63 protein-coding genes (2 of these 63 cut by a window edge) are annotated in these 56123 nt (G+C 44.5%); 34 read left to right on the top strand and 29 right to left on the bottom strand.

What is annotated here, in order from left to right:
- From rplS to KI659_RS10300, 7 genes are all read left to right on the top strand, one after another.
- A protein-coding gene (gene rplS / locus KI659_RS10330; RefSeq protein WP_213945268.1) for a 50S ribosomal protein L19 crosses the window boundary here: on the top strand, nucleotides 1-50 show its final stretch. Its footprint begins 316 nt before the window's first position; 50 of the gene's 366 nt are visible here — the last part of the coding sequence; its start codon lies off the left edge, out of view; it ends in the stop codon at nucleotides 48-50.
- Complete coding sequence (locus KI659_RS18770; RefSeq protein ID WP_394370086.1) at nucleotides 4-162, top strand: 50S ribosomal protein L19; 159 nt, start codon at nucleotides 4-6, stop codon at nucleotides 160-162. Before rplS ends, KI659_RS18770 begins: the two co-directional genes overlap by 47 nt.
- A 293-nt stretch (nucleotides 163-455) precedes the next feature.
- Nucleotides 456-1820, top strand: a complete 1365-nt coding sequence (locus KI659_RS10320) for a hypothetical protein (protein ID WP_213945267.1) — start codon at nucleotides 456-458, stop codon at nucleotides 1818-1820.
- Nucleotides 1817-2446 (top strand): hypothetical protein, encoded by a 630-nt coding sequence (locus KI659_RS10315; RefSeq protein WP_213945266.1) that lies wholly within the window; start codon nucleotides 1817-1819, stop codon nucleotides 2444-2446. Before KI659_RS10320 ends, KI659_RS10315 begins: the two co-directional genes overlap by 4 nt.
- Nucleotides 2447-2655: 209 nt before the next feature.
- Nucleotides 2656-4194, top strand: a complete 1539-nt coding sequence (gltX, locus tag KI659_RS10310; protein WP_213945265.1) for a glutamate--tRNA ligase — start codon at nucleotides 2656-2658, stop codon at nucleotides 4192-4194.
- Between the two features lie 14 nt (nucleotides 4195-4208).
- The gene (locus tag KI659_RS10305) at nucleotides 4209-4424 is read left to right on the top strand and encodes a hypothetical protein (RefSeq protein ID WP_213945264.1); all 216 of its coding nucleotides are present in this window, start codon (nucleotides 4209-4211) and stop codon (nucleotides 4422-4424) included.
- Between the two features lie 102 nt (nucleotides 4425-4526).
- Nucleotides 4527-5192, top strand: a complete 666-nt coding sequence (locus KI659_RS10300; protein ID WP_213945263.1) for a porin family protein — start codon at nucleotides 4527-4529, stop codon at nucleotides 5190-5192.
- A 198-nt stretch (nucleotides 5193-5390) separates the two neighbouring features.
- On the opposite strand, the gene KI659_RS10295 is transcribed toward KI659_RS10300, so the two are convergent.
- Together KI659_RS10295 and KI659_RS10290 are read right to left on the bottom strand one after the other, a co-directional pair.
- Entirely contained in the window at nucleotides 5391-5579 is a 189-nt protein-coding gene (locus KI659_RS10295; RefSeq protein ID WP_213945262.1) for a hypothetical protein, read from the bottom strand.
- A complete protein-coding gene (locus tag KI659_RS10290; RefSeq protein WP_213945261.1) occupies nucleotides 5576-6163 on the bottom strand; it encodes a methyltransferase family protein in 588 nt (195 codons plus the stop codon). Before KI659_RS10290 ends, KI659_RS10295 begins: the two co-directional genes overlap by 4 nt.
- 51 nt (nucleotides 6164-6214) lie before the next feature.
- Between KI659_RS10290 and KI659_RS10285 the strand changes: the two genes are divergently transcribed.
- Nucleotides 6215-7423: an NAD(P)-dependent oxidoreductase gene (locus KI659_RS10285; protein ID WP_213945260.1), complete on the top strand. Its 1209-nt coding sequence runs from the start codon at nucleotides 6215-6217 to the stop codon at nucleotides 7421-7423.
- Nucleotide 7424: 1 nt separating this feature from the next.
- On the top strand, nucleotides 7425-8078 hold the full coding sequence (deoC, locus tag KI659_RS10280) for a deoxyribose-phosphate aldolase (RefSeq protein ID WP_213945259.1): 654 nt from the start codon (nucleotides 7425-7427) through the stop codon (nucleotides 8076-8078).
- A gap of 1 nt (nucleotide 8079) precedes the next feature.
- Here the strand turns inward: deoC and KI659_RS10275 are convergent, their stop codons facing one another.
- Nucleotides 8080-9306 (bottom strand): Na/Pi symporter, encoded by a 1227-nt coding sequence (locus tag KI659_RS10275; RefSeq protein WP_213945258.1) that lies wholly within the window; start codon nucleotides 9304-9306, stop codon nucleotides 8080-8082.
- Between the two features lie 320 nt (nucleotides 9307-9626).
- Between KI659_RS10275 and KI659_RS10270 the strand changes: the two genes are divergently transcribed.
- Nucleotides 9627-10763, top strand: coding sequence for a hypothetical protein (locus KI659_RS10270; RefSeq protein ID WP_213945257.1), 1137 nt, complete (start codon nucleotides 9627-9629; stop codon nucleotides 10761-10763).
- A gap of 35 nt (nucleotides 10764-10798) precedes the next feature.
- Here the strand turns inward: KI659_RS10270 and KI659_RS10265 are convergent, their stop codons facing one another.
- The gene (locus KI659_RS10265) at nucleotides 10799-11818 is read right to left on the bottom strand and encodes a DNA topoisomerase IB (RefSeq protein WP_213945256.1); all 1020 of its coding nucleotides are present in this window, start codon (nucleotides 11816-11818) and stop codon (nucleotides 10799-10801) included.
- A 121-nt stretch (nucleotides 11819-11939) separates the two neighbouring features.
- On the opposite strand from KI659_RS10265, the gene KI659_RS10260 reads away from it, so the two are divergent.
- From KI659_RS10260 to KI659_RS10240, 5 genes are all read left to right on the top strand, one after another.
- Nucleotides 11940-12383 (top strand): nucleoside deaminase, encoded by a 444-nt coding sequence (locus KI659_RS10260; RefSeq protein ID WP_213945255.1) that lies wholly within the window; start codon nucleotides 11940-11942, stop codon nucleotides 12381-12383.
- A 105-nt stretch (nucleotides 12384-12488) separates the two neighbouring features.
- A complete protein-coding gene (locus KI659_RS10255; RefSeq protein ID WP_213945254.1) occupies nucleotides 12489-13097 on the top strand; it encodes a superoxide dismutase in 609 nt (202 codons plus the stop codon).
- A gap of 246 nt (nucleotides 13098-13343) precedes the next feature.
- Entirely contained in the window at nucleotides 13344-15779 is a 2436-nt protein-coding gene (locus tag KI659_RS10250) for an outer membrane beta-barrel protein (RefSeq protein ID WP_213945253.1), read from the top strand.
- A 125-nt stretch (nucleotides 15780-15904) separates the two neighbouring features.
- Nucleotides 15905-16522, top strand: a complete 618-nt coding sequence (locus KI659_RS10245) for a response regulator transcription factor (RefSeq protein WP_213945252.1) — start codon at nucleotides 15905-15907, stop codon at nucleotides 16520-16522.
- Between the two features lie 78 nt (nucleotides 16523-16600).
- Nucleotides 16601-17101 carry a hypothetical protein gene (locus tag KI659_RS10240; protein ID WP_213945251.1) on the top strand — a complete coding sequence of 167 codons (501 nt, stop codon included), beginning with the start codon at nucleotides 16601-16603 and terminating at the stop codon, nucleotides 17099-17101.
- 23 nt (nucleotides 17102-17124) lie between these two features.
- Here KI659_RS10240 and KI659_RS10235 read toward each other — a convergent pair whose 3' ends face one another.
- From KI659_RS10235 to KI659_RS10205, 7 genes are all read right to left on the bottom strand, one after another.
- Nucleotides 17125-18816: a serine hydrolase domain-containing protein gene (locus KI659_RS10235; protein WP_213945250.1), complete on the bottom strand. Its 1692-nt coding sequence runs from the start codon at nucleotides 18814-18816 to the stop codon at nucleotides 17125-17127.
- A 65-nt stretch (nucleotides 18817-18881) separates the two neighbouring features.
- On the bottom strand, nucleotides 18882-20039 hold the full coding sequence (locus tag KI659_RS10230; protein WP_213945249.1) for an MFS transporter: 1158 nt from the start codon (nucleotides 20037-20039) through the stop codon (nucleotides 18882-18884).
- 15 nt (nucleotides 20040-20054) lie between these two features.
- Entirely contained in the window at nucleotides 20055-20408 is a 354-nt protein-coding gene (locus KI659_RS10225; RefSeq protein WP_213945248.1) for a helix-turn-helix domain-containing protein, read from the bottom strand.
- Nucleotides 20409-20413: 5 nt separating this feature from the next.
- Nucleotides 20414-20707 (bottom strand): type II toxin-antitoxin system HigB family toxin, encoded by a 294-nt coding sequence (locus KI659_RS10220; protein WP_213945247.1) that lies wholly within the window; start codon nucleotides 20705-20707, stop codon nucleotides 20414-20416.
- A gap of 78 nt (nucleotides 20708-20785) precedes the next feature.
- The gene (locus KI659_RS10215; protein ID WP_213945246.1) at nucleotides 20786-21250 is read right to left on the bottom strand and encodes a MaoC family dehydratase; all 465 of its coding nucleotides are present in this window, start codon (nucleotides 21248-21250) and stop codon (nucleotides 20786-20788) included.
- Nucleotides 21251-21403: 153 nt separating this feature from the next.
- Nucleotides 21404-22918: a P-loop NTPase family protein gene (locus KI659_RS10210; RefSeq protein WP_213945245.1), complete on the bottom strand. Its 1515-nt coding sequence runs from the start codon at nucleotides 22916-22918 to the stop codon at nucleotides 21404-21406.
- Nucleotide 22919: 1 nt separating this feature from the next.
- Entirely contained in the window at nucleotides 22920-24020 is a 1101-nt protein-coding gene (locus KI659_RS10205; protein ID WP_213945244.1) for a vWA domain-containing protein, read from the bottom strand.
- An 82-nt stretch (nucleotides 24021-24102) separates the two neighbouring features.
- Between KI659_RS10205 and KI659_RS10200 the strand changes: the two genes are divergently transcribed.
- From KI659_RS10200 to mtgA, 3 genes are read left to right on the top strand one after another with little or no spacing between them, the layout of a single operon-like run.
- The gene (locus tag KI659_RS10200; protein ID WP_213945243.1) at nucleotides 24103-24375 is read left to right on the top strand and encodes an acylphosphatase; all 273 of its coding nucleotides are present in this window, start codon (nucleotides 24103-24105) and stop codon (nucleotides 24373-24375) included.
- Nucleotides 24376-24408: 33 nt separating this feature from the next.
- Nucleotides 24409-25215, top strand: a complete 807-nt coding sequence (locus tag KI659_RS10195) for a class I SAM-dependent methyltransferase (RefSeq protein WP_213945242.1) — start codon at nucleotides 24409-24411, stop codon at nucleotides 25213-25215.
- Nucleotides 25215-25919, top strand: coding sequence for a monofunctional biosynthetic peptidoglycan transglycosylase (gene mtgA / locus KI659_RS10190; protein ID WP_213945241.1), 705 nt, complete (start codon nucleotides 25215-25217; stop codon nucleotides 25917-25919). The genes KI659_RS10195 and mtgA overlap by 1 nt, the downstream gene beginning before the upstream one ends.
- Nucleotides 25920-25945: 26 nt before the next feature.
- On the opposite strand, the gene KI659_RS18765 is transcribed toward mtgA, so the two are convergent.
- Genes KI659_RS18765 through KI659_RS10160 form a run of 6 tightly spaced genes read right to left on the bottom strand, consistent with a single transcriptional unit; the run spans nucleotide 25946 to nucleotide 29730 of the window.
- Entirely contained in the window at nucleotides 25946-26164 is a 219-nt protein-coding gene (locus KI659_RS18765; protein WP_394370087.1) for a type II toxin-antitoxin system PemK/MazF family toxin, read from the bottom strand.
- A 5-nt stretch (nucleotides 26165-26169) separates the two neighbouring features.
- Nucleotides 26170-26283, bottom strand: a complete 114-nt coding sequence (locus tag KI659_RS18665; RefSeq protein ID WP_213945240.1) for a type II toxin-antitoxin system PemK/MazF family toxin — start codon at nucleotides 26281-26283, stop codon at nucleotides 26170-26172.
- Nucleotides 26270-26482, bottom strand: coding sequence for a hypothetical protein (locus KI659_RS10175; RefSeq protein WP_213945239.1), 213 nt, complete (start codon nucleotides 26480-26482; stop codon nucleotides 26270-26272). Before KI659_RS10175 ends, KI659_RS18665 begins: the two co-directional genes overlap by 14 nt.
- Before the next feature lie 60 nt (nucleotides 26483-26542).
- Nucleotides 26543-27898, bottom strand: coding sequence for an FAD-dependent oxidoreductase (locus KI659_RS10170; protein ID WP_213945238.1), 1356 nt, complete (start codon nucleotides 27896-27898; stop codon nucleotides 26543-26545).
- Between the two features lie 22 nt (nucleotides 27899-27920).
- Nucleotides 27921-29198 carry a kynureninase gene (gene kynU / locus KI659_RS10165; RefSeq protein WP_213945237.1) on the bottom strand — a complete coding sequence of 426 codons (1278 nt, stop codon included), beginning with the start codon at nucleotides 29196-29198 and terminating at the stop codon, nucleotides 27921-27923.
- A 19-nt stretch (nucleotides 29199-29217) separates the two neighbouring features.
- Complete coding sequence (locus KI659_RS10160) at nucleotides 29218-29730, bottom strand: 3-hydroxyanthranilate 3,4-dioxygenase (RefSeq protein WP_213945236.1); 513 nt, start codon at nucleotides 29728-29730, stop codon at nucleotides 29218-29220.
- A 96-nt stretch (nucleotides 29731-29826) separates the two neighbouring features.
- Here KI659_RS10160 and KI659_RS10155 point away from each other — a divergent pair, with 96 nt between their 5' ends.
- Nucleotides 29827-30810, top strand: coding sequence for a dipeptidase (locus tag KI659_RS10155; protein WP_213945235.1), 984 nt, complete (start codon nucleotides 29827-29829; stop codon nucleotides 30808-30810).
- 69 nt (nucleotides 30811-30879) lie between these two features.
- Complete coding sequence (locus KI659_RS10150; RefSeq protein ID WP_213945234.1) at nucleotides 30880-31500, top strand: thiamine pyrophosphokinase; 621 nt, start codon at nucleotides 30880-30882, stop codon at nucleotides 31498-31500.
- Here KI659_RS10150 and prmC read toward each other — a convergent pair.
- A complete protein-coding gene (gene prmC / locus KI659_RS10145) occupies nucleotides 31482-32321 on the bottom strand; it encodes a peptide chain release factor N(5)-glutamine methyltransferase (RefSeq protein WP_213945233.1) in 840 nt (279 codons plus the stop codon). The genes KI659_RS10150 and prmC overlap by 19 nt on opposite strands.
- A gap of 108 nt (nucleotides 32322-32429) precedes the next feature.
- Here prmC and KI659_RS10140 point away from each other — a divergent pair, with 108 nt between their 5' ends.
- Both KI659_RS10140 and KI659_RS10135 read left to right on the top strand, forming a co-directional pair.
- Nucleotides 32430-32669 (top strand): DUF6364 family protein, encoded by a 240-nt coding sequence (locus KI659_RS10140; protein WP_246535357.1) that lies wholly within the window; start codon nucleotides 32430-32432, stop codon nucleotides 32667-32669.
- The gene (locus KI659_RS10135) at nucleotides 32662-33078 is read left to right on the top strand and encodes a type II toxin-antitoxin system VapC family toxin (protein ID WP_213945231.1); all 417 of its coding nucleotides are present in this window, start codon (nucleotides 32662-32664) and stop codon (nucleotides 33076-33078) included. Before KI659_RS10140 ends, KI659_RS10135 begins: the two co-directional genes overlap by 8 nt.
- Here KI659_RS10135 and KI659_RS10130 read toward each other — a convergent pair.
- Together KI659_RS10130 and KI659_RS10125 are read right to left on the bottom strand one after the other, a co-directional pair.
- Nucleotides 33068-33448, bottom strand: coding sequence for a magnesium citrate secondary transporter (locus KI659_RS10130; protein ID WP_213945230.1), 381 nt, complete (start codon nucleotides 33446-33448; stop codon nucleotides 33068-33070). The two genes, KI659_RS10135 and KI659_RS10130, sit on opposite strands and share 11 nt — an antisense overlap.
- Nucleotides 33448-33732, bottom strand: coding sequence for a hypothetical protein (locus KI659_RS10125; protein ID WP_213945229.1), 285 nt, complete (start codon nucleotides 33730-33732; stop codon nucleotides 33448-33450). Before KI659_RS10125 ends, KI659_RS10130 begins: the two co-directional genes overlap by 1 nt.
- A gap of 135 nt (nucleotides 33733-33867) precedes the next feature.
- On the opposite strand from KI659_RS10125, the gene KI659_RS10120 reads away from it, so the two are divergent.
- From KI659_RS10120 to guaB, 4 genes are all read left to right on the top strand, one after another.
- Nucleotides 33868-35055: an RsmB/NOP family class I SAM-dependent RNA methyltransferase gene (locus tag KI659_RS10120; protein WP_213945228.1), complete on the top strand. Its 1188-nt coding sequence runs from the start codon at nucleotides 33868-33870 to the stop codon at nucleotides 35053-35055.
- 153 nt (nucleotides 35056-35208) lie between these two features.
- Nucleotides 35209-35667: an ABA4-like family protein gene (locus tag KI659_RS10115; protein WP_213945227.1), complete on the top strand. Its 459-nt coding sequence runs from the start codon at nucleotides 35209-35211 to the stop codon at nucleotides 35665-35667.
- 384 nt (nucleotides 35668-36051) lie between these two features.
- Nucleotides 36052-36843, top strand: coding sequence for a hypothetical protein (locus tag KI659_RS10110; RefSeq protein WP_213945226.1), 792 nt, complete (start codon nucleotides 36052-36054; stop codon nucleotides 36841-36843).
- A gap of 349 nt (nucleotides 36844-37192) precedes the next feature.
- On the top strand, nucleotides 37193-38671 hold the full coding sequence (guaB, locus tag KI659_RS10105; RefSeq protein ID WP_213945225.1) for an IMP dehydrogenase: 1479 nt from the start codon (nucleotides 37193-37195) through the stop codon (nucleotides 38669-38671).
- A gap of 60 nt (nucleotides 38672-38731) precedes the next feature.
- Here the strand turns inward: guaB and KI659_RS10100 are convergent, their stop codons facing one another.
- From KI659_RS10100 to KI659_RS10065, 8 genes are all read right to left on the bottom strand, one after another.
- Nucleotides 38732-39367, bottom strand: coding sequence for a response regulator transcription factor (locus tag KI659_RS10100; RefSeq protein ID WP_213945224.1), 636 nt, complete (start codon nucleotides 39365-39367; stop codon nucleotides 38732-38734).
- Between the two features lie 42 nt (nucleotides 39368-39409).
- Nucleotides 39410-40096 carry a sensor histidine kinase gene (locus tag KI659_RS10095; protein WP_317195952.1) on the bottom strand — a complete coding sequence of 229 codons (687 nt, stop codon included), beginning with the start codon at nucleotides 40094-40096 and terminating at the stop codon, nucleotides 39410-39412.
- 751 nt (nucleotides 40097-40847) lie between these two features.
- Entirely contained in the window at nucleotides 40848-41198 is a 351-nt protein-coding gene (locus tag KI659_RS10090) for a hypothetical protein (protein WP_213945222.1), read from the bottom strand.
- A 56-nt stretch (nucleotides 41199-41254) separates the two neighbouring features.
- Entirely contained in the window at nucleotides 41255-41926 is a 672-nt protein-coding gene (locus tag KI659_RS10085) for a hypothetical protein (protein ID WP_213945221.1), read from the bottom strand.
- Between the two features lie 136 nt (nucleotides 41927-42062).
- Nucleotides 42063-45035, bottom strand: coding sequence for a protein translocase subunit SecDF (gene secDF / locus KI659_RS10080; protein WP_213945220.1), 2973 nt, complete (start codon nucleotides 45033-45035; stop codon nucleotides 42063-42065).
- Nucleotides 45036-45144: 109 nt separating this feature from the next.
- Complete coding sequence (locus tag KI659_RS10075) at nucleotides 45145-45507, bottom strand: hypothetical protein (protein ID WP_213945219.1); 363 nt, start codon at nucleotides 45505-45507, stop codon at nucleotides 45145-45147.
- 484 nt (nucleotides 45508-45991) lie between these two features.
- Nucleotides 45992-46615: a uridine kinase gene (gene udk / locus KI659_RS10070; RefSeq protein ID WP_213945218.1), complete on the bottom strand. Its 624-nt coding sequence runs from the start codon at nucleotides 46613-46615 to the stop codon at nucleotides 45992-45994.
- Between the two features lie 40 nt (nucleotides 46616-46655).
- A complete protein-coding gene (locus KI659_RS10065) occupies nucleotides 46656-47234 on the bottom strand; it encodes a non-canonical purine NTP diphosphatase (protein WP_213945217.1) in 579 nt (192 codons plus the stop codon).
- 305 nt (nucleotides 47235-47539) lie between these two features.
- On the opposite strand from KI659_RS10065, the gene KI659_RS10060 reads away from it, so the two are divergent.
- The 8 genes from KI659_RS10060 (at nucleotide 47540) to KI659_RS10025 (ending at nucleotide 55246) form a co-directional block, all read left to right on the top strand.
- Nucleotides 47540-48583, top strand: coding sequence for a response regulator transcription factor (locus KI659_RS10060; protein ID WP_213945216.1), 1044 nt, complete (start codon nucleotides 47540-47542; stop codon nucleotides 48581-48583).
- 651 nt (nucleotides 48584-49234) lie between these two features.
- Complete coding sequence (locus KI659_RS10055) at nucleotides 49235-49606, top strand: hypothetical protein (protein WP_213945215.1); 372 nt, start codon at nucleotides 49235-49237, stop codon at nucleotides 49604-49606.
- Between the two features lie 59 nt (nucleotides 49607-49665).
- Nucleotides 49666-51345 carry a hypothetical protein gene (locus KI659_RS10050; RefSeq protein ID WP_213945214.1) on the top strand — a complete coding sequence of 560 codons (1680 nt, stop codon included), beginning with the start codon at nucleotides 49666-49668 and terminating at the stop codon, nucleotides 51343-51345.
- Nucleotides 51346-51449: 104 nt separating this feature from the next.
- A complete protein-coding gene (locus KI659_RS10045; RefSeq protein ID WP_213945213.1) occupies nucleotides 51450-52112 on the top strand; it encodes a hypothetical protein in 663 nt (220 codons plus the stop codon).
- A gap of 134 nt (nucleotides 52113-52246) precedes the next feature.
- Nucleotides 52247-52759 (top strand): CsgE family curli-type amyloid fiber assembly protein, encoded by a 513-nt coding sequence (locus KI659_RS10040; RefSeq protein ID WP_213945212.1) that lies wholly within the window; start codon nucleotides 52247-52249, stop codon nucleotides 52757-52759.
- A gap of 16 nt (nucleotides 52760-52775) precedes the next feature.
- On the top strand, nucleotides 52776-53192 hold the full coding sequence (locus KI659_RS10035; protein WP_213945211.1) for a curli production assembly/transport component CsgF: 417 nt from the start codon (nucleotides 52776-52778) through the stop codon (nucleotides 53190-53192).
- A 19-nt stretch (nucleotides 53193-53211) separates the two neighbouring features.
- On the top strand, nucleotides 53212-54597 hold the full coding sequence (locus tag KI659_RS10030) for a CsgG/HfaB family protein (RefSeq protein WP_213945210.1): 1386 nt from the start codon (nucleotides 53212-53214) through the stop codon (nucleotides 54595-54597).
- A gap of 7 nt (nucleotides 54598-54604) precedes the next feature.
- Nucleotides 54605-55246: a carboxypeptidase-like regulatory domain-containing protein gene (locus tag KI659_RS10025; RefSeq protein ID WP_213945209.1), complete on the top strand. Its 642-nt coding sequence runs from the start codon at nucleotides 54605-54607 to the stop codon at nucleotides 55244-55246.
- A 403-nt stretch (nucleotides 55247-55649) separates the two neighbouring features.
- On the opposite strand, the gene KI659_RS10020 is transcribed toward KI659_RS10025, so the two are convergent.
- Nucleotides 55650-56123: the 3' portion of an FKBP-type peptidyl-prolyl cis-trans isomerase gene (locus tag KI659_RS10020; protein WP_246535351.1), read on the bottom strand. The gene runs 63 nt beyond the window's last position; the window shows 474 of its 537 coding nt (coding positions 64-537); its start codon lies off the right edge, out of view; the stop codon is at nucleotides 55650-55652.

The following is a 56123-nucleotide window of genomic DNA, read 5'->3' as shown; positions in this document are numbered from 1 at the left end:
GTCATGGTAAAGCTGCCAAGATCAAAGAGAAAATGCGAGCGAGAAAATAATCGCTTTCCAAGCANTAGAGAAGGTAAGGTAAGAAGAGCCAGATTGTTCTACTTGAGAGGACGTCATGGTAAAGCTGCCAAGATCAAAGAGAAAATGCGAGCGAGAAAATAATCGCTTTCCAAGCATACAGAAAAGGGAACCAGAGATGGTTCCCTTTTTTTTTTTTGTGGGCTTCCGGAAATTGGGGCACAAAGCACACAATGGAAAAGAAGGGTGCAAAGGAGGATATTCGACATAAAAGTATACCGTGATTACGGTATTTTTTAATTTTTTTTGACTTTGATCAAAAAAAAATTTGGAAATATCGATTTTTATTATTTTAATTGGAGTATGCTTTCAATCGAGGCTGACTTTAGCTAAAGTGTATTTTACTTGAATTCAAGAAAATGTTATAAAAATTAATTATGAACAAGATAAAAATTAATTATATATTTCTATATATAACATTGTTTGGTATTACACTCTTTGGAAATAGTTCATGTGTTAATGAATTAGATCAGCTAAATGAAAGTAAGTTGCAATCGGAAGTTGATAACTACATTGAATGGTATAATAACAATTTACAGAATTTTGATTTAAACTATCCTTTTGACTTTAAGAATGAAAATCATAGATTGAATAAATCAATTAAGCTTACATATTTAAATAAGAGCATTAAATGGAATAAGTTTTACAAGAATAAATTAGGTAATAATTATAATGTAATAGAGTTTGATACGGATGAGGTAAATCTAGTATATCCATTTAGTATGAGTGAGGATTTTTCGGAGCAAGAATTATTAAGTAGATATACTCAAAGATTAATGCTCATGGAGAATGTCGAAACTGGTTCAATTAAAGGTTATATTTTAAGGTATAATGATCAAAATGAAACTCCAATTAATCCTAGTTCTATAAATTATCTTAATTTAGGGAGTGATTGGACTGGTGAAATTTCATTATACTTGATTGATGAAACTCATGTTGTAACATTTAGGGTTGTTTCAGGCATTATCTACGGAACAAAACAATATTTTGAATCGTCTGAGGTGGAGAAAGATGTTGTTAATTCTATTAACTCTAGCTTGACTTGCACAACGTTTTGGGAGCCAGGTCCTTGTGAGGCAATTGATGATGGAGGAGGGCCTGGTATCCAATGTTATGACACCTTTTCAACTTACTGTTATGATTTAAGTCCACCATTATTAGCTGGTTATCCCATGTGGAATGGTTCTGGTTATATTGATGGAGGGGGAGGCCAAGACCCAGGAAGTGGAGATGCGTATTTATGTGATTTAGATCCAACTTGCATTCCTCATCCAAATGTTAATGTAGGATATGGGGAGATTATTGAGCATCTGCCAGGTTATGCAGAAGATTTTATGGATTTTAATTTTGATCCCAATCCTGGAGTTAAGGATTTTCAAGCTCTTTCTTCCTCAGCTAGATTTAGACATATTGTTAGTCATATTAAAATAGCACGTGCTAATAATCATAGTTTAAATATTAAGAACATATTTTCAAATTGGCCATCAAATATTAACCATGGAGGACCTATAAAACAGGATGCAGCCAACTTACGTATTAATGGTGTTCCTTTTAGAGTTATTTATGATTATCCTGTTGATGATATTTGGACGAATATATCACCATATGCTAATTTGAGAGATAATGTTAGAGGAGATTGTTATTTTGAATATTTTAGATGGGGTTCAACCAGTTTAAGGTCTTTTTCATTCATCGTACCAAATGGACCTGCATGTACACATTACTTAAATGAGTTAATATGAGGAGTATAATTGCTGTATTAATTATTGGATTAAGTTTGTTTGGTTGTACAAATGAAGATAATGCGGCCGGGAATTCACTAATTCAAGATGGGGATGGTGATGGTTCTTTTAATATCAATAAAGTAACCCATGGAGATACACCAATCTGGTTAGTTGAAAAGGATTTGGATAAGTTAGAGAAGTATTATAGTTCAATCGAGACTCTTGATGATAATTCTTTAAAATTCAAAGGACACGAATTCTTAAATTTAGGCTTTATAAATCTTGAGAATAAATTTAACTTGCGATTGGAAAGGACAGAAGGTAAAAGTCAGTGGTTTATAGGTGATGGAATTCAAGTGTATAAAAAAGACGAGGATATATCTTCCTATTTAATTCTTAAGGTAGATCAATTTTTGGAGGAAAATAAAGTTTTGGGGAAGAGTATTAAATCAATACAAAACTTTAAACAGAGTTTTCCGGTTTCCTATAGTTTACGAAATCAAACTGACCCATACCTCATGAACTTTTCAGTTGAAGATCAGGACATAGTTTATGATTATGCTTATTTGCACTTGGAAAATCTTAACAAAAATATCCATTTTCGATGGATTGACGGGGAACTAATTCAGATTGTAATTGAATAAATAAAATCAGGCCTTCGGGCCTGATTTTATTTTTGGTTAGCTAAATTAATTTACTTTTACCTCTCTGTAACACTATTCCAAAAATTCTTCTAAATGCTTTTCCATAGAATATCTGTTCACGCCCCAAAATCCTTATCTTTGCCTTTTAAAATCTGGCGGTAGGCTATGCAAAACCGCTATGGCAATCATATAAGGAAACATTCTGATCCATGAATAGAGAAGTACGTGTACGTTTTGCCCCTTCCCCTACGGGCGGGCTCCATATTGGGGGTGTGAGAACGGCCCTTTACAACTACCTTTTTGCAAAGAAAAACAACGGCAAATTCCTCCTTAGAGTGGAGGATACCGATCAGACACGCTTTGTGCCTGGTGCCGAAGAATATATCAAAGATGCCTTGGACTGGCTTGGCATCACCCCAGATGAGAGTCCATGGGTAGGCGGGTCTGTTGGGCCTTACCGACAGTCTGAAAGAAAAGAAATGTACATGCAGTATGCCATGGACCTTGTAGAAAAAGGCCATGCCTATTATGCATTTGATACTTCTGAGGAACTTGACGCCATGCGCGAAAGGCTGACCGCTGCCAGAGTGGTTTCCCCTCAGTATAACTCCATCACCAGGACACAGATGAAAAACTCCCTCACCTTGCCGGAAGATGAGGTAAAGGAGCGCTTGGCTTCAGGGGAACCCTACGTTATTAGAATCAAAATCCCTCGCAAGGAGGAAGTAAGACTTAATGATATGATCCGTGGATGGGTAATGGTGCACTCCAGTACCTTGGACGACAAGGTTTTGATGAAATCTGATGGGATGCCTACGTATCACTTGGCTAATATCGTGGATGACCACCTTATGGGCATCACGCACGTGATCCGTGGTGAGGAGTGGTTGCCATCTGCGCCTTTGCACGTGTTGCTATACAGATACCTGGGATGGGAGGATACCATGCCTCAATTCGCCCATTTGCCTTTGCTGTTAAAGCCTGACGGAAACGGTAAGCTTTCCAAAAGGGATGCCGACAAGCACGGTTTCCCAATTTTCCCAATGGACTGGAAAGATCCGAAGACCGAGGAAGTGGCTGTCGGCTTCAAAGAACAGGGGTACTTGCCTGAAGCTATGATCAATTTCTTGGCTTTCTTGGGTTGGAACCCGGGTGACCACCGGGAGATGTTTACCAAGGAGGAGTTGGTGGAAGCCTTTACCGTGGAGAGAATCGGGAAGTCGGGGACCAAATTTGACATCAACAAGGCCAAATGGTACAACGAGCAGTACCTGAGGGCAAAGTCCGATAGCGAATTGGCTGCTTATCTTCAGGAAGACCTGAAAAATGAAGGCATCACGCTTTCTTCAGAAAAGGCCGAAAGAATCGCCGGATTGATGAAGGAAAGAGCTACCTTCCCTGCAGACCTTTGGAAAGAGGGCAAATTTATGCTCATCGCTCCGACTGAGTTTGATGAGAAGGTAGCGGAAAAACGCTGGAACAATGATGCGGTGAACGTGTTATCCACCTACAAAGGCAAAATCAATGCGCTTGATGGGGATCTCGATCCTGTGCAGGCAAAAAGCCTTCTGGAAGAATCGGCTGCAGAAAACGAACTTAAGCTTGGAAAAGTGATGCAGGCAGTAAGATTGGCCGTAACTGGAGTTGGGGCTGGGCCAGACCTGATGGAAGTTTTTGCAATCATTGGCAAGGAAGAGTTATCCAAAAGGATTGATTTTGCGTTAGATACTCTAAAGGTGAATGCTTAACCCAAATCCTAGCCATGGCCAAGAAGTCCAAAAAAGATGAAAACCCTAAAGTAAACCCAGATTTGGAGGGTTTCAAAATGAAGATCAATTCCTTTGGGGAAATATCCAGTTCTTTTTCCATTGACAAGATCAATGAGTTTCTCAATAAGAATGTTGATGACAAAAAGCTGAGAGACCGTGATGATCTGGAGGACGTCAAAAAGTCAAAAAAGAAAAAAGACCAAGAATAATTAACAGTGCAAAGGGCCATCTATTGATGGCCTTTTGCTTTTTTGGCCCCCCTTATTCATAATTATCCATTCACTAATTCATAAATTCCCTAACTTTGGTCCATGATCGGAAGAATTTTCTTATTGGCTATGCTGCTAATCGGGGCGGCAGTTGAAGCAGAAGCTCAGAGCAGTACCAGCATTGGGGTGCGATACGGCATTTCTTCATCCAATGTGAGTTACCGCTCCATCCCGGCCACCCCAAACCGCCGTACCGGTGATGTGAGGGGAAATACGTTTGGGATAGTTATTGAACAATTTTTTGCCAAAAATGCCGGTGCTCAAATTGAAGTGCAGTGGGTGACCCATGGGTATGCGGAAACCGACACCTTGGGAAATATAAACGAAAGCCAACTGGATTATCTGAAAATCCCCCTTTTATCCAACTTTTACTTTGGCAACAAAAACCGTTTTCATATCAAGTTGGGCCCCCATTTTGGAACCCTCCTTGGCTCCAGGGATATCAGTAGGACCCATGAGTTTAATGAGCTGGGCTTTGCCGCCATGCCGACATATGGACAGGAACAGGATGATCCAAAGCGTTTTATGTACGGGCTGACCGGAGGGGTGGGCATATCCCGCCTCTTGGGACGAAACACCATCCAGGCAGAGGTTAGGTTTGGTTATGAATTTGGTCGACCGGAGAGGTTTGAAAGGGTTTATGATATGAATTTCACAAACCTGGAGTTTACCCTGTCGTATTTGTTCGCGGTACTGAAGAAACCGTAGTTTTTTAATCACAGAGGCTCAGAGAGCTCGGAGTCTTTTTACCGCAAAGGGCACAAAGAAACGCGAAGTTATTTGTTAGTAAAAAGGGATAAGTGAAAAGTGGGAGTCTAATAAAGTTTCTCCGCGAAGAGGCCTCTGTGCAGCTCAGTGCCAGACCTCTGTGTCACTCTGTGACCCCATTCCTTCCGCTAAGGAGCTTCACTTCTTACTTTTCTTATACTGCCCGAAATAATAAGCCGGGAAAATAAGCGCTTTGAGCTTCCAGTCATTCTTTTCCCGTAGGGAGAGGGAACTGTCTGTGTGGACAGCCATATACATTTTGGAAGCCATCAAAGTGTGGCCTATGAGAAGGAGAAATAATAGGGCGTATAGGACAAGTTCAGTCATCTGGTAAATCTGGGGATCAGGGCCGGGACCGTGGCCTGGTATTCTTTATATTTTTCACCAAAAATGGCGATTAATTTCTTTTCTTCATAATATATGCCCACCGGTAAATACAGCATCAAGGCAACCAAGTGAACCAATGAGGCGAGGGTGGGGGTGAAAAGCAGGTAACCGACAAAAATAAAGGTAAGGCCCAAGTAAATGGGGTGCCTTAAATGTTTGTGGATTCCGACAACAACCAGTTCCTGCTTTTCCTCTAGGTCATCGTGTGGGACCAAGCCACTGAATTTCCAAAGGGAAAAGTTTTTGAAGGACTTGATCAGGATGATGGTCCCTATGCCGGCTCCCATAAGGCCCAGATATTGTGTGAAGTCAGTACCGGTAAAAAGACGTTCGGCTGGAATACTTGCCGCATACAGGAAAATCGCCAAAAACAGTAGCGATGACCACAGGGTATAAAAAAACCTGTACCATTTGTATGCTTTTCCCATGATGCGCTGAAATTTTCTTTTTAACTTCAAGCGAGCAAAGAATGTGTGCGTGAAATAGAAGACCGCCCAAAACAGCAGGAGAAAGAAGTATGGCATTTTTGCTTTTTTTTATTGAATCAAGTTACCATTTAAACCCATCAAATAACAATGAAAATTGGATTGATCCGGGAAAACAAAATCCCCATTGACAAACGAGTTGCTTTTTCACCCGACCAACTTACTACCATACACGAAGACTCTGACCGCTATTTTGACTTTGTGGTGGAGCCAAGCCCCCACCGTTGCTATGAGGATGAAGAATATGTGGACGAGGGGATTGAGGTGAGCGCAGATCTGGACGACTGCGATGTGCTGATGGGGATAAAAGAGGTACCCGTGGCCAATCTGCTTTCTGATAAGACTTATTTTTTCTTTTCCCACACCATCAAAAAACAACCCTCCAACAGGAAATTGCTGCAGGCGATCCTGGAGAAAAATATCACTATGATTGATTATGAGGTTCTAAAGGATGATAAAGGCAACCGTGTGGTTGCATTTGGCCGCTGGGCCGGAATCGTGGGGGCTTACAATGGCATTTGGACCTATGGGCAGAAAACCGGTAGGTTTTCACTCAAAAGGGCCCACGAATGCTTTGACCTCAAAGAGTTGAAAAAGGAGCTGCAGAAGGTAAAACTTCCAGCCGTCAAACTATTGGTTACCGGTACCGGTAAGGTCGCCAAAGGGGCTATTGAAGTTCTTGAGTGGCTAAAAATCAAAAAAGTAGAACCCGTTGCCTTCCTTGAGAAAGAATATGGGGAGGCGGTTTTTACCCAAGTGGGCTCGGCCGATTACAATAAAAGGAAGGACGATGGGATGTTTAACCGCGAGGAATTTCACAAGCAGCCTGAGCTTTATGAAAGCAATTTTCTGAGGTTTACCAAAGTGGTAGATATTTTCATGGCTGCAGCCTATTGGGACCACAAAGCCCCAAGGCTGTTTGAAAAAAAAGATACGGCGAGTCCCGATTTCAAGATCAAAGTTATCGCAGACATTACCTGTGACATCGACGGGTCGGTGCCCACTACCGTAAAGTCCAGCACCGTGGCTGATCCGGTATTTGATTTTGACCCACAGACGCAGGATACCTGTGAGGCCTTTTCAGGGGAAAACCATATATCGGTGATGGCCATTGACAACCTGCCCTGCGAACTGCCCAGGGATGCCTCGCATGATTTTGGAAACCAGCTGATGAAACATGTCATTCCTGAGCTCCTGCTGGAAAAATCAGAGATGCTGGACAGGGCTACTATTGCAAAGGGTGGTAAACTGACCACCAATTTCACCTACTTGGAGGACTACGTAAATCAACAGATATAAAATGAAAAACCTGGAGCGCTATCTAGAACAAACTATTTTGAAGCCAACCATGACCGACAAGGATCTGGATCAATTGGTGGCTGATGCAAAACAATATAATTTCAAGGGGATCTGCGTGCCACCTTTTTGGGTTAAAAAAGCCAAAAGAGACCTGGGTGATGCCGATGTCCAACTGGTAACGGTGGTGGGTTTTCCGCTAGGCTATAACATGACCGAAACGAAAGTTTTTGAAACCGAGCTGGCCATTCAAAATGGTGCCGATGAAATTGATGTGGTTTGGTCTACCACTTCCTTTAAGGCTGGGATGAATTGGCCCAAAATCGAATTGGCCAAGCTGGCCACCACCTGCCATGACCATGAGAAGATCCTGAAAGTGATCATCGAGACGGCCTACCTTTCAGAAGATGAAATCCGAACTGCCTGTGATATCTGCAGCCAGGCGGGAGTGGATTTTGTGAAGACTTCCACCGGTTTTGCGCCAAGCGGCGCACAGTTGGCGGATATCAAATTAATGCGTGAGATTTTGCCCAGCAACGTGGGAATCAAGGCAAGCGGAGGCATAAAAACGTATGAGCAGGCCGTGGAATTTATCCAAGCCGGTGCCGACCGCATAGGGACGAGCTCGGGAGTGGAGATTTTGAAAGGCAAAAAATGACTTAGAACCTGCTGTCGGACTTTGGTTGTCCGTCCACCGCTTTCAATCCGGATAGAGGTCCCCTCATCCGGATTTCTTTTTTTACCTCAGCTTTTGCTTCCAAAGGCTTCACGTTATCTTTTCTGTTGAAGTAAATCAGCAAGAATGGTATCACAAAAAAGGTAAGTAAAATATAGGCAAGGCTCAGGAATCTGTGTTTGGTGGATTGCTTGCCAAAATAAACTGCCAGCCTGATGGGAAGATTCCGCAAGGCAGGGAACGGCAAGAAAATCAGGGTGCCCACTAGATTGAACAAGATGTGGACAATGGCGATGCTAATGGCAGCTTCAGTTTTGTAGATGGCGGCCACCACAGCGGTGATGGTGGTACCCATGTTGGCCCCGATGATGAATGGGAAGACTTTTTCCAATGAGATTTTTCTGGTAGCCACTGCCGGTACCACCAGGGAGGTGGTTACTGTACTGGACTGTACCGCCGCTGTAAACAAGGTGCCATATACAAAAGTCCTTGCAGGAGCTCCAAACACGTGTTCATTGAGATTTTTGAATTTGGAAGAAAGAAAGGTTTTGAGAACCGTGTCCGAAAGGATTTTGATAGTCAGAAAGATCAGGATAATACCCATGATCAGCGTAATCAAGGGCTGTCCAATAAAATCGTATACCCAGATAGTGGCCGGGCGGGTGAAAAGCACGTTGTAGACATAATCCCCTTCAATGTTGGCAGAGGAGGCAAAGAAGGTTGAGGTCAGGAATATGGCCGACTTGCTCAATAGTCCAAAATAGAATTCCAGTGGAAAAAGGATGATGGCCGTGAAGATATTGAAAAAATCATGCAACAGTCCTGCGGCAAGGGCTTTTTTAAAGCCGCTTCTTTTCATGATAAAGGTAAAGGAAACCAGCGTACTGGTCAGGGTGGTGCCAATATTAGCCCCCATGATCAGGGGAACAGCCTGCTGCAGGCTGAGGTTGCCGCTGGCTACTACCGCCACCACCATGGCCGTCACCATGCTGCTTGACTGGAATAGGGCAGTCATTAGTAACCCGATAAACAGGCCTACGAATGGGTTGAAGGTAGCCGTGAAGATATCCCTAGCCACCTCATTGTTAAGCCTTGCGAGAGAAAAAGTGAGCAGGTCAATGGAGAACATGAAAAGCAACAAAGCCAATAATAGCTGTATAGCCATTATCAATTTGAAGGACTTTGTCTGTGCTTGCTGGATTTTGCTCATCAATGTTGCTTGGCGTCTGGATAGGGAATTTCTAGGTACAAAATAAAGGGAGAAAGTTTACTTTCTTAAGGTATTAATATGAAGCTTTTGTTAATATTAATTCTCCGGTTTGGGGGAAAATAATCGTGATATCAAAATGAAATTTCTCAAAGGTTAAAAAGATTTGAAAAATATTCCGTATTCCCTACCTTTGGAGCGGAAGTGCCGTGAATTGCATTTTAATAATATACCAAGGGGTTTACTTAACAATTCCTTAACATGTAAGCGGGTTAAAGTTCTTTAACTTTGCAAGCAGATTATCAAACGCCTATCAAACCATTATGGCAAAATTAAAAGATCAAAATATTAATCAGGACGCTTTATCCAAAGCCGCCTATTCACTTTTTGATTTCACCAAAAAAGAAAAATCCTTCCTTTTAGTAATTTGCATCTTAATCTCCATAGCAGGGATTTTAACTCCATACACGTATGCGGCCATGTGGTTTGGCTTCTTCTTGGCGGCCTATTCGGCCATCGCCAATGACAGTATCCAGACCATCGGTACCTTTATAGCTTCCAACCAGGAGCGAAAATGGTATTGGTTGTGGCTGTTTATGGGGTTGATTTTTGTGGGAACGGTCGGTTTTAGCTGGTATACGCTTAACGGTGACGTGAGCTACGAGCGATTACAGGTACCTGGGCTTGACAAAGCTCCGGAAAACTTCGTGTTTCTACAGCTTGCAGCCCCGATTGTACTTTTGGTGATGACCAGGCTCAGGATGCCGGTATCCACTACATTCCTGTTGCTAAACGTATTTACCTACAAAGCAGGAACAATTGCCGGGGTAGTTCAGAAAAGTTTTATTGGATACCTATTGGCCTTTGGTATAGCAATTATAGTATGGTATGTGCTGGAGAAGTTTGTCACCAACTATCTTAAAGGAAAGCCAAAACCGTATTGGTATGTTCTCCAGTGGTTTACTTCTGGGACACTTTGGGCAGTATGGATCATGCAGGATGCGGCCAATATTGCCGTGTTCCTTCCTAGGCAGCTCAACGTTTGGGAATTTATAGCCTATGCAGGTATCGTATTCTTTGGTCTGGGATTTTTGTTTTACCTCAAGGGCGACAGAATCCAAAAAATAGTCAACGAAAAGACCAAAGTTACCGATGTTCGGGCAGCCACCATCGTGGATTTTGTCTATGCTATCATCCTTTTCTACTTCAAAATGTACAGCAACATGCCAATGAGTACTACTTGGGTATTTATAGGCTTGCTAGGGGGTAGAGAACTTTCCATTGCCTTGGCCAAATCCAAGAAGCTGAAAAAGAGAAAGGCCAGATTGGTAAGAGCCTGGAGATTGGCTTCAAGGGATGTTTACAAAGCTTTTATCGGGCTTTTGGTGTCCCTGATACTTGCCCTGATTATCAATGAAGGGGTTAGAAAAGAAATCTTTGACCTGATATTGGGTAGATAAAAATATAAAGGCCGGGGTTTACCTCCGGCCTTTTTTTAGCACTGTGACAAAAGGTGGAGGGTCAATATCTCTTCTTTGTCCAGAGAGCGTTTCAGTTTTTTGTGTTTAGCCAATGCCTCATCGTATTCCTGCTCCAGATTTTTTTGGGTGGCACATTCCAATACTTTTGGATGGATATAATACTCACGGCAGATGCTGACCGTGTTACCCAACTTGTCTGCTACCATGTTGACCAAAGTGGTATCCAGTTTTTTCCGCGGGTTTTCCTCGATTTCTTTCTCGGCTTCGGGTTTGAGCTTTACGGTTAGCACCGATCCTGCCCAGGTCCTGAAGTTTTTGGCTGAAAAATCCTCTCCGGTTATTTCCCTCAAATACTCATTCACATTATCGCTCATCAGGTTGCAGTAGCATTTCTTTTCCTCATCAAAATACCTGAAGAGTTCATAGCCGGGCAGGTCATTACATTCCTTGATCAGGTTGACCAGGCTTTCGTCTTCCAGCAGCACTTTTCGGTATTTGCCGCTTTTGGCCTTAAACTCAAACGAAACCCGTCCTTCTTCAAAGTTGACATGCTTCCTGCGCAATGTGCTCAGGCCATACGTGCCGTTTTGTCTGGCATAGGAAAGGTTGCCGATTCGGATAAAGGCCTCATCCAAAATCATGACCATGATTGCCAGTACTTTTTCTTTTGGCCAGCCGGGGAGCTTGACGTCGCGGGCGATTTTCTTTCGGATGGAGGGCAAGGCCTCCCCAAAATGCCTCAACCGCTCATATTTTGAGTTTTGGCGGTGGATGACCCATTTGGGATGGTAGAGGTATTGTTTCCGGCCCTTTTGGTCATAGCCTACGGCTTGGATATGCCCTTTTGGGGAACGTGTGATCCACACATTTTCCCAAATGGGAGGGATGACCAAGCTTTCAATGCGCTTGAGGGTGCTTTTGGCCGTCACCTTTTTGCCTGAAGAAGTGAGGTAGGTAAATCCCTTGCCTGATTTCTTTCGCAAAATCCCGGCGGATTCTTGGTTGGTATAAATTAAGTTTTCTGGTAATGTCATGAGTGGTTAAGCTTGCCTGAAATAAACTACAAAAGCCTTTCAAAGTTTAAGCGGTTGATTTCTGTGCCAATTATTGCGGAAAAGGTATGAAAGGCTTAAATTCATGTTTTAAACCGTTTTTATGGAAATCTACTCGGACGAGTATTTTATGAATGAAGCCTTCAAGCAGGCCCAGTTGGCCTTTGAAGAAGGTGAAATTCCAGTAGGTGCCGTGGTGGTCTGTAACAACAGGATCATCGCCAGAGCTTATAACCAGACAGAAAAACTTACCGACGTTACCGCCCATGCGGAGGTTTTGGCCATCACGGCTGCTTCCAATTATCTTGGGGCCAAATACCTCAAAGAGTGCAAGCTGTATGTAACTTTGGAGCCCTGTGTGATGTGTGCAGGCGCCATGTATTGGGCACAGCTGGGTGAAATATTTTTCGGTGCAGAGGATCCTGTCAGGGGATTTTCCAGATTGGAGACAAATTTATTGCATCCCAAAACCAAGATACACAGGGGATTGATGGCCGATCAGAGCAACCGGCTGATTTTGGATTTCTTTAAGGAATTAAGAAAATAAAGATTGACAATTGTTAGCAGAACCATTTATTCTTTAAGGTGGTTTAACAACTATAGCTTTTATAAAGAAGAAAATTTTAATGTTTAACCCTAAATTTTAACAAATATGGCTTTTGAACTTCCCAACCTTCCGTACGATTTTAATGCTTTGGAGCCGCACATCGATGCCAAAACCATGGAAATCCACCACGGAAAACACCACAATGCTTATGTTACCAAATTGAACGAGGCCGTACAAGGTTCGGATCTTGAAGGTAAGAGCTTGGAAGAATTGATGAAAAATATATCTTCTGCCCCTACGGCAGTAAGAAACAACGGCGGTGGCCACTATAACCACAGCCTTTTCTGGAAAGTGATGTCTCCAAATGGTGGAGGCGAGCCTTCAGGCGAGCTTGCAGAAGCAATCAACAAAAGCTTCGGCTCATTCAACGAGTTTAAGGAAGAGTTTGAAAAAGCAGCAGCCACCAGATTCGGTTCAGGATGGGCTTGGCTGATTGTAGACGGCTCTGGCAACTTGAAAGTGACTTCTACGCCAAACCAGGACAACCCGGTAATGGACATTGCCGATGACAAAGGTACCCCAATCTTCGGTATTGACGTGTGGGAGCACGCCTACTACTTAAAATATCAGAACAAGCGTCCTGATTATATCAGCGCTTTCTGGAATGTGGTAAACTGGGAAGAAGTAAACAATAGATTTCAAGAGGCAAAATAAGCCAAACCTTAGATTGAAAATAGATCCCCTGATGCGCAAGTGTCAGGGGATTTTTTTTGACTACCTTTGCGCTTCGTTTTCAAAAGTTGTACGTCCAGCGAACAATAAAAGTGTTCGGAATTGATACAGCGGATTTTCTCCCCAGTCCGAAAAAATGCCCTGTAAGGCCTTTATGCGGTGTTTTAAAGTCTTGGCATTTCTTTTTCCTTTGGAGTGGTACGAGCATTTGAAATAATATACATACACATGAAACTTTCTTACCAGATTTTTGCCTTTGTTTTCTTATTCCTTTTGGGCTCAAGCCACGTGGTGGCCAAAGAAAACAGCCAGCTAACCGGCCAGGTTAAAGACTCCCAAGGTGAAGTGCTGCCATTTGCCAATGTTGCACTTTTAGAAGCCTCCTCAGTAAAGCTAGTCACCGGAGCAGTTTCCGACGAGGATGGCCGATTTTCGATTTCAACTTCCCAGTCCGGGAAATTTATATTGAAAGTTTCCTCTATAGGTTTCGAGACATTTTTTACTGAGCCTTTCGAAATCAATGGCGGTGATAAAATTGAGTTTGGCACCATCCAGGTTGAGGAGGAAATGTCTTCTCTTGGCGAGGTGGAAGTGCGGGCCGCGCGTCCGGAAGTCACTATTGAGGCGGACAAGACCACCATCAATATCGAAGGTACCGTAATGGCAGAGGGAAACACCGCCCTTGACGTGGTGGGCCGCTCCCCAGGGGTATTTGTGGACCAAGAAGGTAACATCAACCTAAACGGCCGTCCGGGCGTCACCGTGATGATCAATGACCGCCAAACTTATATGTCCGCTCAGGACTTGGCCAACTTCCTTAGGGCCATGCCTGCCGAAAACATCAAAAGCATAGAAGTCATCAACAACCCATCTTCCCGATTTGATGCCGAGGGAGCCGCTGGCGTGATCAATATCAAGCTGAAGAAGAACAACCTTGATGGCGTGTTTGGCAATGTACAGGCTGGAAATCAATATAACGGTATGTATGCCCCGTTTGGCGGAGCTACTATCAATGTTAAAAAAGGAAAGTGGACCACCAACACCAGTTTTAACTATAGCGAATACAATATACTTAATGAGCTTGAAATAAACCGAAACTTCCCACTGGAAGATGGGGTGTCCAACTTTTTTCAGGATACCGATATGACCATGAAGCGGCAGAATTATTTCTTCAACGGTGGAGCCGATTACGAAATCAGCAAAAACCACAGTGTGGGGGTCAACATTCAAGCTTCCGAAAACCGAGGTGGTGAAACCAGTGAGTCCTTGACCGAAATCACCAACCCAGGGGCACCGATGAGCTTCATCGGATCCCAAAACGACAACCGTTCCGATAACCAGCGCCTTTTTGCAAACCTGCATTATGTAGGCCAATTGGATTCGGTAGGCACCAAACTGACCTCGGATATCGACTATACTAAAATGAATGCTTCCAGCGAGGGGATCTTGTCCAACCGATACTGGACAGGTGAAGATGAAAGTCTTTTCAACAGGGACCGTATTCAGACCTTAAATGACATGGAATACCATATCCTGACGGCCAAGGTGGATTTTATCAAGCCGATTGGTGAAAAGGGTAACATGTTTGAAACTGGGCTGAAGGGTAGCTGGGTGAGATCCGACAACGATTTGAGACTGAGCAGAAGTGTGGAAGAGGAACCTTTCATGCCGGATCCCAATAGCAACCAATTTCTTTATAAAGAGCAGGTTCTGGCAGGTTATGCTTCCTATAAAGGCGGAATTTCCCCTAAGATCAACTACCAGGCAGGCTTAAGGGGTGAATATTCCGACATTGAGGGTAATTCCCTTACCATGGGGCAAATCAATACCCAGAGGTATTTCAGCCTTTTCCCAAGCCTTTTTGTGCAACACAAGGTTAGTGACGATTATCAGATCAATTATAACGTAAACAGAAGGATAACCAGGCCCAATTACCGCTTGCTGAATCCGTTTGTGTTCTACATCGATCCCTTAACCACCGAGCAGGGTAACCCGCACTTGAGACCGCAGTTTTCAAACAATTTTGAAATGAACCATGTCATCAAGCGTGCCTACCAAGTGTCTCTTTCTTATTCGGAAACCCATGATGTGTTCCAGCAGATTTTCATGCAGGATGAGGCCACTAGGACCACGACTACATATACGGCAAACTTTGACAAGTCGAGAAACTTCAACTTCAGGGGAATCATCCCGGTGGACATCACGCCTTGGTGGAACACCAGCAACATGGTGCAGGTGAGCCACAATGCCTGGACTTCCATGATCGGGGATGCCATGCTGGATGTATCGCAGTTCTCCTACATGGGCCGCACCCAGCACAATATAATGCTGCCAAAAGGGTTCAAACTTGAATTGGTGGGGATGTACCTAGGGCCACAGCTGTACGGGCAGGCCAGAATAGATGGTTTTGGCTGGGTGGATGCCGGGATTTCCAAGTCGGTAATGAAGGATAAAATGAGCATTACCTTAAACGGATCGGATATCTTCCGTACACAAATAATCCGTGCTGATGTGCAGTTTGACCAAATGGATACCCAGTTCCAACAGTACCGCAGCAACCAGAGCGTGAGGCTCACACTGAGATATAAATTTGCCCAAGGTGAAAGCTTCCGGGTATCCAACCGCAGCGGAAGCAAGGAGGAAAGGGATAGACTTGGAGAGTAGAAAACCTAATGAGAACAGTCCTTTGGACTGTTCTTTTTTTATTGATATTGAGTCGTTTCTGTCTTGAATTATGGTAAATTTGTGGTACGTGAGATTTTTGTAATTTTTATTTCCATTTTTCCAATATGACCGCTTCCATTGCCATAGTAGATGACCACGAACTGTTCCTTTTGGGGATTGCCCAATTAATAGAAAGCAGTATGGATGTTTCCATCGTGTCTACCATGAAAGGGGGTACCGAAGTGAAGCATTTCCTGGACGAAGGCAAATTACCCGATCTGCTGATTATGGATTTCCACATGCCCGACGGGGGCGGGGCCAAATTGTTGTCATTTCTGGATAGGGGATACCCCGAACTCAAAAAGTTGGTGATTAGCATGGACACCGATGCGCGCACCATCAAGCTTTGCCAGCAGTTGGGGGCCGATGGTTTCATTTCAAAGGATGCGGTTTTCACCGACCTTAAGGAGGCCATCACTTCTATTTTGGAAGGGGAAACTTACTACATGATGGATAATGACAACATGGATGAGCTGGAGGTGGTATTGGCTGAAAAATACAAGTTGACCAAAAGGGAAATGCAGATTTTGGACCTGATTCTCAATGAATACCTGACTTCCGAAATTGCCGATAAACTCTGCACAAGTCCTTTGACCATCAAGACCCATCGCAGAAACATTTTCAGAAAGCTGGATGTCAGAAACCTGGCAGGACTGGTTTCTTTAATGAGAAGTATAAAATAGTACTTTTGGAGTATTTCGTAAAGGACAGATTTTCACGATCTTAGTTGGAGATTTAGAAAACCACTGACCACTTTTTCCATGAAGCATTCTTATATGATTCTAGGTGTTGTGCCGATTGTTTTATTGGGAATCTATTTTTTGATACTTTTTATGGCGGGGAAAAATGAATCGAATCAGTCTAAGAGGCTGGAAACCTCTAACCCTATTCCCGGACTTTCCCTGATTACAGCCTCCAACCATAGAAAAGCTTATGCATATGATACTCAGGAAGGCAGGCGGGAAATTGAGGCCAAAAATGGCAGGCTGGGAGAGTTGTCGTTGAATATGCCCCCTGTTTTGGAAATGGTCGGTTCGGTTCACAAATCAGTTTGCAATAGGTACAAGGTACAGTTACAATGGACTCAAGTAGCGGGTGAAAAAGTAGATCTTTATATTGATGGAGATATCCAGGGGAGCATCAAAAATTCCGGATATTTTTGGTATGAGGAAAAATCCCCGCCGTCGGCATCAAAAACATACCAGCTCTGTCCGGCAGACCAAACCCAATGTTCCAATAAGGTCAGAATTGATTTCTATTGATTGGGTGAGTTAACAGGTGGTTTTTAATTGCCCACCTTATTAAATTTAAGGTTTCTAACTCGTCCGTTGGAGACCTTGTATTCCTTAATCTGGTTGTTCACATCACGTGTGAAGACTACTTCCCGGAAGAAAAACTTATCCCCTTCAAAGGTATCCTTCTTAATGGGCTTGAGTACAATGTCGCTGTTGCGGGCATGTTTGGCCACCAGCTGGTTGTCCACTATGGTCAGCTGGTACTCCGTGGAAAGCTCCTCACTGTAAAATGTCCCGGTAAAGTCCTTTAAAATAACTGATTTGGGATCAAAATCTAAACGGCGGCTGGCCTTCAGCACCTTGTTGGGTTGCTGGATCTCCAGTCGGCTGATTTCATTGTTGCCATCGGCAATAAAACGGATAGTGGCATCCTCGCCTTCCACTTTAAACTCCATCTCCGACAGTGCCCTCAGGTGTGATCGCCCCAATCCGGCTGGGCGGGCATAGATCCCGTTTTTATCTTGGCCGACAGTGAATATTCCCATGTTTTCAAGTTCATACTCCCCCACAAAGCGCTCCAGTTTTTGGTTGTCCATATCTGGATTTTCCTGTTGGGAGGGATTTTCCGCTTGCTGCTGGGCTATGGTTTCTTCCAGGTAAATATCGGTGACCTGCAGGGCTGTTCTTTGGGACACAAAAGAGGCGTCATTGCTGAATACGATGACTGCAAAATCCTCCTCAGGGAATCTGCCTAAATAGGTTCTGAAACCTGCATCAGCCCCACCATGATGGATTTGGAACAGTCCATTGTGCGGATTGACCATCTGCCCCAGTGCCCCGCCAAACTTCTCGCCATTGTTGAGGGTGGCCTCTGTATTCATTTTTTCGATCAGGGCTTTGTCGCCTACTTTTGGGTTCTTGAAATTGAGCACCCAAAGACTCAAGTCTTCCACGGTTGTAAAGAGACTGGTGGCGCCCACGTTGGCATAGCTGAGTACGCTTTTCTTGAAGCCTTCTGGATGGGGCTTGTAGGAGTAGGCACGGTTTTTCACAATCCTTTCATGGTCGTCATAAAAAAGTGTGCTCTTCATACCCAGAGGTTTAAAGATCCGCTCGGCGGTAAACTGGGCAAAGGTTTTACCCGATACACGCTCTACCACTTCTGCCAATAGAGTGAAGCCCGTGTTGCAATACACATATTCCTCGCCTGGCTCAAAGTTTAGTTCCTTTTGCTTGCTGACAAGCTTCATCACATGTTCTTTGGTGATTACATCATCCATGCGCCACCCGGCCATGGTAAGTAGGTTCCATTGATCTCTTAACCCACTGGTATGGTTGGCCAAATGGCGCAGGGTGATGGTGTGGCCAAAATCGGGTACCTCCGGAATGTACTTCCTGATATCGTCATCCAAATTGATTAGGCCATCCTTTTCCAAGAGCAGCACCGCAAATACGGTGAATTGTTTGGAAATCGAAGCAATATGAAAAACGGTGGAAGGGGTGTTTGGGATGGAATATTCCAGGTTGGCATTTCCATAGCCTTTGGAAAACACCACCTCCCCATTATGGACAAGCGCTAGCGTTGCACCCGGGGTGTCGGGTTTGTTCCATTGGGAGAAAATGCTATCGATACGAGCCTCTTTTTGAGAATTAATTTTAGAAATACTTTGCGCTTGGAGATTGGGGATTGCCAAAAAAGCCAATAGAAAAGCAATGATATAGTTAAGCCTTGGGTAATTCATTGGTTAATTGTGGGTTAATCAACTTAATAATACGAAGACTCCGGAAAAAATCATAGTTGTGGCAATCAAATTTTGCGACGAAGGCTGATTACCCCCAACAGTGGCCCCATTGCCAAGGCGGTAAATAGAAGCTTTTCACCCATGATAGGCAACATGAAATTCAGTACCTGAATGCTTACGATGGTGAGGGCAAAACCTATGCAGTTGACTATAGTAAGTGCGGTGCCACGGGTTTCTTGGGGGGCATTTTGCACCACGAGGGTTGAAAATAACGGAGAGTCGGCAGTCACGGCCATTCCCCAAATTAGCAGGAATAGGATAAGCAGGCCTGTGGATTCCCCTGCCAGAATTAAGGGGGAAAAGATACAGCATAATCCTGAAATGGCCAGGGAGGCTGTGGCGATTCTTTTTGCCCCAAATCTCAGGGAGAGCAAACCGCCCAAGGCACAGGAGATTCCGCCCACCGCTATGATCAAGAAGCTGAAAAAGGGAACATCTAGGTTCATGGAATCATGGCTAGCGTTGAAATAGGCAAGCAGCAGGGGCAAGAAGGCCCAAAAGGCATAAAGCTCCCACATATGTCCAAAGTAGCCAAAAGCTGCAGAACGGACATTTGCATTTTTAAATACATTGAGAAAAACTGCGGGGTCAAATTGCTGCCCGGCTTTGCGGTAGGGGCCGTCCGGGACAAAAACCAGGATCAACAGTCCACCCAGCATGGCCAGAAAGGTAGTGGAGTAAACTACATAATGCCAGGGGAGTGGCCCAGTCATGCTTTTCAGGAAATGGGGGAAGGCCGTGCCCAAAACCAATGCGCCTACCAGAAAACCCAAGGACTTTCCAAGGCCTTTATCATAATAATCGGCGGCTATCTTCATGCCCACGGGGTAGATTCCGGCCAAAAAGACGCCGGTCAGAAACCTATATAGCAATAGTTCCCAGTCCTGCAGATTCTCTAGACCAATGGCCCAATTGAATCCTGCTGCCAAGAGGGAGCTGAAGAAAAAAACCTTGGATGGGGAAAACCGATCCGCCACAGTCAGTATGGCAAAAATCAGGGTGCCGGTGATGAACCCAAACTGAACGGCACTGGTAAGGTGGGCAAGAAAGTCAATCGGAAGCCCGTGCTCAGCAATAAGGTCCGGCAACACCGCATTGCCGGCAAACCATAGGGAAGTGCAAAGGAATTGTGAAAGGACAATGATGGGGAGAATGTGCTTCATTGAAATCAAAAAAACTTATTCCGATAGCAGGGATTCATAAGGGATGTTTAATTTATGATGCAAGTTTTTTATCATTGTCAAGGATAGTTTTCTTTTGCCTTTGAATAATTCAGAAACTCGACTTTTATACCCTAAAATATCTGCCAAATCTTTATTGTCCATACCCAGTTGTTCCATTCTAAATTTAATTGCGTCTAAGGGGTTTGGAGGATCAATGGGATAAAACTCCTCCTCATACTTTTCGATCAGTAAGACCAACAGCTCTGCTTCATCACCTTCTGGAGTATTCGCAGGGGCATGGAAGATTTCCTCAAGCCTGCTTAGGGCCATTTGATATTCTTCTTCGTTTTTTAAAACCTTGACAATCATTTTTTTTATATTGTTTGGGCATCTAATTTATCGTAATCTTTATGGGTACCAATAAATCTGATGAAGACCCATTGGCGCATAAAGTTTATTTCCACAATTAACCTATATCGGTTACCGCAGATATTGAATACAACCCTTCCTCCTTTCAGAATACTAGCTTTCGTATAATCCTGCTTAATATCAGCCGGGCTTTCCCATGTTGCTTTAGAGACTTCCTTAAACCAGCTTTTTAGCTGACTTTCGGTTTCTGGATTTTTTAGCCAAAATTCTTTAAGTGGTTTTTTTGAAATTACTTTCATCTAAAACAATAAAAATAAAACAAAAGTTACCAAAACGGTAATTAAAAAAAGTAAAGCCCAATAAAAACGGGCTTTAGCTTATTGGAAATGATAAAGAAAAACCAAGTTTGCCGTGAATGCGGGCTTTCTTTGGCCTTTGATCTCCAGCTTTACCTTCATTTCTGTTTTGATCGTGCCCCGAAGGTTGGTGATATTGGCCAAGGTGGCGTTTAGCCTTACCTCATCGCCAACCAAAACGGGTTGGGCAAAACGCAGGCTTTCGATTCCGTAGTTGACCATCATTTTGAGGTTGTTCACCTTGACGATCTGCTCCCAAAGGAAGGGAACGATGGAAAGGGTGAGGTATCCATGGGCAATCGGACCGCCGAATGCGCCTTCTGCCTTTGCTTTTTCAGGATCGGTGTGGATCCACTGGTGGTCCATAGTAGCATCCGCAAAAAGGTTTACCTGCTCCTGGGTGATGGTGTGATAGGCAGATACACCCAGCTCCTTACCCACATGCTGTTCGAACTCCTCGAAACTATTTATGATCAATTGGCTCATGTTAGATTATTTTTGAAGCCCTGAAGATATTAAAAAGGCGCGGGAATTGAAAAGTTTTAAATTGGAGAACGAAGACGGAAGGGCGAAAACCGGAACTTGAAGCCGCAATCTGCGACCTCAAATCGTACCATTCGTTCCGGTCTCCCGTCTTTTTCAAAAATCCTCCTCTTCCTCTTCGCCGTTGCCCATGTCAAACATGCTGCTGAACAAGTCCTTGAACTGCATGCCGGTCTCAAGTAGTTTTTTACTCAGTTGGCTGTATTCGGCCAGCCCGTGAAGGGCGAATTCCATAAAAAACTCCTTCTCCTTTTCAGCCAGGTGTTTGACCTGTGCGACCACGATATCTTCCAGCCCCGGAACTTGGTGCAAGGTACTCTTGTAGTCCTTGTCCGATTGGGAGGCTAGGATGTCCACTTCCTTTCCTTCTCCAAACCAAGCCAAGGGTAGTACATAAGGGTTGCTTTCTTTTTCCTTTCTTTTCTGGTCAGGGCTGGGGAAATAGTCCGTAAACAAAGTCCTGATTGCTTTGCCGATGAGACTGTAGGCTACAAGTCCAGCTCCTTCCTGCTCGCCTTCATAGACCAATTCCACTTTCCCGGTAATTGCGGGGACAATGCCAATTAGGTCGGCCACCCTGACTACGGTTTTTTCCTCACCGTTTTTATACAGCCTTCGTTCCGCGGCCGAAATCAGGTTTTCATAGGCTGAAATGGTCAAGCGAGCAGATACACCACTTTTTTCATCCACATATTCGCTCTTTCTGGCTTCAATGGCCACCTGCTCAATCAGGTCCTTCATTAGCTCGGGCACATGGATCCTTTCCAATGGCTTTCCGGCAAGTTTGGCCTCTTGGGCCGTGATATGCTTCCCGATCTCAATGGATTTAGGATAATGGGTAATGATCTGGCTTTCGATCCGGTCTTTCAGTGGCGTTACGATGCTGCCCCTGTTGGTATAATCCTCCGGGTTGGCCGTGAAGACAAACTGGATGTCCAGCGGAAGCCTTAATTTGAAGCCACGGATCTGGATATCTCCTTCCTGCAGAATGTTGAAAAGGGCCACCTGAATCCTGGCCTGCAGGTCGGGGAGCTCGTTGATCACGAAAATGCTGCGGTGGGAGCGGGGTACCAGCCCGTAATGGATCACCCTTTCGTCATTGTATGAAAGTTTCATGGTAGCAGCCTTGATAGGGTCCACATCCCCGATCAGATCAGCCACCGACACATCCGGAGTGGCCAGCTTTTCGGTATAGCGGTCTTTCCGGTGCCACCAGTCGATGGGAGTCTTGTCCCCTTTTTCTTCAATCAGCTGTTTGGCAAAGCTGGAAAGAGGCGCCAAGGGATCGTCGTTGAGTTCAGATCCCTGCACTACGGGCACATATTCGTCCAGCAGGTAGGTCATCATCCTGGCGATCCGGGTTTTTGCTTGGCCTCTCAGCCCTAGAAAATTGATGTTGTGCCTGGAGAGGATGGCCCTTTCTATATCCGGGATCACGGTGTCCTCGTAGCCCCAGATGCCCTCAAATACATTTTTTCCCTCCTTGATGTTTTGGATGAGGTTGGATCGGAGTTCTTCTTTAATGCTGCGGGATTGGTATCCGGAGGCTTTCAATTCCCCCAGTGTTTTTATTTTCAATAGGTCCTTACCGGTAAGGTTTTGATACTCCATGTTAAAAACGTTTGGTTCGGTTTCGTTTAAAATCTTCAAAAATCAGGTTGCCAAGGCCTTTCAGGTCGCTGTAATAGGCGTTTCCATTGTTGGCTTTGGTAAATTCCCTGACAAATTCTTTTAAATAGGGATCCGAGGCGATCATAAAGGTGGTCACCGGGATCTGGTTTTTGCGGCACTGGGTGGCCAGTTTCAGGGTTTCGTTCAAGATTTTGCTGTCTATCCCAAAGCTGTTTTTGTAATACTTGATGCCGACTTTCAGACAAGTGGGCTTGCCGTCGGTGATCATGAAAATCTGCTTGTTGGGGTTTTTTCGCCTGCGCAACAGGTCCATGGCAAGCTCCAGCCCTGCCACGGTATTGGTATGGTAAGGGCCCACCTGCAGGTAGGGCAGATCTTTGATCTGGATCTGCCAGGCATCGTTGCCAAACACGATGATGTCCAGGGTGTCTTTGGGGTAGCGGGTCTTGATGAGCTCGGCCAGGGCCATGGCCACTTTTTTGGCCGGGGTGATGCGGTCTTCCCCATACAGGATCATGGAATGGGAAATGTCAATCATCAGCACCGTGGAGGTCTGGGATTTGTACTCGTTTTCCACCACCTCCAAGTCATCCTCAGTAAGCAGGTAATCGCCTGAAAGACCATGGTTGGCCTGGGCGTTTCTCAGCGAATCGGTCAGGGCGATCTGGTCCAGGTTGTCCCCAAACTGAAATGCCCGCCTGTCGGTGCCCCTTTCCTCCCCCTGGCCCGAATGGGTGGTCTTGTGCTGTCCCGACTTGCCGCGTTTGAGCTTGCCGAAAATTTCCTCAAGCGCATTTTTGCGAATTTGTTGCTCCGACTTACCTGTGATTTTGATTTCCCCTTTTTGGTTTTCCTCGGTGAGGTAGCCTTTTTCCTTCAGATCCTCTATAAAATCCCCGATCCCGTAGCCGGGATTGGTCATGTTGTATCTTTTGTCCAAATTGCTGAGCCAGTTCAGTGCCTCGGCCACATCGCCCCCGGTCATGGTGACCAGCTGCAGGAAGAGGTTGAGCAGGTTTTCAAAGGTGCTCTTGGCCGGGTCCTGCTGTGGCACAAACTTGGTAAACTTAAATCCTTTCATACTTCCGCTCCTGATTTGGATTGATAACAATAAATCTGGGTGGGAGGTTTAATGGCAAAAGGAAGCTTAACAAAAAGAAACCATGAAAACCAACAAACGCATAAAGGTAATAGGCAAAGTGCAGGGTGTCTTTTTCAGAAAGAGCACCCAGGAAAAAGCCAGGGAGCTGGATGTTTCCGGTTGGGTGAAAAACGAGCCAGACGGGTCGGTACTGGCCGAACTGGAGGGCCACAGGCACGCGGTGATGGCCATGGAGGCCTGGCTCAAGCAGGGACCTGAAAAGGCAGAGGTCGATAACCTCATCATTCAGGATGGCGAAGAACAGGGTCATACCTCGTTTGAAATCATCCGATAATGTCGTTTATTTGGCCGTAAATTCATTTATTCCATGGCATCAAAATATATTCACGGCTACCAGGAAGTAGAGCAGGAGCGACTTGTGGAGCAGGCAAAGGTGATCGAAAACCAGATTTTCGACTTTATCGACTTTTCCCAGGTGAACAGGCTTCTCGAAATAGGCAGCGGGGTAGGAGCGCAGACCGAAATTTTGCTAAAAAGATTTCCCCACCTCTCCATCACGGGCGTGGAGTATGAAAGCAAGCAGATCGAAAAGGCCTACAAAAACCTGGAAAAGCACGGATTTGATACCGACAAAGTGGAGTTTATCCATCAGGATGCCACCCAACTTAGTTTGGAGAAGGAGTTTGACGGAGCTTTCATTTGCTGGGTACTGGAGCATGTGCAAAATCCCCAGGCAATATTGACCAGCATGAAGCCTTGCCTGAGGGACGGGGCCATGGTGGTGGTAACGGAGGTTTTTAACAGCACATTTTATACTTACCCGGAAAGAAAAGAAATACAGGATTATTGGAAAATCTACAACGATTACCAAATCAGCATAGGAGGGGACCCTGAAGTCGGGGCCAAGTTGGGAAGCATGCTTTCCGATGCCGGATATAAAGGCATACAACTCCGAAGCGGAGGGTTCCATTTGGACAAAAGGGAAGCAGATCAAAAAAGAAAGGTGTTTTCCTATTGGAAAAACCTCATGAGCAGCGGCGCGCCAAACCTGATGGAGGAAAACCTGATCACGGAAAAAGAGGTGATCACCATGCAACAGGCCATGGATGAACTCAGGGAACAGGAGGATTCCATATTCTTTTACAGGTTCATACAGGCCACGGCTTTCAAATAATGAAATTGATCAAGTGGTTGTTGTGGCTGATGGGCCGGTTACTGTTTTGGTTTTTGGTGCTGAGCGTAGGGGGTGTGGTACTTTTTAAATTTGTGCCCGTACCGGTGACCCCGCTCATGCTGATCCGCATGCTGGAGGATTACAATGATGAAAACAGGCAGGTAAAGTTCAGCTATAACAGGAAGCCTCTTTCCGAAATCAGCCTTGCGCTGCCCCTTGCCGTAGTGGCTGCAGAGGACCAGAAGTTCCTTACCCATTCCGGATTTGACAGGGAGGCCATCGAGAAGGCTTTTGAAAGCAACAAGTCGGGAAAACGTATCAGGGGTGGAAGCAGCATTTCCCAGCAGACGGCCAAAAACGTATTTTTATGGCCGGAGAGAAGCTATCTTCGAAAGGGATTGGAGGCTTATTTCACGGTTTTGATTGAATTTATCTGGGGAAAGAAACGGATATTGGAAGTGTATGTGAATGTCATCGAAATGGGGCCGGGGATATATGGGGCAGAGGCCGCAGCAAAGGAATATTTTCGCAAACCGGCGGCACAACTCAGCAGACAGGAAGCTGCATTAATAGCAGCGGTCTTGCCAAACCCCAGACGATGGAATCCCTCGAAACCTACCAGTTATAACCGCCAGCGTCAGCAGTGGATACTGAGGCAGATGAATAATCTGGGGGAGCTGAGGTATGAGTATGATTATAAATAATTGTAGAAAGACCAGTGAATGAAATGTCATAGCTGCAAAACGATTGATATACTAGCCTTTAATTCCTCTAATACATCTTCATTAACTGCACCTATTTTTCTTATAAGTCTAGATTGGGAAACAGATCTAATTTGAAAGGAATCAGCTGTGGATATTTTACTCAAAGAGTTAAGTTGATTGGGAATAATTTTAACCATCCAGGGAGCTGAAGAATATCTCTCCTTCCAATCAGTAATTGGGATTATGATTTTTAATGGTAATTTTCTAGATCATCATTACTGATAATTATGCAAGGCCTGGTTTTCTTAATTTCAGCTCCTATTGTGGGGTCAAGGTTGATTAAATAAATATCACCTCGGTTCATAAAATTCCTCAGTATCTAAGGCTGTAAATGCAGTTAATTCAGGGTCATGGGAATAATCCTCATATAAAAGGTTAGCAGCCTTTTTCAATTTAGAAGAAATTTCCTCTTTCCGAATTGCAGAAAGTGTCTTTTCTATGATGAAAAGCCTTTCTTCTTTCGGGAGTTTGCTGATTTCTTTGATTGATTCCTTGGTACCCATCGTATTAAATTACCCAATAATTTTTAAAAAAAGAAACTTACATTTTTTTTATGGGAGATTTTAAACCATCCTCGCCGTTTCCACCTGATCAATAATATCCTCATAGTCGAGTTTATCCCAGTTTTGGGTGATCAATGGATCAGCCATCACTTTGTTCATGATGCGGTCCTGGATTTTTCCCTGGGCATAAGCCTCGGAATATGGGATATCCGAAAACGTCACCATGGTATAAAGGGGAATCCACTCCTTCGGATACAGCTCATGGAGTCTGGCTTCGATTTTTTTCCGGATCAGGAATTTCGGATCGGATACCGCATCCCTCATTTCAATGAAATTTTCCAAAGCTAACTGGCTGATGGCATCCGTGTCAGGCTTTCTCATTTTCTGGAACTTCTCGAAAATCAGTTCCCAAGAAGTGGTGCCGTACTTTTCGATTAACCCATCCAATACATAGCAGTCCTCAAAACCGCAGTTCATACCTTGGCCATAGAAAGGCACCATGGCGTGGCTGGCGTCTCCGATCAGCAAACACTGGTTCTTGACCCAAGGGTAGCAATTGATGGTAATAAGTGCCGAAGTCGGATTTTTGAAGAAATCCTCCCCCAGCGTTGGCATCATGTTGTAGGCGTCGTTGAAATACGTCTTGAAAACGCTTTCAACATCCTTTTTGTCATGGATTTTATCAAAGCAAACCTTTGTTCCTTCAAAAGGAAGGAATAGTGTGCAGGTAAATGATTTGTCGGGATTGGGAAGTGCGATGAGCATAAATTTGCCCCTCGGCCAAATATGGAGCGCATTTGGGTCCATGGCAAACTCACCCTCGGCAGTCGGTGGAATGCTCAGTTCCTTGTAGCCATGGGAAATGTAATGCTGGCTAAAGTCGAACCTTTCCTGCTTCTGCATGGAACTTCTCAAAGCAGAATAAGCTCCATCAGCGCCGATGATCACATTGGCCTGATGTTTCTTGGCCTCCCATTTGGGCAGGGAAAACTTGATCTGCTTTTTGTAAATGTTGACATCCTCGCATTTGTGCTCAAAGTTTAGCTGGACCCCAACTTTTTCGGCCTCATCCACCAAGATTTGGTTGAACTTGCCCCTGGAGATGGAATAGATGGCCTCCCCGTCCTTTCCGTACTGCTGGAAAGTGGTGTTGCCATGCTCATCGTGGATGCGGCGGCCATACATGGGAATGGCCAAATCCTTGATCTTGTCTTTCAGACCGACCTTTTCCAGGGCTTTCCAGCCCCTGTCGCTCAAAGCCATGTTGATGGATCTGCCCTCTTCTTTATAAAGCTGGTGACGGCGGTCCTCCCTTTTTTCAAAGATAGACACGTCCAAACCTCTTTTTCTTAAGAATATGCCCAATAACGAGCCGATCAATCCCGCACCTAAGATGCTAATATTGTTATTTTCCATTCAATCTCCTCTTTCTATCGCTTTAAGCGAATTTCTTCAATGCTAGTTCCAGTCTTTGAGCGAATTTGTATACATCCTCAAAGCTGTTGTACAGCGGGGCAGGGGCTACGCGTATCACGTTGGGATGCCTCCAGTCGCCGACTATTCCATGGGCATACAGCTCGTCAAAGACAGCCTTTCCGCCTTTATGAACCAGCAAAGATAACTGACAGCCTCTTTCTTTCGGGCTTTTTGGTGTTATTATTTCCAAAATGCCGCTGTCCCCGCTGATACTTTCGATTAAGAACTCCAGGTATCCTGTCAATAGTTCACTTTTCTGTCTTAGCCTCACCATTCCGGCCTCCTCAAAGATATCCAGTGAGGCCTGGTGGGCTGCCAGTGCCAGCACGTTGGTGTTGGAAAGCTGCCAGCCATCTGCCCCGTACATGGGCTTGAAGCCTTTTTCCATCTTGAAGCGCTCCTCCTCATCGTGACCCCACCATCCGGCAAACCTTGGCAGGTCGGGATTGTTTGCGTGGCGCTCATTGACAAAAATCCCCGAGATGTTGCCCGGACCGGAATTCATGTATTTGTAGCTGCACCAGGTGGCAAAGTCCACGTCCCAATCATGCAGCTTTAGCGGGATGTTTCCAGCCGCATGGGCAAGGTCAAAACCCACCTGGGCTCCTGCTGCATGCCCTGCTTCGGTGATTTTCCTCATGTCAAAAACCTGCCCGGTGTAATATTGCAACCCGGCCATCATCACCAAAGCCAGTTCATTTTTATTCTCCTCAATTGCACTAAGGATATCCTCAGTCCTAAGGGTATGCTCCCCTTCGCGGGGGCTGATTTCAATAATGGCCTCTTCGGGCTTATACCCATGGAATTTCACCTGGGTTTCCAGCATGTAGATATCCGATGGAAAAGATCCCGCTTCAGTCAGCACCTTGAATTTCTTGTGGGTGGGCTGGTAGAAGCTTACCATCAAAAAGTGGAGGTTGCTGCTCAGGTTGTTCATGGCCACTACCTCATGCTCCCTTGCCCCCAGGATGTTGGCCAGCATGGGTTTGGATTTCTTGCGGATGCTGTACCAAGGGGACTCCCCGTGAAAATGGCCATCCACGGCCATTCTGGCCCAACGGTCCATTTCCTCCTGAATATAGCTGATGGCGGATTTGGGCTGTAGGCCCAGAGAGTTGCCGCAGAAATAGATGGCCTGCTGTCCGTTTACCTCCGGAAATAAGAATTTGTCACGGAAGGACCTTAGCGGGTCCTTTTCGTCCATTTCCTTGGCAAAAGCTTCGGTGTTTTGGTATTGCATGATTGATGGTTTTTTGGGGTTATTTCTTGAGTTGCTCCCCACAGTTGGAGCAGGTAGTAAGTTCCGGATTTGACCAGAACCTTTCCATGATGGGTGGAAGCTGATTTACGATGTCGGTGATTTCGGCATATTCCTCGTAAAGTTTGTGGCCGCAGTTTTCGCAGTGCCAGATGAACCCGTCGAGTTCGCCGGGCCTTCGGTAGCGTTCAAAAACCAATCCTAGGGTATTGGCCGGCCGGCGGGGGCTGTGGGGTACTTTTCCCGGAAGCAAGAACATCTCACCCTCTTTGATGATGATGTCCCTGGGCTCGCCCTCATCAATGACCTTCAGGGTGATGTCCCCTTCGATTTGGTAGAATACCTCCTCGCCTTCGTTGTAGTGGTAGTCTTTTCGGGAATTTGGCCCACCTACCACCATGACGATAAAGTCTTTGTTGTCATGAAAAACCTGCCGGTTTCCCACGGGTGGTTTGAGCAGGTGGCGGTGGTCGTCTATCCATTTTTGGAAATTGATGGGCTGGGGTAATGCCATGGTTTGGATTCTTTTTTGCTTTGAAATCAAACAATAAATGTATAAAATTTCTCTCAGTTTTTGCCTTAATTTGTTATCAGACTAAAATCCCTCAAAATGAGCTACCCTATAATTGACACCCACTGTGACCTGCTTTCCTACTTGGCCAAAGTGCCAAATGCCGATCCCCAGAGCAGGGATATTGCCTGCGGAATTCCCTTTCTCAAGGAGGGAAACGTGAAGCTGCAGGTCATGGCCATCTACACGGACGTGGCGCCTGGGAGCATGGAGGTAGCCACCAAGCAGGTGGGAAAGTTCAAGGCTATGCTCAATATGCATCAGGATGACGTTTGCTTGGCGGACAGGGACTTTTTGGCCTCCCTAGGGAATGAGTCGAAAATTGGGGCCGTTTGCGCCATTGAAAATGCTGCTGGGCTGGGAGATGAAAATGCCGATTGGACGGCCATTTATACCCAATTGGACAATATCATAGCCAATACCGGCCGACTGGCCTATATTTCCCTTACCCACCATACCGAAAACCGCTTTGGCGGGGGGAATTATACCGAAGTGGGGCTGAAAGACGACGGCAGAAGGCTGCTTGATTATATTTCCGGCAAGCAGATCGCCATTGACCTTTCCCATACCTCAGATTGGTTGGCTCAAGGGATTTTGGAACACATTACCGTCAAGCAGCTGGACGTGCCGGTAATTGCCAGCCATTCAAATTTCAGGGCCATCTGGGACCACAGAAGAAATTTAACGGATGAATTTGCCAAGGAAATCATTCATAGGAAAGGGATTATAGGGGTAAATTTTTTGAGGGCATTTTTGGACAATGCCGTTCCCGAGCGGATTTTTGACCACATCAAGCACGGGTTTGCCATTGGGGCAGAAGACTGCATCTGCTTCGGTGCGGACTTCTTTTACACCAAAGATTTCCCCGACAAGAGCAGGCATCCATTCTATTACCCGCTGGTGGAAGATGCCTCCAAATACCCATCTGTCCTGGAAAGCTTAAAGAGTGATCTAAGCGGTGAACAGCTTGAAAAACTGGCCTATAAAAATGCCCAGAGGTTCTTTAAATCAGTTTGGAAATAAGATGCATAGTCCACAGTCCACAGTCGATGGTCGACTGTGGACCATGATCAACCATCAACCAACACCACCATGTCATCACATCATTTTGTAAAGGAAAATCAGGAGCCGGCATTGGTCATACTTGGCCTTGAAGGTTTGGATTATGATACTATAGCGCCATTGTTGGAGTGGGTGCCTACTGTGGTGGTTACTGAAGAAACCGTTGAAAAGGTCATTTCTTTGGGGATAAAAATAGATCTCATTTTAGCCTCTGAAGGATTTCAAAAGGAAAACATCCATCTGCTTGAGGAGCAGTACCCGGTAAGGTTTATGACCGCCAAAGAAGGCAATTATCTGGAAGAAGGCCTTCAATACCTGGTCGCTTCCAAGCATTCTGCGGTGAACATCTTGGGGTATGACCACCTGAAGGTTTTTAGTCTCTCGGACAAACTGGAGTTTTTGAATATCGTGATCTGGGATGGGCCTATGCGGTATTTTCCGGTGAAGGGAGGAAGGTTAAAGAAATACTTTTCAACCGGCTCGCTGCAGCTTCATGCTGCTGAGGATTCCTTTGTGGAGATGGTATATGCTGAGGGCAGCGAACTGATTCAGATCAAGCATGCCACCTTCGTCGAAGTGGAGGAGGGCATGGTGGAGTTGAAAGCCAAGGACCTGTTTTGGGTTGGGGAACTTCAGGGCGTACAACCGTAGACAATCCTGTCTTTTCCATTGAGGTCTTGATAGATACTTACCTTCTCATAGCCTAACGCTCCCATCAATTCCTTGGTCTCCTGACCAAAAGCCTCATTGATCTCAAAATAAAGAGTTCCCCCCGGCTTTAAGGCTTTCAAGCCTTTTTCGGCTATTGTTCTGTAAAAAATCAGTGGGTCTTCATCGCTTACAAACAGGGCCAGGTGCGGTTCGTGGGATAAAACGTTAGCCTGCATCTGGGCTTTTTCAAGTTCCCGGACATAGGGAGGATTGCTCACCAGGATGTCCAGATCGGGATAGGGGATGTCGGCCGATAAAATATCCGCTTGGTGAAAATCAACCGCGGCATCTAGCAGCATTGCATTTTCCATGGCAACTTTCAACGCCTCATGGCTGACATCGAGACCAAATACTTTAGCCTCCGGAATTTCCAAGGCCAGGGTGATGGGAATGCAGCCGGTTCCGGTGCCTATGTCCAGGATTTTTGGAGATGGCAGGCGGTTTTCCTTCAGGATCAGGTGTACCAGTTCCTCCGTTTCATTTCTTGGGATCAGCACCGCGGGTGTGACCTTAAATTCCCGACCGTAGAAAGGGGCCTTTCCGAGAATGTACTGGATGGGAACTTCCTGCTTCACTTTTTGCAAGGCTTCCAAAAAGGAGGCTTTATCATCTTTTATGGATTTGTCCTGCAAAACTTCCATTCTCCTGAAATTGAAAAAGTGTTCAAACAGCCATAAAACTAGGCTTTCCGCCTCCTGTTTGGGATAGGTGGAGGAAAGTTCGGTAACTGATTCTAGGAAGAGTTCTTTGGAGGATGGCACAGCTCTTTGTTGGGTTTGTTCGCAAATTTACTTAAACAATTGTGCTTTCAATAAAAGAATTTTTTTGTAACTTATTTGTGTTATAGCTTTATATACGATGATGTGAACATGAAATTAACGCTATCCATAAAAAAGTCAGTGATTGAGGGAGCGGAAAAATATGCTTCTGAGAAGGGTATTAACCTTTCAGAAATCGTGGAAACCTATTTGGTTAAATTAGCCAAAAATCAGGAACATGAGCCTTCTTCTCAAAAAGGGATAAGGTCTTTAAAAGGGATACTTAAAAATAGTGAGGATGTAGACTACAAGAAAACCATAGAAGAGGAAATTTTCAAAAAACATGGATAATATTTTTTTGGATACAGATGTTATTCTGGATTTTTTGTTAAATAGGGAGCCTTTTTCGAACCATATGGATCAGCTTTTTATCTTGTCCGAAAAGGGCAATGTCAATTTTTATGCTTCTTCATTAAGTTTCAATAATTTTTATTATATATCCAGAAAGACATTAGGGCATAAAAAGGCAGTAAAGATTTTACAAGAATTGATTGATACCATTCATGTTCTTAATGTTGGTAAGGAGGAAATTAAGAAAGCTTTAGATGGAGATTTTGCTGACTTTGAAGATGGTCTTCAAGAGGCAGCTGCTCTAAATGTTTTTGATTTAAAAGCCATTTTAACTAGAAATAAAAAGGATTTTAAAAACTCTGTTTTTAAGATATTAAGTCCTGAAGAGTATTTGGGGCTCAATGAATAGGATCTTTTATTTCTTTATTTCCCCTATTAATCCAAAAATAAAACCCCACTGCCCCGATCGCATACATCAGCACATCCCACCAGTCCCTGGTATATACTTCGGACCGCATCGGGAGAATGACTTCGAAGATCAGACTGAAATACAGTACAGCCACTGCTATTTGGGTTTTGGTGAAAACGAACTTGGCCTTTAATGAATGAAACCAGCGGAAAGCCTGCAGTGTGAGTCCCAGCACCACCGGCATGGCCAAAAGATCATCCAAATAAGCATGCACATACGGGATAAATATTCCCTGCACTTTTTCCAAGTATTGGTTTACCCAAAACAAGATGCAGCAGACAATGAAAAAAGGGTTTTTAAATACGCTCATCAGCCGGGCAAAGCGGCAATCAGCCAAGCAATAAAGGAAAGGATGGACATGTAGATGATGTAGAAGGTATTGCCGACTTTCTTCCAGAATTTGACAAAGTCACTGTCATCTTCGCGAATATAAAAAATCCAGCTTTCAGCGCGCTCCTGAGCCTTCTGGCGATCCCTGTTTCTGTGCTCAAGGTCTTCTCCACCCAGTGGCTTGCCGCAGTGATCACAGGGGTCTTCCAGTTTTTGGTTCCAATCGGACCATTTTCCGCAGTGTGGACATCTTTTTTCTCCCATATCACAAAATTAACCTTTTCTTTTAAACCATACCCTGAAGCAAGAAATATACCCGATGGGTTTCTTATCCTTTCAAATTGAACCATAAGCCCATATGAAATGATTATCTTTGTGGATTAAAATTTAAAAATATATATGAAACTTCACTCCAACACGGTTTACGGTGTGGTAAATGCCCTTGATGAGATCTTCTTCAACAACAAATATGCGGATAAAGTCATTGAAAAAACTTTGAAGTCCAATCCCAAATGGGGAGCCAGAGACCGGGGTTTTATTGCCGAAAGCGTATATGAGATGGTCCGCTGGTGGAGGCTAATCAATGAGGTGAGCCCATCAGATGATATTTTTCATCTTTTCGCCACCTACTGGCTCATGCAGGGCAACACCTTGCCACCATGGAGGGAGTTTGAAGGAGTGGATGACTCCAGAATAAAATATAATTACGACACTATCCGCGAAAGGGCCATCCTGCAGTCCATTCCAGACTGGATGGATGAGATGGGCGAAAACCTGCTCGGGGATAAATGGGATGAGGAACTCGATACCCTCAACCAGCAAGCCCAAGTGGTGATCCGTGCCAACTCCCTTAAGACCACCAAGGAGGATCTGATGAACCGACTTGGTGAAGACGGGGTGGAAACGTACGCTCCAAAAGGCTACCGTGACGCCCTTGTGTTGGCCAAAAGACAAAATATTTTCAGACACCCGGCATTTAAGGAAGGCCTTTTTGAAGTGCAGGATGCCTCTTCCCAGTTGGTAGCCTCTGCTTTGGAGGTGGAGCCGGGCATGCGGGTGATTGATGCCTGTGCGGGTGCGGGGGGCAAATCCCTTCATCTGGCCGCGCTCATGGAAAATAAGGGCAGGATCCTTTCCATGGATATTGAGGAGTGGAAACTGAAAAACACCAAGCTGAGGGCCAGAAGGGCTGGAGTAAGCATCATAGAGCCAAGAGTCATAGAAAGCAACAAAACTATCAAGCGATTGGCGGAGTCTGCAGACAGGTTGCTTTTGGATGTGCCTTGCTCAGGTTTGGGCGTGTTGAAGCGAAATCCGGACACCAAATGGAAACTCACCCCTGAGTCTATTTCCAAGGTTCAGGAAGTGCAGCAGGAGATCATTCAGGATTATTCCAGTATGCTCAAGCCTGGGGGAATGATGGTCTATGCCACCTGCAGCATCCTCCCTACCGAAAACCAGCTGCAAGTGGAGAAATTCCTCAACAGTGAAAAAGGAAAAGGCTTCGAGTTGATTAGCGATGAGAAGGTTTTGGCCCATGAGAGTGGATTTGATGGGTTTTATATAGCTAGGTTGAAGAAAAAGTGATTGTACTAAGTACAATGTACTAGGTACTAAGTATAGTGGTTCAGGCCAAGTTGAGGCACAGAATTAAGCGTTGAAAAATGGACTGTATCTTAGTACTTTGTACCTTGTACATAGTACAATAAATGTCTATATTTATCTAAAATTCAGATAAATATGGACCTCGAGATGATGTTTACCATTGTCAATGCTGTGGCTCTGTTGAGCTGGGTGTTGCTGTTTGCTTTTTATCATACCCATTGGGTCTACCCCTCACTTTTTTCGGGGGTCATCGTATTTTTGGCCGCGGTCTACCTTTATTATATCAGTGTTGGGTTTACCGGAGGGGCCGAAGGGGGATTTAACAGCCTCAGGGAGGTCCGCATGCTTTTCCAGGATGATTATGCATTGCTGGGCGGCTGGGTGCATTACCTTGCCTTCGACCTTTTTGTGGGCATGTGGGTAGCCAAGGATGCCCATTACCGTAAAATTAACCGCTGGCTGCTGCTTCCCTGCCTTTTCCTGACCTTTATGCTTGGCCCTGTGGGTTTGCTGCTGTATCTGGTGATCAGAGCGCTGAAAGCAGGGGAGGTGGTTCAGTATCCATTTGCTAAGTCGACGGACTTTGCTCCTTAAATAAAAAAATGGGCCACAAAGGCACGAGGGCGCAAAGGTTTATTGAAGAAAAAGGGGTCACGAAGTCGCGCTGAGTTAAAAAGAAGTCGCATGAAGGGATTTCTTTAAAAAATGGCCACAAAGACCCAAAGGCGCTAGGGTAGAGTGAGGAAAAATGGGTCACGAAGTCGTACTAAGTTAAAAAGAAGTCGAAAAAAAATGGCCACTAAGGCGCGAGGGCGCAAAGGTTTATTGAAGAAAAATGGGTCACGAAGGACACCAATATTAAAAGGAGTCGCAAGAAGTGAAAAATGATCACAATGATGCTGAATGGCTAAGAATAACGCCTGATTTAAAATGTTTTTGTACATAGTACCTAGTACATAGTACCCAAAAAATAAACGCATGTACACCCTGAAATACAAAACAACCGCAAATTTCTTTCGAGAACTGTATGTGAGAAATCCGCTTCTGGTGACCTTTGGGGTAGCCAATGGTTTGGGTTTTTTGGCGGTGCTGGCCATTTCGATGTTTGATCACCGCATGCTCCTTGGCGTGAATGTATGGGTGAAGCCCATGAAGTTTTTTATTTCCATTGCAATATTCGTAATGACCCTAGCCTGGTACATGGCCTATATTCCCTCTCCCAAAAAAGTGAGGCTCATCTCGATTGGGATAATAGCGGTGATGGGGCTAGAAATACTGATTATAGCAGGTCAGGCCAGCATGGGCAAGCTTTCCCATTTCAACGTTTCCTCCCCCTTTGATGGTTTGCTGTTTTCCCTGATGGGGATGGCGATTGTGGTAAACACCCTGTTGGTATTATGGGCGTTTGTCCTATTTCGTAAAGCCCAGGGCCTTCCCCGGGGCTATAAACTGGCAATCCAACTGGGGATGGCGATCTTTATCCTTGCCAGCCTGGAGGGGTTTGTTATGGTATCAAACTTGGGGCACACCATCGGAGCCGAAGATGGGCAACCCGGCTGGTTTTTCCTCAACTGGGCATATCAGTACGGGGACCTCAGAGTGGCCCACTTCCTTGGTCTACATGCCCTGCAGGCAGTACCGTTATTTGCTTGGTTTGTGAGCAAGGATAAGGTTAGGCCAGTGGTGATCTTCGCATTGGTGTACGGATTGCTATCCCTAGCCACCTTCCTACAGGCGCTCGCCGGTTTGCCATTGATTTTTATGAACTGAAATTAGGTCTATTAAAAATTGGTCACAAAGGTCGCACGAAGTTAAAAAGAAGTAGCAGGATGGATTGCCACCCTATTACTACTTTAGCTTTCCCAAGCTTTTTATTTTTCTCCGCGAAAAGGAAAACTCTGTGAAACTCGGTGTAAAACTCTGCGGAACTCTGTGCCCCTTTTGGTCTGTTGGCAAATACTTAATACATAGTACCTAGTACACAAACCTACCAAACAATCCCTCCAATACCCTGCCTTTCAGTCAAAAATCTTTGGATTTATTTTTTGGGGATTTGATTCGGATATAAAAAAGTTTGTATATTTGACGGGCAAATAGGGTTACCTAACCAATATTTGCTATGAATCGAAACTCAGATAAATTCCTCTTTGAAGCGCTCACCTACGATGACGTGCTTCTTGTGCCGGGTTACTCAGAAGTACTACCACGCGACACCAACACCTCCACCCAACTTACCAAAAACATCAGACTCAACATTCCGTTGGTGTCTGCGGCTATGGACACCGTGACCGAAGCTGAACTGGCCATTGCCATCGCTTTGGAAGGGGGACTAGGCTTTATCCACAAAAACATGAGTATTGAGCAGCAGGCCGCCCAGGTCCGCAAGGTGAAAAGATCCCAAAGTGGGATGATCCTGGATCCTGTCACGCTTGATATTGAAGCCAAAGTGAGAGACGCTGAGGCCATCATGAGCGAACATAAGATCGGTGGCATCCCGGTGATCAATGAAAACCGCGAGCTAATGGGAATCATCACCAACCGTGACCTCCGCTTTATCAAGGATCCAAACCGCCTGATCAAAGATATCATGACTTCCGAAAACCTCGTGACAGCCAAGGGCGGGATCACCCTGGAGCAGGCTGAGGAAATCCTTCAGGAGTATAAAATCGAGAAACTTCCCATCATAGATGAGGATAACAAGCTTTTGGGCTTGATTACCTACAAGGATATCCTTAAGAGAAAAGACAAGCCAAACGCCTGTAAGGATGAGTATGGTAGATTGAGAGTAGGAGCGGCCGTAGGGGTGACTGCTGATATCGAATCCCGCGTGGAGGCTCTCAAAAATGCAGGAGTGGACGTGGTAAGTATTGATACCGCCCACGGACATTCCAAAGGAGTGATCGAAACCTGCAAAAAGATCAAAGACAAATTCCCAGAACTTGACGTGATTGTTGGCAATATCGCCACTCCGGAAGCGGCCATAGCTTTGGCCGAAGCCGGCGCTGATGCGGTAAAAGTAGGCGTAGGACCGGGTAGTATCTGTACCACCAGGGTAATTGCCGGAGTGGGTGTACCCCAGCTATCCGCGGTATTTGAATGTGCCGAGGCACTTAAAGGAAAAGGCGTGGCTGTGATTGCCGATGGCGGGATCCGCTATTCTGGTGATGTGGTCAAAGCCATTGCTGCAGGTGCAGATGCCATCATGGTCGGGTCACTGCTTGCCGGAACCGAAGAGGCTCCAGGGGAGATGATCATCTATGAAGGAAGAAAATTCAAGTCTTACCGTGGTATGGGCTCTTTGGAAGCCATGGAGTCAGGTTCCAAAGACCGCTACTTCCAAGATGCCGAAGACAATATCAAAAAGCTTGTTCCGGAAGGAATTGTGGGCCGTGTGGCCTTCAAGGGACTTGTGCAGGAAGTGCTTTACCAATTGGTGGGAGGACTTCAGGCCGGTATGGGTTACTGTGGTACGCAGTCTATTGATGATCTGCAGAAAAACGGCAAGTTTGTGAAAATCACCGCTGCCGGTGTCCGCGAATCCCACCCCCACGATGTAAACATCACCCGCGAAGCGCCAAATTATAGCGCGAAGTTTTAAATACGAAATCCCTGTGTGTAGGGGTGAAAAATTTTTCACCCCTACACACAGGGATTTTTTTTACAAATTCATCTCTAAGCCTTTCTTAATCAGTTCCGTGGCGTTGTTGACCTCTAGTTTTTGGTGGATTTTTTTACGGTGGGCCTCTATGGTGTGCACGCTGAGGCAGAGCTTGTCGGCAATGTCCTTATTGGCCAGGCCCTCTACCACTATGAACTTCAGAATCTCGGTTTCCCGACGGGAAAGTTTGAATTTTTCCTTATACACATCCAGGTAAATTTCTTCGCTGGCTTGCTTGAGCACATTGGGGTAGTGGAGGATGTGGCGGTTTTCTACCACTTCATAGATGGTATACACCAGCTCATCCGGATCGGCATCTTTGAGTATATAGGCATCAATACCCTCTTTTACACAGGCTTTGAATATTTCCTCATCATCATACATGGAGAGCACGATGATCTTGCAGCGCTGACAGGTTTTGCGGATGTTTTTGATCAGGTTCATCCCGTCCATGCCGGGCATGTTGAGATCAGTGAGTACCATATGCGGCTGGGGCCTATATTCCTTCAGATGGTTTAGCACTTCCAGTCCGTTTTGGAATATTCCATCCACTTGGATTTCCTCATCCTTCTCCAACAAACCCGCTATCCCTTTGGCAAACATCTTATGGTCGTCTGCCAGCACTATCCTGATCATGATTTCTTATTTTAAATTCTTACCCAATTTAAGGTTAAAGAATCAATTTGGCAAAATAAGTTTGATGGAGGTTCCCCTTCCGGGAAAGGAGTCTATTTGGGCTTTCCCGCCTATGCTTTTCATGCGGCTTTCGATATGGTGCAGGCCCATGCCCTGGCTGGCCTGGGAAGTGTCGAAGCCAAGCCCGTCGTCACTGATTTCCAGTTGCGTATTGTTCTGGCTGCTTTCAATTTTTATTTTGAGCAAGCTGGGCTGGGCATGTTTGATGGCGTTATTGAGGCATTCCTGGGTTAGGCGCGCCAGTACAAGCTTGTGATCCTGAGGCAGGTCATCCAGCGGGGTATCATATTCGAGTTTTGTTTGGCAAAATCCGGTCTTCTCGATCTTTTCCAATTCCTTTTCTATAAAATCCTTAACGCCAATCCCTTCGATCCAGCTTAGGTTGAGTGCTTTGGATAGGCTTCGCACCTCTTTGATGGCCTGTGTGAGGAGCTTTTTGGATTCAAAAACCTGCTCGGGCCCACCTTGGTTTAAATTCAATTTGGCCAGGGATAGCATCTGCCCAATGTTATCATGTAGCTCTTGGCCTATGTACTCCAGCGTCTGCTCTTGCATCTCTTTTTCCACCCTTAAGATGGTATGCTCGTATTCTGCTTGTAATAATGCCACCTGCTGTTTGTTTTTAAGCTGTTTTTGGCGGTGGAATATTACCATGAAGATGATGCACATGGCCAGAATTAACGTAATTGAGATTCCCGCAAGAATAATTATGTAAACTTCGAAAGTTGTAGGGGAATTCATCTTCTGGATGCAATAGTCTTTTCTTTGAAAATATACGGCGTGTAGAAGGAAAAGGCGAATATGAGATAAGAGGTGGCGCTTAGGAACCTTACCACTGCTCGTAAATTTAAAAATAGCTCTTTATTCATCTCATACAAAACCTGGATAGAGCTAAAATAAATGGCCGTAGAACTATAAAAAATTAAAATTCCGCTTACGATCCATATATGAGGAATTCCAAAAATGTTCTGATTTTCATATTGACCTTGCAAAATTACATCTATAAAAAACTTAACACAACATCCAATTATTATAAGACTAATTATCGAATAGGAATAGGTATGAAAAACGGATGTTATATCTTGGAAAAAAAGTGTGTTAGCAATACCCCATAAAATAAATCCTAACATTGAAAACCTTACTGCTTTTCTAAATTTTGCATCCTCTGATATTAAGGTGAAATATAGTAAAATCAAAAGGCTTTCAATGTATACAAATGCTATATTGTATAATAAGGAATTGTTTATTGACCTGATTTTTAAATAATACCCAGTCATTTCTAATATCAACACCAACCCAATAATGAAGAAGAATAGCCTATGGATAGGCTCATAGTTGTTCTTTTTTAAGAAAAAAACCGGAATGGTAATGAGAAATGAAATGAAAATGAAAGTATTATATAAATCCATGGGCAATTCGATTAAATGTCGCCTCCACAGTGGGGTGGACAAAGCTGGCCCCCATTCTCTATTTGCTCATCCTTAGTAGGATCCTCATTATCGTTGGAGGCGGCCAATACCACGGTAAGTTGACCTGTATAGTCATGGCCGCTTTCCTCTAGGTAGTCATTTCCATATTCAGCAAAGAATATCTTTAGCCCCCCCTTTTTTTCGTCAGTCTGGGCAAGCAGCTTTTCGATGGTGTGCCTATCAAACCATATCGATCGGGATTGCTCAGTGATTACTTTGCCCTCCCTGTTCGTCGCAGGTTTGCCGATACCTACTTCTTTTCTGTAATTGGCGGTTAACTTTTTTAGTTCTTCAAGTTTCATGATTTTAGGTATAAGGTGTTCTAATTTATTAAGGATATTTTAATTCTCCATGATGATCAGGAAAATTTATAGGTTTTGGCAAAGAGGGTAGGGGCAAATAAGGACATGCCTATGATCAAAAGCATCAATCCGCCCAAGGAATGACTGAAATTCAATGCGGTCTGTATCAGGGAGATTTCTGCCTGCGGATACATATACAGGATCCCCAGCATAAATATACTCTCCAAATAAAAGATGATTACCCCTATGCTCACCCAAAAATTGGAGATGGACAACAGGTTTTGATCGGCAAATTCCTCGGCGGTGAAGTTTTCATATAAGGACTTCCCTGCCAGGATTAGGACCAAAGTCCAGAGCGGGACGTAGTTGATATAATGCATGTGATGGGGAGCGTCCATTTGCCAGTCTATACGCAGGCTCGGGATGAGCAGCATCAGTAACATGATGCCTATGACCAGCACCCTATTTCTTAAGATAGGTAGCTGCTGGGAAAAATAGTAGGTCAATATAGCAGGCACCACATAAAACCAGCTCAGGGTATACATGATGTTTTTGTTGATGGCTTTGGTAATCAGAAATTGGTTCAGTGTCTCAAAAATGAATACCAATATCAGACAAATCAGCAACAAGACTTCCGATTTCTGAAAACTGGACTGCTTCTGGATCAGGTAGCCCAAGGCCACCAGGGCGCTCAGGCATATTAACAGTAAATAGATTGGTGAACTCATGATAAAAATCCTTGTGGTTGACCATTCAAAGTAACCATATACTGGCCACATAAAAAATACCCCGATCGGGGTATTTTTCCATAAAAAAAGCCGCTGGAGTAATCCAGCGGCTTTTTAATGTTGGGGAAATTTTTGCTTAAGCAACCTTTTTGGTTTCCTCTGCAGCTTTTTCCTGGGCAATTTCTCTCTTCATCAAATCCACTACGATCGGAGATGCAATGTAGATGGAAGAATAGGTACCCACCAATACACCAATCAAGAGTGCAAAGGAGAAGCCTGCCAATACCTCACCACCAAACACCAACAATACCAATACCACGATAAGGGTAGTAGCAGAGGTGATCAGGGTTCTGGACATGGTTTGGTTGATCGCGTCGTTGAACATGGTTACCAACTTGGAAGTACCTCTGTTGGAGATGTTTTCACGGATACGGTCAAATACAATCACGGTATCATTTATAGAGTAACCTACTACCGTCAGCATGGCAGCGATGAATACCTGATCGATCTCGAAAGTGGCTCCCAATGCACTAGCAATGGCAAATGCTGCAATCACAAAGGCTGTATCGTGTACCAAGGCAATGATAGATGCCAAGGAGAACTGCCACTTGCGGAACCTCAACAAGATGTAAAGGAAGATGGCTACCAAAGCAAAGAACATTGCCTCCATAGAAGAGTTCTTAATATCATCCGCTACGGTAGCGCCCACTTTGGATGAACCGATTAGTGCAAACGAGTTTGCCTCCAATCTTCTGGCATCATTTACTCGATTGAATCCTGTGATTTCGGTGATACCTGCCAAGACTCTTTCTTCCACTTCTCTGTTAGCCTCATCAGAATCTTCGTTGATCAGATAAGAGGTGGTGATTTTAAGGATATTGTTTCCTCCAAAAGTTTTGGCTTCCACTGAGCCGTCCATCTGAGCATCAAGACCTGTTTTGATGTCAGTAGTAGTTACCGGTTCGCTAAACTCAACTGTGTAGGTACGCCCACCGGTGAAGTCCACACCGAATTTAAGGCCGTTTACGGCTGCTACGGCAAGACCAACGACAATGATACCCGTAGAGATGATATAGGCCACCTTACGCTTGCTCATGAAGTCGATGTTCAAGTTGGAAAGGGCGTTTCTGGAATAAGGCGTGGAGAAAGAGATGGAGCTCTTGTCGCCTTTCTTGCTCATCCAGTATACAATCACTCTGGTGATGAATACAGCAGAGAAGAATGAAGATGCAATACCGATCATCAATACGATGGCAAAACCTTTTACAGGTCCCTGGCCGAGTGCATAAAGGATAGCACCGGTAAGGAAAGTAGTCACGTTTGAATCCAAGATTGCGCTGAAGGCTTTGTTGTAACCGCTGCTGATCGCCTGAAGGATACCTGCACCGTTTCTAAGCTCCTCTTTGATACGCTCAAAGATCAAGACGTTGGCATCAATCGACATACCGATGGTCAATACGATACCCGCGATACCAGGCAAGGTAAGCGCAGCTCCCAACTGGGCAAGGATACCCAAGATAAAGAAGATGTTGAATACCAAAGCCGCAATGGCGATAAATCCACCTTTGGCAAAGTAGGCTACCATGAATAATACCACTAGCACCAAGCCAGCCACCATGGAGTAGATCCCCTGATTTTGGGCTTCTACACCCAATGTAGCACCGATCATGGCTTCTTCCACGATTCTGGTAGGAGCAGGTAGCGTACCTGATTTCAGGATGTTGGCCAAATCCTTGGCTTCTTCGATAGTGAAGTTACCGGTGATTTCAGATTGTCCCGAAGGGATCTCACCCTGCACGGTAGGGGCAGTATATACATAGTCATCCAATACTACGGCGATTCTTCTACCGATGCTCTCTGAAGTCAATTTTCTCCACTTTCTGGCACCATCGGCATTCATCTGCATGCTTACCGCAGGTCTGGAGCTCTGGTCATAAGACTGGCGCGCATCGGTGATCACATCACCTTCCAATGGAGCCTGCTCGGTTCCTCTTGGAGTTTTGATGGCGTGCAGTTCAAGCAATTCCTGTCCGTCAGCTTTCTGAGGCTTCACAGACCATAGGAATCTTACGTCTCTTGGCAATACGGATCTTACATCCTCACGGGCCAAAATTCTGTTGATCGTTACGGTATCTTTCAGGTCATACACCAAGCCGTAGTTGGCCTGAAGTAAGGATAGCAATGGGGATACATCAGATGAGAAGTCGTCACCATCTGCTCCTTCGGCAAGCTGACGGGCAAGGTCGCCTTCCTCATCATCTTCGTCGCCGTCCTGCTCAGGCTGCTCAGCCGGCTCTTGGCCTGCACCTCTCTGCGCCTGCGCTTCAGCTACCAGGATAGCATTGGCTCTCTCGATGGCATCGCCAAACTCGTTGATCTCGGCCACTTCCCAAAACTGTAGCTTGGCTACACCTTGAAGTAGGTTTCTTACCCGCTCAGGGTTGTCCACGCCTGGAAGCTCAATCTGGATTCTTCCCGAACTCTGGATACGCTGGATGTTTGGCTGTGCAGTACCGAAACGGTCCACACGGGTTCTAAGAATGTTGAAGGAACGCTCGATGGCGTTTTCCACCTCATTGTCGATAAGTTTCAATACCTCGGCATCAGAAGTCTCCAAAGAGATACGGCCTCTGTTGGCTGCTGTCGCAAATACGGAGTTTAACTTTCTGTCGCCGGCTTTTTCTTTCCAGGCATCATAAAAGATGTCCACAAACTTCTCATTGCTGGTTTTGGCTCTTTCCTGGGCCGTTTCCACAGCCTGGTTGAACGTAGCGTCCTTGCTGTTTCCGGAAAGGCCTCTTACGATTTCCACTGGAGATACTTCTAGGGTCACGTGCATCCCGCCCTGAAGGTCAAGACCAAGACCCAGTTCGGTCTCTTTTACCTCTTTGTAGGTAAACTCAGCTCCTAGGAACCTGTAGACCGGCAGCCTCCATACGGAGTCAAGGTAAGATTGCTTTTTGCTAAAATCCACATTGCCCACATTGTCCGTGGCATATGCTTCGGCGTCTCTTTGGACGCGGTTAGAGATAAATGTAAATGACAGGTAGTACAGGCAAAGCGCTGTAATGATTACCGTCAAAAACACTATGACACCTTTGTTACGCATAGTAATAATTGATATAAAGTAAATTGATTGATTTTTTTAAAATGGGAGTGAGGGCATAGCAATGCCATCTGCCTGAGTGCTCAGGCGGCTGAGGGTAGCAAAAAATGAATTAGGGGGCGTTGGGAGAAATAATCCTGGTCAACAGGATCTCCAAAAAATGGCTGGGATAGCGGGAAATTTGCTCCTTTACGGTGAAGGTTTCCTTTTCAAACCCGATGATCTCATAGATGAAGTACAGGGCAGTCTGGGCGATGGTGGTAGCAAAGGGTACCACGGCATCCACGGCCACATCAATGAATGTTTCATTTTCATCAGTGTCCTTGTCGCTGCCAGCAGCCTGCTCCATCTTGGATTTGGCCGAATCAAACATAATAAACCTCTCTGACCCGGAGATCAGGATGCAGAAAAACACTACCATCAATATGGTAACCCTTTCCTTCAATAGGCTTCTATTTTTTCTGTTTCGATTCATTAACGGCAAATATAAAGATATTTCAATACATCTCCACTTTTTTAAAAAGAATTTAGGAGCAGAATGGTTCCGGGTAGTAAGGATTTATTTGTCAATGAGTTAGGGAGTGGTTTATGGCTTATGGTTTAAAGTTTATGGGGTGACGTTGTTTTCCGCTGCCAACCTTTGAGTGTTTAATTGCGCCCATCGCTAGGCTGCTTAGTACATAGTACATTGTACGTAGTACACATTTGGTACAAAGTACCAGGTACCAAGTACATCGCAGGTCAGACTGCTTTCCCCAATCTCTGGCCTTTCCGGGTGTTTTTGCGTTCGTGCTACGCACTCATTTTTTTATTCGTGGTGTTTATTGGGGCAAGGTGCCTAGTGGGATCTCAGGAAGTCCCTTGCGTCCCCTCGCGCGCTAAACCTCTAAACCTCCCGCCGCGCGATAGCGCCGGGTAATAACCCTTTAAACTGATGATTTAATAAGCCTTAGTTCCCTCTATATTATCTCAGCTTTTAGTTTTAGATAGGACTTTACCAAGTCAAGAGCGCGGTCGAAGCTGTCGTTGTTGGGTACGATGATGTCGGCTTCGTGTTTGAAGGGTTCAATGTACTTTTCATAGGTGGGCATCACGTGTTTTTCATACCTATATAATACATCATCCAGATCATAGCCTCTTTCCACCTTGTCGCGTACGATGCGGCGCTTGAGTTTGATATAGTCCTTGGCGTCAATGAAGACCTTCAGATCCAGCAAATCAGCAAGTTCTGGATAATATAATACGAAGATCCCCTCGACCACCACTACGGGCGCCGGCTTGAATTCCAGCATTTTGGGGATTTTGTTGGGGTTGTTGAAGGTGTATTCCTGACGGTAAACGGTTTCTCCGTTATGGATTTTGCGGATGTCTTCGGCGTATTGCTCGAAATCTATGGAGTGGGGGGTGTCAAAGTTGTGGATACCGCGGTCATCCAGGGGTTGCTGGTGACGGGGCTTGTAATAGTTGTCCTGGGAAATTAAGCAGACTTGATGGGGTTCGAAAGAGTTGAGCAACCTTTCCAGAAAGAGGGTTTTGCCTGAGGCGCTCCCTCCGGTGATCCCCACGATGTATGGTTTATTCATGGGGGACAAAATTATAAAAAAACTTTCAATCTCCCTGCTCTCAGAAATAAGAATGCAGAAAATCGGCCAGTTTTTCCACTGCCTGCCCGCGGTGACTGATCTGGTTTTTGTCTTCCAGGCTCATTTCAGCAAAGGTCACCTCAAAATCCGCCGGCTTGAATACAGAATCATAGCCAAACCCCTTTTCCCCCGATCTGCCCACCGTGATTTCCCCTTGGGCGATGCCTTCAAACTTGTGTTCCTCTCCCTCCAGAATCAGTGCGATGACGGTTCGAAACCTGGCGGAGCGGTTGGCATGGCCTTTCAGTTTTTCCAGCAAAAGATCAATATTGCGTTCATCACTTCTCGGTTCGCCGGCAAATCTGCCCGAATACACCCCGGGGGCATTGTCCAGGGCTTCCACTTCCAGTCCTGTATCATCCGCAAAGCAGCTCACCCCGTAATTGTCATAAACATACCTAGCTTTCTCAAATGCATTATATTCCAGGGTATCGCCCGTTTCGGGCAGCTCTACTTCGCATCCTATGTCTTTAAGGGACAGGAGGGTATAGTTTTCACCCAAGGCGGCTTTTACTTCTTCTATCTTTTTGGGGTTGTTGGTGGCAAAGCAGATCTTCATTTCTCTTGTTTTTTTTTATTTGTTATATGGGTTGATTTATGAATGAATGAACGGTGGTGAGGGTGTTTTGTCGGAAGTAATTTTGTTTAAATGGCTTAAAGTCAAATTTTCATAAAAGGTTAATATAAATTTAACATGACAAATATGCATAAATACTTGATTTAGATACCTTAAAAATGTACTTTTAACACAGAAAATTGCATTTCAAATATTCTATTTGGTTGACTGCTTCAAATGAGAATTATATTTCCACGAAGTGCAAATATCAGAAATAAATTTTTAAAATAAGATTTTTAGTTGTGCGTATGAATTCCCAGATTCCCCGAGTGCTACTGATTTCTTCATGCGGAACCACCAAAACTAAAGTAGAGAAACTTTTAAGCAAAAATGGGTTCCTGATTGAAAGAGTTAGTCAGATTGAAGAAATAGACGGTTTTTTTAGAGAAAATTGCGTTGATGCTATACTTTGCGACCAGATGATCAACGGTAGGGCCGGAATGGACCTTTTCCAACAATTCCAATTGGCTTTTCAGGCTACCCCATTCTTTTTAATCATGAATGAGTTTGATGCCGACGAGGTGATGATTGCCTTGGAGGTCGGAGTGACCAATTTGATTTTCCCTCCATTTTCAAAAACCTCCCTAATTGGCAAGATTGAAAATGAGCTGATCAAGCGAAAAAATGCCAACCTCTTTAAGGTTAATGAGTTTGCGGAGCTTTTTGAGGAGTCGCTGGCTTTGAAGATATTGATGCGGGACGATAAGATTTTTAAATGTAATGCAGCCTTGACTGAAATGAACCCTGAATTTTTTGGCGCCGCTGAGGGGAAAAGTTTTGAGGAGGTTTTTGATGTAGAGCTCCACAAAAGCAATCGGTTAAATATAAAAAGACTTCAATCGGGGGTTTCCAATATTGTAAAGCTCAACCGAGTGAAATGCAAATATTCCGATTGTCTCTTTGATATGTTGCTTTTTAAAGGCAGTCAGGGTGAGCAGGGCGAATATTTGATAGAACTTACATTACTGGAGAAGTGGAATTCGAATGATAATTCCGAAGAAATTAAGCTTCCTGCTGGGGTGCCTGTGAATTATGAGGCGATAGGGGAAAAAGTCCATTTGACGGATAGGGAGTTACAGGTGCTGGAGCTTTCCGCTGCCGGATTGCCTATCAAGGTAATAGCCGAGGAATTGAGTGTGTCCAACCGTACAGTTGAAAAGCACCGGGCCAATATTATGGAGAAGCTTGGGGCCGGAAATATTATAGAGGCGATCATCGCCTGGTATGTTCAGATCGGTGTGATAAAAGGGCCCAATTCTGAAAGCCATTTGAAAAGCGGTGTCCTAAATTAAACCTGTCCATATCCATTAAAACATATAGCTCCTGCCTACAAGCGGGAGCTTTTTTAATTGGCGAGTAAAATTTTTCGCAGCGATCGCAGCGAGAAATCATTGTGGGACTCGGCAGAGGCGGGATCGAAAACCGATGCCTTGCCGCCGTGTTTTGGATCGAAGTGAACTCTTGACGCAAAAAAATGGGACACAGACCTGCCTGCGCAGGCAGGGTTCCGCTGAGTTTTATGGAGTTTCTCAGAGCTTGCCTTTGCTGCAAGCAGGCCTGTCTGCCGACAAAGGCAGGTTTCCTTCATCGCGGAGATATAGGGAGTGCTTGGAAAAAGGGTCAATTAGATTAGAACTTGACTATGCTACAAGATTTATTTTTGGATTGACTACTAGGCTGAATTCTGGAATTGACTGAGTGATTATACGTAGACGATTTTTTAGCCTTTAGACGATTCTTTTGCATACGCGGTTTAAGTATTGTTAAATGTATTTCCAAGATATTAAAAAGTAATTGGTAGGTAAAAACCCTTATGTAATGTTGAGGATTTTTAGGGTAAAATTACGTATTGTAGACCTTTTGGGCATTCGATACCTTTGTAAAAGAAGCTTACGAAAAGCGTTTTAAGATATTCGAAAAGCAAATTTTTAAATACAAAGGTCATGAATTATTTCTTCATTCTTCCGCTCCTTATTTTAGGCTGCTCAGTGAGTTTTTCCAGCCAGGCGCAACAATCTAACGATAAGAAAAGCAAAGGCAGCACCGCTGTCAATTCCGAAGCCTCTCCCGGCGACACGCTTACCATCAAATCTTATGGTCCAAACAACCAGGTGAAGATCGATACCCTCTTGGTGAGCGGAACCGACACCCTGAAAGTGATCAACGGGCGCACGGTGGGCGAGATCAACCAGAAGGGAGAAATCAACAAGGTGGAGATCAACCATAAAAGACACCCCAACAATACTTCCGGCCAAAAGGTGACCATCACCCAAACCGGCAGCAACAACAGTGTCAAAATCAACTCAGGCAATTAATTTATGTATAATCAATAAAAATCAATTTACTCAATTTTAACTTTTAACTTTTATTTATTATGAAAAAAACAAGTTTAGTTTTCGCGATGTTGTTTGCCGGCGGCTTTGTGTTTGCCCAAGGTAGCAATACTGCCACTGTGGAACAGAATGGTAATAATCATGAGGCTGAGGTAAATCAGACGGGAATTAATAATAACAGCTCTGTATTAATAACAGGTGGAAATGGATCTCTAGTAAATGTAGATCAAGTAGGAGTGTCAAACTCGGCAAGTTTTGTAGGTAGTGGAAGTGTAACTGGTACCCAACTTCAGGTGGGAAGTAACAATAGTGCAGTTGCTGGGTCAAATGGATTCGGTAATAATTCCGTAATTAACCAGATTCAGTTAGGAAATAGGAACTCTGCAGATGCAAGTAATTGGTCTCAATCTAGTAATAACTTTGTGGATCAAACTCAAGTTGGGAATGACAATACTGCACAGGCTAGAAGACTGAGAGGGTTTGACAGAGTTGAGGTGACCCAAACTCAGTTAGGTAACAGAAATACTGCGTTATTAAATCCAGAAGGTAGTGGTCAGTATTATGCTGATGGTGGGTTTGTAAGACAAATTCAAATTGGAAATGATAACACCTCTACCGCAAGTAGAATACAAGGAGCTGGAAGAATTAGTGGTACTATAATTCAAGAGCAATATGGTTCTGATAATATATCTACCTTTAGGTTGGGGGCTGATGCCGATGCGAGATCTTTTCAATTCGGAAATGAAAATGAAGCTTCAATTGATCAAAGAGATGGATTCAATGTTGGTTTTATTTCTCAAGTTGGAAATCTGAATGAGGCTTCTGTATCTCAAGAAGGTGGTGATAATGATGCATCCGTTTACCAGTTCGGATCTGAAAACGAGGCGGCAATAGATCAGTCTGCGGAAAACAATATGGCTGGTGTTTATCAGTTGGGTAATAGAAATGAGGCTTCAATTGATCAATCTGCTAGAGATAATAGTGCTGACATTTATCAAGCTGGTAGAGACAACTATGCATCCATAGCTCAGTCTGCTCGGGGTAATGACGCTCTAATCAAGCAAGCTGGTTCTGATAATAACGCTAGCATTGATCAATCTGCAAGAGAAAACGAGGCCTCAATTTATCAGCTAGGTAGAAACAATATGGCTTCTATTGATCAATCAAGCGGAGGCAATGATGCTACTATTAAGCAGGCGGGTTCTGACAACGAAGCTACTATCTCACAAGTAAGCGGCTCTAATTCTGCATATTTGTCTCAGTGGGGTAAAGGAAATGAAGCTTCAATTGAGCAAAGCGGTGGGCATGATGCTTTGATTAAGCAAGCCGGCAACAACAATATGGCATCAATTGATCAGTCTAATAGCTGGCTTGGAGCTGGTAGCGATGCTACAATCAAGCAGTATGGGAATGGTAACGATGCTTCTATTACTCAAGCTTCAACATTATTTGCAAGTAATTCCGCAAGCATTATGCAAAAAGGCAATGGTAATGATGCTTCAATTTCTCAGAATTCCACTTTAATAGGAAACACTGCAGAAGTGACCCAAAAAGGTAATGATAACTTCACTCTTGTTAAACAAGGTGGAGGTAGCAATATGGCAACTGTATTCCAGCAAGGTGGTGCAAACAGAGCATATGTTAATCAGTATACAGCTGGCAACACTGCAACTGTAACTCAAATGGGCAATGGTAACGTAGCGAGAGTTACTCAAAGATAATAATTGCAGATACTTACATTAAAAAAGGGAATAGCTTCTATTCCCTTTTTTTGGTAACTTTATCTTTTTCAGAAAGTTGTTTTTATGTATTAAATGATTGAGCTATGAAAAAGTCTTCAGTTTTAATTTTTACTTTCTTTCTGTCTATTACCATTTCCCTTGCCCAGCAAGAGGAAGAGCTTACTAGATGGGATCAAATTGATCTCATAAATGTGCAGGCTATTGATCTATTCATTCCTGTAGTAAGTTCAAACGCTGCCATAATCCGTCAAATAGGAAACAATAATGAAGTGGATTTAAACCAAACTCAGCAGGGACTTCATTTAAACCAAGCCATAATATTGCAGCAGGGGAATCAGAATAAATCTATTCTAGGTCAAAGCGGCTCTGGCCTTGCGACGATCCTTCAGCAAACCGGCAATCATAATCAGTTTAATTTAGGAATGTTAGGGGCCTTTATTCAAGTCAGTGCTTCACAAAATGGAAACCGTAACCAAATTAGCGGGGTAGTTGCAAATAGTAGTGCTACTCCATCCACTCTAGACTTAAGTCAGATTGGAAATAATAATCAAATTGAAGTCAATTTGATTGGAGGAAATCTCGGCGCCACTCCCGTGGTGATCAATCAACAGGGTAACAATCAAAGGGTGAGAGCCAATCAGGATAGTTTTTCTTCCCCAATCAAGATTACCCAAACTCCAGGAGCTGGAGGTGCGGGTATGCAAGTGAGCGTAACTTCTTCCCAATTTGGGATGCCAGTTAGATGACCGCATGTCTTATTAATACTTAAGTTGGGTAATTTATTGGTGTGAAATGCAAATTACACTTGACATTCCTGAATAAAATGTATTTATTGCAAGTGTTCTGCCATTTTAGTCAGATTAGTTTTGTTTTGAGTATCATGAGAGTTTTTTTTAGTTTCATATTATTTTTCATCCTTTTTCCGGCTTTTTCGCAGACGGAAGGCACTTCCGAGGTTTTAAAAAATGATACAGTTCCAGTTCAGGAAGCTCCGGAGTCTTTAAAGAATTTGTTGCAAGATATTATTGAGGGGGAGGTAAAAAAAACAAAGCGGGATGCGGAAGTTGAGATCGATGGGCTTTTGATCGATGAAACTAAAACGAAAAGTGGAAGAGATTTTTTTGACCTATTCTATAGAGATTGGGATCCACCCGAAGAAGCTAGAAACTATTCCATTTTGGTGGAGGAAAAACCATTTCGGATGAACATCACTATGGTTGAAATATACATAAATGAAACCATGGTTTTCCAATCATTTTTGCAGCCCAGGGCGGAATTTATAGAAAATCTAGCAGCAGAATCCGTTGAAACCACCCAAATGTACCTGCTTCAATATGAGCAAATTGTCAGGGACATGGAAGGAGAGGAAAGATCAGGAACAGGAATATTTTAATTTTAATAGTAGAGTTATGAAGAAGTTTTTACTAGTATTTGTTTTAGCATTTCCCTTTTGGATTGGAATGAGTGATGCCCAGCAATTGGTTTATCGGCCAATCAACCCAGCTTTTGGCGGAGAAACTTTTAATTATCAATGGATGCTTAGCTCAGCCCAAGCTCAAGATACCTTTACGGATCCTTCTGCTGATGCTTTTGGATATGGGAGAGACCCTATGGAAGATTTTGCAGAAAGCCTAAATAGGCAAATCCTAAGTAACTTGGCTAGGGAAATAGTTACACGCCAATTTGGGGAAGAAGGCCTGCAGGAAGGGAGTTACCAATTAGGCGATTACCTTATTGACATTGGCGGTGGCGGAGGTGGACTTAATGTGTCCATACGAGATTCCCGTACCGGAGCCACCACGACTGTTGAAGTACCCCATTTTTAGAGTATAACCCAAAAGATTAATGAGAGTATTTTTAAAAAGCTCTTTAATAAAGAGCTTACTGAGTATAGTTTGTCTATTTTACATTTCCGCTTGCTCCCCTTCCTTCTATCAACCTTTCAATGATAGGGATGCTACTTTGGGGCCGGAGACGAGGATGAAAAGAGAGTTATTGGACCTGCCGGAGCCTAAAGAGCCCATAGTAGTGGCAGTGTACAAATTCAGGGATCAAACCGGGCAGTATAAGGAAAGCAATATGGGTGCCAGCTGGTCGACGGCCGTGACCCAGGGCGCCACCAATATCCTGATCCGTGCCTTGGAGGAGTCCAAATGGTTCGTGCCCATTGAGCGCGAAAACATCAGCAACCTTCTGAACGAAAGAAAGATCATACGCTCAAGCCGTGAGCAATATGAAGGCACCAACAATGTACTCCTGCCACCTTTGCTTTTTGCCGGAGTGTTGTTGGAAGGCGGGATCGTTTCTTATGAGACCAACGTATTCACGGGTGGTGCCGGGATGAGGTATTTCGGGGCCAATGCATCTTCCCAGTATCGGGAAGATAGGGTTACCATTTACCTTCGGGCCGTATCCACCAGTAACGGGAAAGTCCTGAAAACAATTTATACCACCAAGTCCATTCTTTCCCAGGAAGTATCCGCAGGCTTTTTCCGATATGTGAAATTCAGAAGGCTCTTGGAAGCCGAAACTGGCTACACCTACAATGAGCCCACTGAAATGGCCATCACGGAAGCTGTTGAAAAAGCAGTACACAGTATGGTGTTGGAAGGTGTAATGGGGAATATCTGGGAACTCAAGGAGGAGAATGATACTACCAAGATGTTGCTTGATCAATATGTAATGGAAAAATCCGATAATGTGGAGCACGACTATATAGGAAGGCTTCACCGATATGACCACCGATCCTCCTTCTACATCGCTCCAAAATTTACCACCCAATCCTATTTGGGTGATTATTCAAGAAGTACGCCCCAAACGGGTTTTGCAGCCAATTATGGTTTTGGGATTTCAAACAGCTTGTTTGTGGATGGGAACCTGGGCTACCAGCAGGTCAATATCAGTGATGTGGTCAATTCTAGGGAGTTTTATGGAACTGCTGGCGTAAAATACATCGCCAATCCATCGGGGAGATTGTCGCCCTTTGCAGCTGTTGGTGCAGGGTCATACTTCAACTTTGGAAACAATATCGCGCTTTCCAACCAGCCTTGGTTTCCCTTTATCAACTATTCAGCTGGATTGGAATATGTTTTTGGCAACAAAACCGCCTTGGTGGGGGAGGCCTATGTAAACCAGCACCTGAGCGATACCTATGACGGGGTAGTGGCAGGCAGCTTCAATGATGTCATCCTAGGCTTCAGATTCGGAATTAAAATGTATATCGGAAATTAACAGTAAAATGAAGTATATAAATTATTTGTGTTTATTGGCAATCAGCTTTTCTTTTTTGGGTTGCGAGCTTGAGAATATCGATATCGATCGATTTGGAACAATAACCGGTGTAGTCGTTGATGGGGAGTCCTATGAGCCGCTTTCTGGCGTACAGATTACCACCACCCCAGCAAGTACCAGTGTGCTTACCGATGAGGAAGGCACCTTTCAGTTGAACAAGGTCCGCTATGGGGATGTGGTGATCAATGCCCGCAAAAAGGATTTTTTATCGGGGACTATAAATATCGCTGTATATGAAGAGGAGAACACCAACCTCACTTTTTTCCTTCTTGAAGACGACCGCGATGTAGGGAATGTAGTGATTTATGATCCTGTTCCGGGTAATGGTGCCGTGGATCAGCCACTATCTTTCACCTTCCAGTGGAATGTAGATCAGGACAACAGGGACAGGGAGCTTGAGTACACCGTATATATCTTCCAATCCAACTCTACTACCCAAACCATCGTAGGGGAGAACCTCACAACCACCGAGGTCGTGGTGGCAGATCTTCAGCCGGCAACTACCTACTTTTGGTATGTAGTGGCTAAGCATGACGGAAGAAATGTGGCCAACAGCCCGACATGGACATTTAGAACAGGCAACCCATAATAATCCTATTCACGTTTAACCACAGCTTGTTCCACAGAACCGGGTCTTTGATCCGGTTTTTGTGTTTTGTTGCGGTAAGGTTTCACGCCCGCCTCCCGGAGGGCAGGCAAAGAGCGCAAAGCATACTGCAAAGAGCGCAAAGGTTTGTGCTTTCAAATCATAAGCCTTAAACTTTAAACCTTAAACAATAAAAAATGGGTCACTAAGTCACACAGCCTGTCCCGAGTAGCGTAGCGAATCGGGAAAGTTAAAAAAAGGCCCAAAGTCCTCTTCGCAGTGAACTTTCCAAGTATGCCTCATGCACTTCTTACCTATTACTATTCAACTAGCCAAGCTGCTATGCACAAAAAAAGGCACCTAACTAAGTTAAGCGCCTTTTTATGATAATAAATATTCTTACTTCTTAATCCATTCCCAAGAAATCCACTTCGAATACCAACACTGAATTGGCTGGGATGGGGCCTTGATCACGGTCTCTGTAGGCATGAGGAGAAGGGATAATTAATACAGCCTTGGAACCACTTCGAAGATTTCTAAAACCATAGCTGAAACCGGCAATTCTTTGATTAGAATTTAGCACAAAAAAATCAGGCTCATAAACTTTTTCTTCATCAAAAAGACCATGCTCACGAGCTACATTTTCTAAGGTAGTTTCAAAAATTGTCCCATCAAGTAGCCTTCCAGTGTAATTGGTATAAATAACGCTTCCAGTAGAAGGCTTATTAAGTGTGCTTTCTTCTTGAATAAGAATTACAGTGCCACTTTCGTCTTCTATCTTTTCTACATATTCGTAAGGATTAGTTGCTAAATAATTTTCAATCCTTTCTCTATCTCTAGTCAGGTTCCCCATTTCATCATACTGCTCCCCAAATTCAAA

The organism is Litoribacter ruber (assembly GCF_018449405.1).
Taxonomy (GTDB): Bacteria; Bacteroidota; Bacteroidia; order Cytophagales; family Cyclobacteriaceae; genus Litoribacter; species Litoribacter ruber.
This window is presented reverse-complemented; position numbering and strand designations above follow the sequence as displayed.

Coding starts and splice junctions, on each gene's coding strand:
- KI659_RS10270 (WP_213945257.1), top strand. CDS start 9,627: ATGGCAAAATTAAAAGATCAAAATATTAATCAGGACGCTTTATCCAAA.
- KI659_RS10150 (WP_213945234.1), top strand. CDS start 30,880: ATGTCATCACATCATTTTGTAAAGGAAAATCAGGAGCCGGCATTGGTC.
- KI659_RS10265 (WP_213945256.1), bottom strand. CDS start 11,818: ATGACATTACCAGAAAACTTAATTTATACCAACCAAGAATCCGCCGGG.
- KI659_RS10125 (WP_213945229.1), bottom strand. CDS start 33,732: ATGGGAGAAAAAAGATGTCCACACTGCGGAAAATGGTCCGATTGGAAC.
- KI659_RS10055 (WP_213945215.1), top strand. CDS start 49,235: ATGAATTATTTCTTCATTCTTCCGCTCCTTATTTTAGGCTGCTCAGTG.
- KI659_RS10130 (WP_213945230.1), bottom strand. CDS start 33,448: ATGAGCGTATTTAAAAACCCTTTTTTCATTGTCTGCTGCATCTTGTTT.
- KI659_RS10045 (WP_213945213.1), top strand. CDS start 51,450: ATGAAAAAGTCTTCAGTTTTAATTTTTACTTTCTTTCTGTCTATTACC.
- KI659_RS10250 (WP_213945253.1), top strand. CDS start 13,344: ATGAAACTTTCTTACCAGATTTTTGCCTTTGTTTTCTTATTCCTTTTG.
- KI659_RS10295 (WP_213945262.1), bottom strand. CDS start 5,579: ATGACTGAACTTGTCCTATACGCCCTATTATTTCTCCTTCTCATAGGC.
- KI659_RS10290 (WP_213945261.1), bottom strand. CDS start 6,163: ATGCCATACTTCTTTCTCCTGCTGTTTTGGGCGGTCTTCTATTTCACG.
- KI659_RS10060 (WP_213945216.1), top strand. CDS start 47,540: ATGAATTCCCAGATTCCCCGAGTGCTACTGATTTCTTCATGCGGAACC.
- KI659_RS10285 (WP_213945260.1), top strand. CDS start 6,215: ATGAAAATTGGATTGATCCGGGAAAACAAAATCCCCATTGACAAACGA.
- KI659_RS10200 (WP_213945243.1), top strand. CDS start 24,103: ATGAAAACCAACAAACGCATAAAGGTAATAGGCAAAGTGCAGGGTGTC.
- KI659_RS10245 (WP_213945252.1), top strand. CDS start 15,905: ATGACCGCTTCCATTGCCATAGTAGATGACCACGAACTGTTCCTTTTG.
- KI659_RS10110 (WP_213945226.1), top strand. CDS start 36,052: ATGTACACCCTGAAATACAAAACAACCGCAAATTTCTTTCGAGAACTG.
- KI659_RS10240 (WP_213945251.1), top strand. CDS start 16,601: ATGAAGCATTCTTATATGATTCTAGGTGTTGTGCCGATTGTTTTATTG.
- KI659_RS10040 (WP_213945212.1), top strand. CDS start 52,247: ATGAGAGTTTTTTTTAGTTTCATATTATTTTTCATCCTTTTTCCGGCT.
- KI659_RS10065 (WP_213945217.1), bottom strand. CDS start 47,234: ATGAAGATCTGCTTTGCCACCAACAACCCCAAAAAGATAGAAGAAGTA.
- KI659_RS10255 (WP_213945254.1), top strand. CDS start 12,489: ATGGCTTTTGAACTTCCCAACCTTCCGTACGATTTTAATGCTTTGGAG.
- kynU (WP_213945237.1), bottom strand. CDS start 29,198: ATGCAATACCAAAACACCGAAGCTTTTGCCAAGGAAATGGACGAAAAG.
- KI659_RS10075 (WP_213945219.1), bottom strand. CDS start 45,507: ATGAATCGAAACAGAAAAAATAGAAGCCTATTGAAGGAAAGGGTTACC.
- KI659_RS10025 (WP_213945209.1), top strand. CDS start 54,605: ATGAAGTATATAAATTATTTGTGTTTATTGGCAATCAGCTTTTCTTTT.
- KI659_RS10135 (WP_213945231.1), top strand. CDS start 32,662: ATGGATAATATTTTTTTGGATACAGATGTTATTCTGGATTTTTTGTTA.
- KI659_RS10230 (WP_213945249.1), bottom strand. CDS start 20,039: ATGAAGCACATTCTCCCCATCATTGTCCTTTCACAATTCCTTTGCACT.
- KI659_RS10275 (WP_213945258.1), bottom strand. CDS start 9,306: ATGAGCAAAATCCAGCAAGCACAGACAAAGTCCTTCAAATTGATAATG.
- KI659_RS10170 (WP_213945238.1), bottom strand. CDS start 27,898: ATGGAAAATAACAATATTAGCATCTTAGGTGCGGGATTGATCGGCTCG.
- KI659_RS10030 (WP_213945210.1), top strand. CDS start 53,212: ATGAGAGTATTTTTAAAAAGCTCTTTAATAAAGAGCTTACTGAGTATA.
- KI659_RS10320 (WP_213945267.1), top strand. CDS start 456: ATGAACAAGATAAAAATTAATTATATATTTCTATATATAACATTGTTT.
- KI659_RS10115 (WP_213945227.1), top strand. CDS start 35,209: ATGGACCTCGAGATGATGTTTACCATTGTCAATGCTGTGGCTCTGTTG.
- KI659_RS10260 (WP_213945255.1), top strand. CDS start 11,940: ATGGAAATCTACTCGGACGAGTATTTTATGAATGAAGCCTTCAAGCAG.
- KI659_RS10315 (WP_213945266.1), top strand. CDS start 1,817: ATGAGGAGTATAATTGCTGTATTAATTATTGGATTAAGTTTGTTTGGT.
- KI659_RS10090 (WP_213945222.1), bottom strand. CDS start 41,198: ATGAAACTTGAAGAACTAAAAAAGTTAACCGCCAATTACAGAAAAGAA.
- KI659_RS10305 (WP_213945264.1), top strand. CDS start 4,209: ATGGCCAAGAAGTCCAAAAAAGATGAAAACCCTAAAGTAAACCCAGAT.
- KI659_RS10140 (WP_246535357.1), top strand. CDS start 32,430: ATGAAATTAACGCTATCCATAAAAAAGTCAGTGATTGAGGGAGCGGAA.
- KI659_RS10100 (WP_213945224.1), bottom strand. CDS start 39,367: ATGATCAGGATAGTGCTGGCAGACGACCATAAGATGTTTGCCAAAGGG.
- secDF (WP_213945220.1), bottom strand. CDS start 45,035: ATGCGTAACAAAGGTGTCATAGTGTTTTTGACGGTAATCATTACAGCG.
- KI659_RS10095 (WP_317195952.1), bottom strand. CDS start 40,096: ATGTGCATCATCTTCATGGTAATATTCCACCGCCAAAAACAGCTTAAA.
- KI659_RS10085 (WP_213945221.1), bottom strand. CDS start 41,926: ATGAGTTCACCAATCTATTTACTGTTAATATGCCTGAGCGCCCTGGTG.
- KI659_RS18665 (WP_213945240.1), bottom strand. CDS start 26,283: ATGAACCGAGGTGATATTTATTTAATCAACCTTGACCCCACAATAGGA.
- KI659_RS10300 (WP_213945263.1), top strand. CDS start 4,527: ATGATCGGAAGAATTTTCTTATTGGCTATGCTGCTAATCGGGGCGGCA.
- KI659_RS10035 (WP_213945211.1), top strand. CDS start 52,776: ATGAAGAAGTTTTTACTAGTATTTGTTTTAGCATTTCCCTTTTGGATT.
- KI659_RS10175 (WP_213945239.1), bottom strand. CDS start 26,482: ATGGGTACCAAGGAATCAATCAAAGAAATCAGCAAACTCCCGAAAGAA.
- KI659_RS10220 (WP_213945247.1), bottom strand. CDS start 20,707: ATGAAAGTAATTTCAAAAAAACCACTTAAAGAATTTTGGCTAAAAAAT.
- KI659_RS10215 (WP_213945246.1), bottom strand. CDS start 21,250: ATGAGCCAATTGATCATAAATAGTTTCGAGGAGTTCGAACAGCATGTG.
- deoC (WP_213945259.1), top strand. CDS start 7,425: ATGAAAAACCTGGAGCGCTATCTAGAACAAACTATTTTGAAGCCAACC.
- udk (WP_213945218.1), bottom strand. CDS start 46,615: ATGAATAAACCATACATCGTGGGGATCACCGGAGGGAGCGCCTCAGGC.
- KI659_RS10210 (WP_213945245.1), bottom strand. CDS start 22,918: ATGGAGTATCAAAACCTTACCGGTAAGGACCTATTGAAAATAAAAACA.
- KI659_RS10205 (WP_213945244.1), bottom strand. CDS start 24,020: ATGAAAGGATTTAAGTTTACCAAGTTTGTGCCACAGCAGGACCCGGCC.
- guaB (WP_213945225.1), top strand. CDS start 37,193: ATGAATCGAAACTCAGATAAATTCCTCTTTGAAGCGCTCACCTACGAT.
- KI659_RS10155 (WP_213945235.1), top strand. CDS start 29,827: ATGAGCTACCCTATAATTGACACCCACTGTGACCTGCTTTCCTACTTG.
- mtgA (WP_213945241.1), top strand. CDS start 25,215: ATGAAATTGATCAAGTGGTTGTTGTGGCTGATGGGCCGGTTACTGTTT.
- KI659_RS10160 (WP_213945236.1), bottom strand. CDS start 29,730: ATGGCATTACCCCAGCCCATCAATTTCCAAAAATGGATAGACGACCAC.
- KI659_RS10120 (WP_213945228.1), top strand. CDS start 33,868: ATGAAACTTCACTCCAACACGGTTTACGGTGTGGTAAATGCCCTTGAT.
- KI659_RS10050 (WP_213945214.1), top strand. CDS start 49,666: ATGAAAAAAACAAGTTTAGTTTTCGCGATGTTGTTTGCCGGCGGCTTT.
- gltX (WP_213945265.1), top strand. CDS start 2,656: ATGAATAGAGAAGTACGTGTACGTTTTGCCCCTTCCCCTACGGGCGGG.
- KI659_RS10195 (WP_213945242.1), top strand. CDS start 24,409: ATGGCATCAAAATATATTCACGGCTACCAGGAAGTAGAGCAGGAGCGA.
- KI659_RS10225 (WP_213945248.1), bottom strand. CDS start 20,408: ATGATTGTCAAGGTTTTAAAAAACGAAGAAGAATATCAAATGGCCCTA.
- KI659_RS10235 (WP_213945250.1), bottom strand. CDS start 18,816: ATGAATTACCCAAGGCTTAACTATATCATTGCTTTTCTATTGGCTTTT.